The sequence below is a fragment of the Oceanobacillus luteolus genome, from assembly GCF_023715655.1.
Lineage (GTDB): Bacteria > Bacillota > Bacilli > Bacillales > Amphibacillaceae > Oceanobacillus > Oceanobacillus luteolus.
In genome coordinates, this window is record NZ_JAMBON010000004.1 from 1 (window position 1) to 57671 (window position 57671).

The 57671-nt window shown below is 38.5% G+C and carries 57 protein-coding genes and 1 pseudogene (1 of these 58 running past the window's edge); 14 read left to right on the plus strand and 44 right to left on the minus strand.

All coding sequences use genetic code 11. The annotated features are described in order from the left end of the window. Positions 1-214: 214 nt before the first annotated feature. The 4 genes from hemY to M3210_RS04675 form a co-directional block, all read right to left on the minus strand. Positions 215-1618, minus strand: coding sequence for a protoporphyrinogen oxidase (hemY, locus tag M3210_RS04660; protein ID WP_251512036.1), 1404 nt, complete (start codon positions 1616-1618; stop codon positions 215-217). Further along, positions 1605-2546, minus strand: a complete 942-nt coding sequence (gene hemH / locus M3210_RS04665) for a ferrochelatase (RefSeq protein WP_251512037.1) — start codon at positions 2544-2546, stop codon at positions 1605-1607. The genes hemY and hemH overlap by 14 nt, the downstream gene beginning before the upstream one ends. Positions 2547-2586: 40 nt before the next feature. Then, a complete protein-coding gene (gene hemE, locus M3210_RS04670) occupies positions 2587-3621 on the minus strand; it encodes a uroporphyrinogen decarboxylase (RefSeq protein ID WP_251512038.1) in 1035 nt (344 codons plus the stop codon). 107 nt (positions 3622-3728) lie between these two features. Next, positions 3729-5885 carry a transglycosylase domain-containing protein gene (locus M3210_RS04675; protein WP_251512039.1) on the minus strand — a complete coding sequence of 719 codons (2157 nt, stop codon included), beginning with the start codon at positions 5883-5885 and terminating at the stop codon, positions 3729-3731. 164 nt (positions 5886-6049) lie between these two features. Here M3210_RS04675 and M3210_RS04680 point away from each other — a divergent pair, with 164 nt between their 5' ends. After that, the gene (locus M3210_RS04680) at positions 6050-6556 is read left to right on the plus strand and encodes an antibiotic biosynthesis monooxygenase family protein (RefSeq protein ID WP_251512040.1); all 507 of its coding nucleotides are present in this window, start codon (positions 6050-6052) and stop codon (positions 6554-6556) included. A gap of 50 nt (positions 6557-6606) precedes the next feature. On the opposite strand, the gene M3210_RS04685 is transcribed toward M3210_RS04680, so the two are convergent. The 8 genes from M3210_RS04685 to M3210_RS04720 all read right to left on the minus strand — a co-directional run bounded on the left by M3210_RS04685 (position 6607) and on the right by M3210_RS04720 (position 12870). Next, a complete protein-coding gene (locus tag M3210_RS04685) occupies positions 6607-7083 on the minus strand; it encodes a thioredoxin family protein (protein WP_251512041.1) in 477 nt (158 codons plus the stop codon). A gap of 3 nt (positions 7084-7086) precedes the next feature. Then, positions 7087-7521 carry a disulfide oxidoreductase gene (locus M3210_RS04690; RefSeq protein ID WP_251512042.1) on the minus strand — a complete coding sequence of 145 codons (435 nt, stop codon included), beginning with the start codon at positions 7519-7521 and terminating at the stop codon, positions 7087-7089. A 99-nt stretch (positions 7522-7620) separates the two neighbouring features. Beyond that, positions 7621-8247, minus strand: a complete 627-nt coding sequence (locus tag M3210_RS04695) for a response regulator (protein ID WP_251512043.1) — start codon at positions 8245-8247, stop codon at positions 7621-7623. Between the two features lie 12 nt (positions 8248-8259). After that, the gene (locus M3210_RS04700) at positions 8260-9297 is read right to left on the minus strand and encodes a sensor histidine kinase (protein ID WP_251512044.1); all 1038 of its coding nucleotides are present in this window, start codon (positions 9295-9297) and stop codon (positions 8260-8262) included. An 11-nt stretch (positions 9298-9308) separates the two neighbouring features. After that, positions 9309-10070 carry a cell wall-active antibiotics response protein LiaF gene (gene liaF / locus M3210_RS04705; RefSeq protein ID WP_251512045.1) on the minus strand — a complete coding sequence of 254 codons (762 nt, stop codon included), beginning with the start codon at positions 10068-10070 and terminating at the stop codon, positions 9309-9311. 105 nt (positions 10071-10175) lie between these two features. Next, positions 10176-10820 (minus strand): phosphatase PAP2 family protein, encoded by a 645-nt coding sequence (locus M3210_RS04710; protein WP_251512046.1) that lies wholly within the window; start codon positions 10818-10820, stop codon positions 10176-10178. A 99-nt stretch (positions 10821-10919) separates the two neighbouring features. Beyond that, the gene (locus M3210_RS04715; protein ID WP_251512047.1) at positions 10920-12134 is read right to left on the minus strand and encodes an ABC transporter permease; all 1215 of its coding nucleotides are present in this window, start codon (positions 12132-12134) and stop codon (positions 10920-10922) included. Continuing rightward, positions 12127-12870 carry an ABC transporter ATP-binding protein gene (locus M3210_RS04720; RefSeq protein ID WP_251512048.1) on the minus strand — a complete coding sequence of 248 codons (744 nt, stop codon included), beginning with the start codon at positions 12868-12870 and terminating at the stop codon, positions 12127-12129. The genes M3210_RS04715 and M3210_RS04720 overlap by 8 nt, the downstream gene beginning before the upstream one ends. Positions 12871-13561: 691 nt before the next feature. Here M3210_RS04720 and M3210_RS04725 point away from each other — a divergent pair. The 3 genes from M3210_RS04725 (at position 13562) to M3210_RS04735 (ending at position 15291) form a co-directional block, all read left to right on the plus strand. Continuing rightward, the gene (locus M3210_RS04725) at positions 13562-13993 is read left to right on the plus strand and encodes an HIT family protein (protein ID WP_251512049.1); all 432 of its coding nucleotides are present in this window, start codon (positions 13562-13564) and stop codon (positions 13991-13993) included. Positions 13994-14184: 191 nt separating this feature from the next. Next, a complete protein-coding gene (locus M3210_RS04730) occupies positions 14185-14706 on the plus strand; it encodes a tryptophan transporter (protein WP_251512050.1) in 522 nt (173 codons plus the stop codon). A 249-nt stretch (positions 14707-14955) separates the two neighbouring features. Further along, positions 14956-15291, plus strand: coding sequence for a YtxH domain-containing protein (locus M3210_RS04735; protein WP_251512051.1), 336 nt, complete (start codon positions 14956-14958; stop codon positions 15289-15291). Positions 15292-15336: 45 nt separating this feature from the next. On the opposite strand, the gene M3210_RS04740 is transcribed toward M3210_RS04735, so the two are convergent. Then, positions 15337-15675: a DUF1878 family protein gene (locus M3210_RS04740; RefSeq protein WP_379597426.1), complete on the minus strand. Its 339-nt coding sequence runs from the start codon at positions 15673-15675 to the stop codon at positions 15337-15339. 204 nt (positions 15676-15879) lie between these two features. Between M3210_RS04740 and M3210_RS04745 the strand changes: the two genes are divergently transcribed. Together M3210_RS04745 and M3210_RS04750 are read left to right on the plus strand one after the other, a co-directional pair. Next, entirely contained in the window at positions 15880-16068 is a 189-nt protein-coding gene (locus M3210_RS04745; RefSeq protein WP_251512053.1) for a hypothetical protein, read from the plus strand. 110 nt (positions 16069-16178) lie between these two features. Next, entirely contained in the window at positions 16179-17120 is a 942-nt protein-coding gene (locus M3210_RS04750; RefSeq protein ID WP_251512054.1) for a peptidylprolyl isomerase, read from the plus strand. 144 nt (positions 17121-17264) lie between these two features. Here M3210_RS04750 and M3210_RS04755 read toward each other — a convergent pair whose 3' ends face one another. The 6 genes from M3210_RS04755 to M3210_RS04780 all read right to left on the minus strand — a co-directional run bounded on the left by M3210_RS04755 (position 17265) and on the right by M3210_RS04780 (position 25518). Next, positions 17265-17459 carry a sporulation YhaL family protein gene (locus tag M3210_RS04755; RefSeq protein ID WP_251512252.1) on the minus strand — a complete coding sequence of 65 codons (195 nt, stop codon included), beginning with the start codon at positions 17457-17459 and terminating at the stop codon, positions 17265-17267. A 245-nt stretch (positions 17460-17704) separates the two neighbouring features. Next, positions 17705-18931 (minus strand): HD domain-containing protein, encoded by a 1227-nt coding sequence (locus M3210_RS04760; protein ID WP_251512055.1) that lies wholly within the window; start codon positions 18929-18931, stop codon positions 17705-17707. 95 nt (positions 18932-19026) lie between these two features. Further along, positions 19027-22029 (minus strand): ATP-binding protein, encoded by a 3003-nt coding sequence (locus M3210_RS04765; protein WP_251512057.1) that lies wholly within the window; start codon positions 22027-22029, stop codon positions 19027-19029. Next, positions 22026-23261 (minus strand): metallophosphoesterase family protein, encoded by a 1236-nt coding sequence (locus M3210_RS04770; RefSeq protein ID WP_251512059.1) that lies wholly within the window; start codon positions 23259-23261, stop codon positions 22026-22028. The genes M3210_RS04765 and M3210_RS04770 overlap by 4 nt, the downstream gene beginning before the upstream one ends. Positions 23262-23369: 108 nt before the next feature. Further along, positions 23370-24626, minus strand: a complete 1257-nt coding sequence (locus tag M3210_RS04775; RefSeq protein WP_251512061.1) for an ABC transporter permease — start codon at positions 24624-24626, stop codon at positions 23370-23372. Next, positions 24619-25518 carry an ABC transporter ATP-binding protein gene (locus M3210_RS04780; protein ID WP_251512063.1) on the minus strand — a complete coding sequence of 300 codons (900 nt, stop codon included), beginning with the start codon at positions 25516-25518 and terminating at the stop codon, positions 24619-24621. Before M3210_RS04780 ends, M3210_RS04775 begins: the two co-directional genes overlap by 8 nt. 131 nt (positions 25519-25649) lie before the next feature. Between M3210_RS04780 and M3210_RS04785 the strand changes: the two genes are divergently transcribed. Continuing rightward, on the plus strand, positions 25650-25835 hold the full coding sequence (locus tag M3210_RS04785; protein ID WP_251512066.1) for a YhzD family protein: 186 nt from the start codon (positions 25650-25652) through the stop codon (positions 25833-25835). A 471-nt stretch (positions 25836-26306) separates the two neighbouring features. Here M3210_RS04785 and tnpA read toward each other — a convergent pair whose 3' ends face one another. The 4 genes from tnpA to fumC all read right to left on the minus strand — a co-directional run bounded on the left by tnpA (position 26307) and on the right by fumC (position 29396). Beyond that, positions 26307-26777 carry an IS200/IS605 family transposase gene (tnpA, locus tag M3210_RS04790; RefSeq protein ID WP_251511490.1) on the minus strand — a complete coding sequence of 157 codons (471 nt, stop codon included), beginning with the start codon at positions 26775-26777 and terminating at the stop codon, positions 26307-26309. Between the two features lie 177 nt (positions 26778-26954). Further along, positions 26955-27308, minus strand: a complete 354-nt coding sequence (locus M3210_RS04795) for a YlbF/YmcA family competence regulator (protein ID WP_251512068.1) — start codon at positions 27306-27308, stop codon at positions 26955-26957. Positions 27309-27547: 239 nt separating this feature from the next. Then, positions 27548-27751 (minus strand): alpha/beta-type small acid-soluble spore protein, encoded by a 204-nt coding sequence (locus tag M3210_RS04800; protein WP_251512070.1) that lies wholly within the window; start codon positions 27749-27751, stop codon positions 27548-27550. A gap of 259 nt (positions 27752-28010) precedes the next feature. Beyond that, on the minus strand, positions 28011-29396 hold the full coding sequence (gene fumC, locus M3210_RS04805) for a class II fumarate hydratase (RefSeq protein WP_251512073.1): 1386 nt from the start codon (positions 29394-29396) through the stop codon (positions 28011-28013). Between the two features lie 312 nt (positions 29397-29708). On the opposite strand from fumC, the gene M3210_RS04810 reads away from it, so the two are divergent. After that, complete coding sequence (locus tag M3210_RS04810) at positions 29709-30623, plus strand: zinc dependent phospholipase C family protein (protein ID WP_251512075.1); 915 nt, start codon at positions 29709-29711, stop codon at positions 30621-30623. 100 nt (positions 30624-30723) lie between these two features. Here the strand turns inward: M3210_RS04810 and M3210_RS04815 are convergent, their stop codons facing one another. From M3210_RS04815 to M3210_RS04825, 3 genes are all read right to left on the minus strand, one after another. Beyond that, positions 30724-31965: an MFS transporter gene (locus tag M3210_RS04815; protein ID WP_465264474.1), complete on the minus strand. Its 1242-nt coding sequence runs from the start codon at positions 31963-31965 to the stop codon at positions 30724-30726. Positions 31966-32071: 106 nt separating this feature from the next. Further along, positions 32072-33547, minus strand: coding sequence for a methyl-accepting chemotaxis protein (locus M3210_RS04820; protein ID WP_251512080.1), 1476 nt, complete (start codon positions 33545-33547; stop codon positions 32072-32074). Between the two features lie 142 nt (positions 33548-33689). After that, positions 33690-33923 (minus strand): IDEAL domain-containing protein, encoded by a 234-nt coding sequence (locus tag M3210_RS04825; protein WP_251512082.1) that lies wholly within the window; start codon positions 33921-33923, stop codon positions 33690-33692. A gap of 241 nt (positions 33924-34164) precedes the next feature. On the opposite strand from M3210_RS04825, the gene M3210_RS04830 reads away from it, so the two are divergent. After that, positions 34165-35037, plus strand: a complete 873-nt coding sequence (locus tag M3210_RS04830) for a cation diffusion facilitator family transporter (RefSeq protein WP_251512084.1) — start codon at positions 34165-34167, stop codon at positions 35035-35037. Here M3210_RS04830 and M3210_RS04835 read toward each other — a convergent pair. The 8 genes from M3210_RS04835 to M3210_RS04870 form a co-directional block, all read right to left on the minus strand. Next, the gene (locus M3210_RS04835) at positions 35027-35320 is read right to left on the minus strand and encodes an AzlD domain-containing protein (protein ID WP_251512086.1); all 294 of its coding nucleotides are present in this window, start codon (positions 35318-35320) and stop codon (positions 35027-35029) included. The genes M3210_RS04830 and M3210_RS04835 overlap by 11 nt on opposite strands. Beyond that, the gene (locus tag M3210_RS04840; RefSeq protein WP_251512089.1) at positions 35317-36045 is read right to left on the minus strand and encodes an AzlC family ABC transporter permease; all 729 of its coding nucleotides are present in this window, start codon (positions 36043-36045) and stop codon (positions 35317-35319) included. Before M3210_RS04840 ends, M3210_RS04835 begins: the two co-directional genes overlap by 4 nt. Before the next feature lie 355 nt (positions 36046-36400). After that, the gene (gene map, locus M3210_RS04845) at positions 36401-37156 is read right to left on the minus strand and encodes a type I methionyl aminopeptidase (RefSeq protein ID WP_251512092.1); all 756 of its coding nucleotides are present in this window, start codon (positions 37154-37156) and stop codon (positions 36401-36403) included. Positions 37157-37352: 196 nt separating this feature from the next. Beyond that, complete coding sequence (locus M3210_RS04850; RefSeq protein WP_251512093.1) at positions 37353-37478, minus strand: YjcZ family sporulation protein; 126 nt, start codon at positions 37476-37478, stop codon at positions 37353-37355. A gap of 80 nt (positions 37479-37558) precedes the next feature. Further along, positions 37559-38332: a (S)-benzoin forming benzil reductase gene (locus tag M3210_RS04855; RefSeq protein WP_251512095.1), complete on the minus strand. Its 774-nt coding sequence runs from the start codon at positions 38330-38332 to the stop codon at positions 37559-37561. A gap of 22 nt (positions 38333-38354) precedes the next feature. After that, positions 38355-39725: a dipeptidase gene (locus tag M3210_RS04860; protein WP_251512097.1), complete on the minus strand. Its 1371-nt coding sequence runs from the start codon at positions 39723-39725 to the stop codon at positions 38355-38357. A 97-nt stretch (positions 39726-39822) separates the two neighbouring features. Further along, complete coding sequence (locus tag M3210_RS04865) at positions 39823-40290, minus strand: S-ribosylhomocysteine lyase (protein ID WP_251512100.1); 468 nt, start codon at positions 40288-40290, stop codon at positions 39823-39825. A gap of 122 nt (positions 40291-40412) precedes the next feature. Next, positions 40413-41063, minus strand: a complete 651-nt coding sequence (locus tag M3210_RS04870) for a YhcN/YlaJ family sporulation lipoprotein (RefSeq protein WP_251512102.1) — start codon at positions 41061-41063, stop codon at positions 40413-40415. 166 nt (positions 41064-41229) lie between these two features. Here M3210_RS04870 and M3210_RS04875 point away from each other — a divergent pair, with 166 nt between their 5' ends. Then, complete coding sequence (locus M3210_RS04875; protein WP_251512104.1) at positions 41230-41463, plus strand: YhdB family protein; 234 nt, start codon at positions 41230-41232, stop codon at positions 41461-41463. A gap of 33 nt (positions 41464-41496) precedes the next feature. Here the strand turns inward: M3210_RS04875 and M3210_RS04880 are convergent, their stop codons facing one another. The 7 genes from M3210_RS04880 to M3210_RS04910 form a co-directional block, all read right to left on the minus strand. After that, positions 41497-42255: an anti-sigma-I factor RsgI family protein gene (locus M3210_RS04880; protein WP_251512107.1), complete on the minus strand. Its 759-nt coding sequence runs from the start codon at positions 42253-42255 to the stop codon at positions 41497-41499. Next, on the minus strand, positions 42255-42983 hold the full coding sequence (gene sigI, locus M3210_RS04885) for an RNA polymerase sigma-I factor (RefSeq protein WP_251512109.1): 729 nt from the start codon (positions 42981-42983) through the stop codon (positions 42255-42257). The genes M3210_RS04880 and sigI overlap by 1 nt, the downstream gene beginning before the upstream one ends. Positions 42984-43247: 264 nt before the next feature. Further along, positions 43248-43988 (minus strand): PRC-barrel domain-containing protein, encoded by a 741-nt coding sequence (locus M3210_RS04890; RefSeq protein ID WP_251512111.1) that lies wholly within the window; start codon positions 43986-43988, stop codon positions 43248-43250. A gap of 74 nt (positions 43989-44062) precedes the next feature. Continuing rightward, a complete protein-coding gene (locus M3210_RS04895) occupies positions 44063-44884 on the minus strand; it encodes a S1 family peptidase (protein WP_251512115.1) in 822 nt (273 codons plus the stop codon). Between the two features lie 11 nt (positions 44885-44895). Continuing rightward, entirely contained in the window at positions 44896-46932 is a 2037-nt protein-coding gene (locus M3210_RS04900) for an ABC transporter ATP-binding protein (protein WP_251512117.1), read from the minus strand. Then, a complete protein-coding gene (locus M3210_RS04905; protein WP_251512119.1) occupies positions 46929-48680 on the minus strand; it encodes an ABC transporter ATP-binding protein in 1752 nt (583 codons plus the stop codon). Before M3210_RS04905 ends, M3210_RS04900 begins: the two co-directional genes overlap by 4 nt. A gap of 321 nt (positions 48681-49001) precedes the next feature. Then, entirely contained in the window at positions 49002-49253 is a 252-nt protein-coding gene (locus M3210_RS04910) for a hypothetical protein (RefSeq protein ID WP_251512122.1), read from the minus strand. A 222-nt stretch (positions 49254-49475) separates the two neighbouring features. Here M3210_RS04910 and M3210_RS04915 point away from each other — a divergent pair, with 222 nt between their 5' ends. The 3 genes from M3210_RS04915 to M3210_RS04925 are packed head-to-tail and all read left to right on the plus strand — an operon-like array spanning position 49476 to position 53243. Then, positions 49476-50978 (plus strand): spore germination protein, encoded by a 1503-nt coding sequence (locus tag M3210_RS04915; protein ID WP_251512124.1) that lies wholly within the window; start codon positions 49476-49478, stop codon positions 50976-50978. An 8-nt stretch (positions 50979-50986) separates the two neighbouring features. Next, complete coding sequence (locus M3210_RS04920; RefSeq protein ID WP_251512126.1) at positions 50987-52114, plus strand: GerAB/ArcD/ProY family transporter; 1128 nt, start codon at positions 50987-50989, stop codon at positions 52112-52114. Next, a complete protein-coding gene (locus tag M3210_RS04925; protein ID WP_251512129.1) occupies positions 52101-53243 on the plus strand; it encodes a Ger(x)C family spore germination protein in 1143 nt (380 codons plus the stop codon). The genes M3210_RS04920 and M3210_RS04925 overlap by 14 nt, the downstream gene beginning before the upstream one ends. A 66-nt stretch (positions 53244-53309) precedes the next feature. Here the strand turns inward: M3210_RS04925 and murG are convergent, their stop codons facing one another. After that, positions 53310-54386, minus strand: coding sequence for an undecaprenyldiphospho-muramoylpentapeptide beta-N-acetylglucosaminyltransferase (gene murG, locus M3210_RS04930; RefSeq protein ID WP_251512131.1), 1077 nt, complete (start codon positions 54384-54386; stop codon positions 53310-53312). Between the two features lie 130 nt (positions 54387-54516). Between murG and M3210_RS04935 the strand changes: the two are divergent. Further along, positions 54517-55887, plus strand: a pseudogene (locus M3210_RS04935) (MATE family efflux transporter). 31 nt (positions 55888-55918) lie between these two features. Here M3210_RS04935 and odhB read toward each other — a convergent pair. Both odhB and M3210_RS04945 read right to left on the minus strand, forming a co-directional pair. Continuing rightward, a complete protein-coding gene (gene odhB, locus M3210_RS04940; protein WP_251512134.1) occupies positions 55919-57196 on the minus strand; it encodes a 2-oxoglutarate dehydrogenase complex dihydrolipoyllysine-residue succinyltransferase in 1278 nt (425 codons plus the stop codon). A gap of 13 nt (positions 57197-57209) precedes the next feature. Further along, positions 57210-57671 carry the end of a 2-oxoglutarate dehydrogenase E1 component gene (locus M3210_RS04945; protein ID WP_251512136.1) on the minus strand. The gene runs 2382 nt beyond the window's last position, so 462 of the gene's 2844 nt are visible here — the last part of the coding sequence; its start codon lies beyond the right edge, outside the window; it ends in the stop codon at positions 57210-57212.

The following is a 57671-nucleotide window of genomic DNA, read 5'->3' on the forward strand; positions in this document are numbered from 1 at the left end:
GTAATATTTATTTGGGTCATCTTTTCCTACCTCCATGTGTTGTTTTCTTGGTCGAAAATATTTTAACATGGGTCTGGAAGATGACCTATTTTTTTATACCTTTTTACACAATTATAAGGACGTTATCCACAAAGATACAATAGATCCGTTCTCTATGCACAAAACAGCCACCACCCGCAAATATACAAAAGGAGGCTATCTATAGATAGCCTCCTTACTTATCATCTAAAAAGCTTAAAGCCTCCATGGCTGCATTCTTCCCGTGGGTTACACAATCTGGAATACCAGCACCGTCATATGAACTGCCGACAATCTGTATACCCGGCAATTCTGTGCTAAGCTGATTGCGAATACGATCAACAAGTGCTCGGTGACCAACGTTGTATTGAGGTCTTGCATCCTTCCAACGAGTCACGACAACAAATTCAGGATCTGCCTTTATTGTCATTACTTTTCTCAGTTCTGTTAATACTGCATCTGCCAGCTCTTCATCTGTCTTCTGCATAAATTCTTGCTTATCAGGCAGACCAACATAGACACGAAGCAACACTTTTCCTTCAGGTGTTGTTGTTGGCCACTTTTTGTTTGTCCACGTACAAGCTGTGATTTCGATATCCCCTTCTCGGGCCACCTGAAAGCCTGTGCCATCCAAATCGTTTACAATATCAGAATCATTAAATGCCATGACGACATTCGCCGTAGAAATGGCAGGTATATGATTGAGTTCACTTACAAATTGATAATCGGAAAGCATTGCCGGTACTGCATTATGCTGTGAAGCAATAATAACAGCAGCTGCTTCTAGATTCTCTCCCGAATCCAGTTGAACGGTATACTCAGATCCATTCTTCACAATCTGCTCTACCTTTGTCTCCAGCATCACGCTGCCTTCATCTAATTTTTCATGAAGTCGAGTAACCAAAGTCTCCAAACCATCTTCAAACGAGAAAAATATTCCGGATGTCGTTTTCTTTGAAGGAGGAGCACTTGGCATACTCTCCTGCAAGCCTTTCATGACACTGCCGTACTTCTGCTCCAAGTGATAAAAATTCGGATAGGTGGCCATGAGACTCATCGCATCAATATCGCCAGAATGAATTCCAGCAAGCATCGGTGCAATCAAGCGGTTTACCGCCTCATCACCAAAACGACGGCGCATAAAGGCACCAAGCGACTGATCTTCCGCTGCCTCACCTTTCTCTATCTCCATTTCAGCTAATGATCGCTTTTTTCCTTCTTCCGTAAAAATATCGGTATCCAAAATCGCCTGCTCTTCTTTAGGCACTCCCATAAATGTACCAGCTGGAATCGGGTGTAATTTGCCATCTACAAAAATATAGGAGCCACCTGTTTGATTGAAAATCATTCCCTCTTCCAATCCGAGCTCTTTCACAAGTTCAATAATAGCAGGCTTTCTAGAAAGTAATGAATCAGGACCTTGTTCAATCAGAAATCCGTCCCGCTTCAGCGTTTTTATCTTTCCACCAAGGCGATCGGTTGCCTCAATCAGTTTGACATTGTACGGTAAGTTTCTGGATTTGATTTCCTGCTGTATGTAAAAGGCGGCAGATAAACCTGTTATACCGCCGCCTACAATTATAATATTATGCACGTGCATCACGTTTCTCTTGTTTTAATACAACCTCTGCCAACGTTTCAATGAATAGTGGGTGAACGTTCGGCATTTCTGGTCGATAATATTTTGCTCCCAATTCATCACAAACAACTTTACATTCATAGTCGTTATCATACAGTACTTCCAAATGATCCGCTACGAATCCAACTGGAGCGTAGATAAATGAACGGTAGCCTTTTTCATGGTATAAAATACGTGTCAAATCTTGCACGTCTGGTCCAAGCCAAGGTTCTGGAGTGTTTCCTTCACTTTGCCAACCTACATCGTAATTCGTAATGCCAGTTGCATCAGAAATCAGCTGAGCTGTTTCTTCCAATTGTTGTGGATATGGATCACCTGCATCCAAAATCTTTTCAGGTAAACTATGAGCAGAAACAATAACAACCGTCTCATCTTGTTCATCAGCAGACATGTTATCATAGATTTCTTTGATGCCGTCCGCCCAGAATTTAATGTAGCCAGGTTCTTTATACCAATCCACTACAGAAGTGAGTGTTATGCCATGTTTTTCAGCTTCTTTTCCAGCACGTTCATTGTAGGATTTGATGCTGAATGTGGAGTAATGTGGTGCCAACACGATTGATACTGCTTCTGTTATGCCATCTTTCTCCATTTGTTCTATAGCATCTTCAATGAATGGACTGATATGTTTTAAACCTATATAAACTTTATATTCCACTTCATCTTGTAACTCATTTAATTTATCACATAAGCTTTTCGCCTGGTCCTCAGTGATTTTCGCAAGCGGTGAAACCCCGCCGATTGCTTCGTAACGATCCTTTAAATCTTGAAGGGCTTCTGGCTCTGGTTTTCTACCGTGACGAATATGTGTGTAATAAGGCTCAATTTCCTCTTCACTTGTTGGAGTCCCATAAGCCATTACTAATAATCCTTTTACTTTCTTTGACATCATTATACACCTCGAGTTGTTAAATTTTCAGTTGAATATTTTAGCGTTTGCTGTATTCGTGGATAAGTGTAGTCAATTTCTTCAACATTTCCGGTTGAATTTCCGGTGTGACTCCATGCCCTAGATTAAAGACATGCTTACCTTGTTCCATACCCTCATCCAAGATACCTTTTGCACGCTTTTCAATGTTTTCCCATTCTGTCAATAAAATAACCGGATCTAGGTTACCTTGCAGAACTTTTGTTACACCCATTTCTCTAGCCTCTGTAATCGAAGTTCTCCAATCCAATCCGATAACGTCCACTGGCAAGTCATTCCATTCCAGGAGCAAGTGGCGAGCACCTATTCCGAATAGAATCAATGGTACATCGTGCTTCCGCAATTCGGAAAAGATCCTTGTCATTACTGGTTTAATGAATATACGGTAATCAGGAGCATTTAAAGAGCCTACCCAAGAATCGAAAATTTGAATGGCTTTCGCCCCAGCTTCCACCTGAGCATCCACATAAGTAATAATCATTTCTTCCAATTTATCCATGAGCAGGAACCAAGTCTCTGGTTCACGGTACATTAGCTGTTTCGTTTTATGGTAATTTTTAGATGGGCCACCTTCAATCATGTAGCTCGCTAGCGTAAATGGTGCACCACTGAATCCAATCAACGGAACTTCCAATTGTTCCTCCGTCAATAAACGAATTGTATCAAGTATGTATGGAATATCAGCCTTTGGATTAATCTTCCCAAGCGCCTCTACATCTTGGATGTTTCGGATTGGATTTTCAATAACAGGTCCAATTCCCGCCTTGATGTCGACATCGACTCCCATAGCTGGAAGTGGTGTCATAATATCCTTGTAAAGAATTGCGGCATCCACTCCATAATTCTCAACAGGAAGTCTTGTAACATAAGCACTAAGCTCCGGCTGATGTGTAATTTCAAATAGCGAATACTTCTTTTTAATTTCCCTGTATTCCGGCTGAGAACGCCCTGCCTGACGCATAAACCATGCCGGCGTATAATCCGTTTGTTCTCCACGGTAAGCCTTTAAAATCGTATCATTCATTTTCTTTGTCAATTGTTTCACCCTTTTGTCATAATCACTGTCACTAAACCTTAATATATCGATTTTCTCGACCGCTGTACATGAAAGCGATGGGAATGTCATCAATTTGTCTAAATTGGTCAATCAATTTCTACTGTTTCAGACTTTAGACTCTCCTGTTTTGTAAGAGGATCATAAGCTACGACATAATACTTATTATGCTTAAATAGTGCATGATTAATGATAAATTCATTCTCCCCTTCCACTTCACCGACCCGACGATCAACGCCTTCCCTATCTTCATATACCCGATAAACGACCCGATTATCCTCCAAACGTTCCCAAGTTATTCGGGCTCTGACTATTGATAATCCGCCAAATTCATAATTGGCTTTCACATTCGTAACGGGGGCAATTCGGACCGGCTCCTCCAATTCATTAATATCATTTGGCTTTTCAAAAGAATGTGAAAGAGGTTTGAGACTGTCAATTTTCGACAAAATATCCTCAGTCAACCGCTTCGGATACATGCTTCCACCAGTTAAAAAGTGCTCTTCATCCGACTTATCGTATCCTGTCCAAGTAGCAAATACATAGTCAGGTGTATAACCAACAAACCAAGCATCCTTGGCTTTACCTTCCACAAGCGGATGTTGCGTAGTGCCGGTTTTTCCAGCCATTGCCTTGGAGAAGGTTCCCGCTTCACCAGCTGTTGAATCGGCTGCCTTAGAGAGCATTTCAGTCATCATCCAAGCAACTTGAGGTGTGAATACTTCTCTTTCTTCTGTTTCCTTTTTATAAATTAACTTGTGGTTTTTATCGTAAATCTCTTCAATGGTATAGGCTTTTGCTAACTTCCCATCAGAAGCAAACGTTCGATAACCTTCAATTAAATTAAGAGGAGTAACACCTTCACTAAGACCGCCAAGCGCGATGGCCAGTCCTTCATCGTCAATATGCATGTCCATCTTTTCTAAAAATCCCTTTGCATAATCGATACCAATTTGATTAAACAGCCAAACGGCAGGCACATTTTTCGAAGTGACTAGACTATCATATAGACTGACAACTTTCTGATAGGATTGGTCCACATTTGCAACAAGATAATTTCTGTTCACAGATTGTTCATCAGGGAGCAAGCTATATGGTGTGTAATGATCATCATGCATCAAAGCCGGCCCGTATACAGCAAGCGGCTTAAATGCAGAACCAGGTTGGCGTTTGACGGTAACTCGATTCAAATCGCCCAAACGGTAACTTCTTCCACCAACTGCAGAAACTACCTTCCCGGTTTCCTCTTCCATCATCACAAATGCACCTTCTACACCATCTGTATTTCCGGGGAAATATTCATCTTCTTGGAACTTGTCATAGACGATTCGTTGAACATCATCATCAATACCTACTACAATTCGAAAACCTCCCCTTTTCAGGTAATCAATGGACAAATCTTGTATATCATGAGCTTCTTTAATGACAAGATCAACATAACTATCTGTCCAAGGGGTGGTTTCTTTTTCCATAATTTGTAAACCTAATGTTTTGCCTTGTTCCAATTGCTTTATTTCAGTGGAGATAAATCCAGCATCTGCCATCGATGCAAGTACGAGGTTTCTTCTTTCTATGGCCTTTTCAGGGTGGTTGATCGGTGAATAACCATTAGGTGCTTTAGCAAGACCTGCCAAGAGTGCACCTTCCGCAACTGAAAGGTCTTTCGTACGTTTTGAGAAATAAAAGTTTGCGGCCGTTTCGATCCCATAGACTCCGTGTCCAAAATATATCTCATTCAAGTAAAGCTCAAGGATTTCATCTTTTGAAAATTTTCTTTCCATATAAAGAGCCGCCATCACTTCTTTCGCTTTCCGGGTCCATGTTTTGTCATTATATAAGAATAGATTCTTGGCCAATTGTTGGGTAATTGTACTTGCCCCTTCCACCTTACTCATCGCTATTACGTCTTTGTAAACCGCCCGGATAACCGATTTCATATCAATACCGGCATGTTCATAAAATCGTCGATCCTCAATTGCGATATAGGCATCCTTGACATGACTAGGTATCTCTTCCATTTGGACATATTTCCGGTTCTCTTCATAAAGTTCAGCAATGACTTCCCCCTCAGACGTTTCAATGGTTGTCGTCTCTGCTAGAAGAAAAGCATCATCATTCACAATCTGACTTCCGAGGTAGATAATTAGCGCATAACCAAACAAAGCTAAACCGATAATAGAAGCTAGGATAATCAGAATCCATTTAAGTAGTTTATTTTGTTTGATTAATTCTAGTTGTTTTCCCATTATTCCACCTCTACCTTTGCATTATACGACAACATTCGTCATGCATAAAGTTTGAGGAACTCTGTTCAAATAATTTTCGTATTTACCGAATAAATATTAAATAGCGTACATCCAGATTTTTTCGGGTACAATATGATTAAAGACTATTAGAAAGGGGAATTCGCTTGAAAGCTCATATGACAAAAGGAACAATTGATTTTTTACAGAAACTAGCAGAAAAAAATCCTGACCAGAACATCAAACTGATGCAAAGCAATGAAGGTGGTTTAGCTTACTATGAACATAACCCAAAAAAGCTTTTCCAATCCGGAAGAACCTTTGAAATATTGGAAGAGACCGGCGTTATTCTGCAAAATGGCTATGTAGTGATGAACAATATTCCAGTTGCAGAGGAAAGCCAACCGATTTTTGAAGATCGTTTTAAAAAACGAAAGCAAGCTGTGGAAAATATGCCTGGATTTCAAGCGTTTCGTTTGCTGCGGCCAGAAAAAGGAGAAATCTATGTCGTTTTAACACAATGGGCTACAAAAAAACACTTTGAAGACTGGAAAGCTTCGGATGTATTCAGTGAAGCACATAAAAATGAAGCGGTAAAATCATCCTCTTATTTATTTAAGAATGCCTATGTTGCGGATTATATGATGTACGAAGAGGAAGAAGATCAGGCATAAAACAATGGGTCAATCAAGAAGTCAGCTTCCTGATTGACCCAGCGGCCTGTTTATTTGATTACAAACTCATTGAAGAACTTTTCATAATCTTCTTCAGCGTATTGCCCTTCCAGTCTTGCAACTTCTTTTCCATCTTCATAATGAACTAAAGTTGGGGTAGAACGGATACCAAATGGAGCAGCTTCGTTACCAAATTCCAGTAGATTTAATTTTTTCATGTCCACATCCATCTCTTCCGTCAGTGGCACAAGATAAGGAGTTGTGTTCTGACAATAGACACACTCTGGGCTGTAGAAGTACACGGTAGTAGGTTCGCCGCTTTCCACTCGCTCCACTAAATCATCCGGCAAAATTTGATTTCCGTATAAGGGATCATCCAATTGATCGATGGTCGATTGCTCAAGATCAGTCGTTCCATATGGATTGTCGCCTTCAAGGGCTTTATTGTTTTTATAATTGAGCGCGAAGTAAAGCGCACCGAATAGTACAACAATAACCAAAATAATGATCGTTAATTTCTTTCCCATTCGTTATTTCCTCCTCATTTCTTTCAGCAGAAACAGATGTAAAACAAAGATAACAATAAAAGCAACGCCCGCCATAAATGGAATCGTGATGAATCCAAAATAGTTCACATAGATGGCGTTACAGGGAACTGGTCCACCACATGAACCTCCCATTTCATGAAAGGCAGGAACTTTTTGAAGTAAATAATGATAAGAGGAAACAAACATGCCTATTCCACTTAAAATTAATCCCGCTAGACTCATCTTCACATCTTTTTTCCACATCGCTACACCATATATTACAACGAGCGGATACATCAAGATTCGTTGGTACCAGCATAATTCACACGGAACATACCCCACTACTTCCGAGTAGAATAAGCTTCCTGCAGTTGCTACAAATGCTTGTACCCAGATGATGAGCAAGAGATTTTCTGCTTTTTTCGTTAAGGTTTGCATAGACTAATTCCCTTCTGCATCATTTCCTTTTTCATTATACGAATGAGATTTTAAAAATACAATTTCTTTGCTTTTAAATATGTTGCAAATTCACGACTATTACAGTAATTGATTACGGTGGACATACACAGCAGCTTGTGTCCGATCTTTCACACCAAGTTTTGCAAGGATGTTGCTAACATGCGTTTTTACGGTTTTGATTCCAATAAATAAGTGCTCACTAATTTCCTGATTCGTCATCCCATTACCTATACATAACAGCACTTCCAGTTCCCGTTCCGTCAGTTCTTCATGGGGCTTCTTTTCTGCTTTTCGAAAGTTTGTCAGCATTTTCCCAGCCACTTTCGGTTCAATCACGTTCTCCCCTTCTGCAGCTTTTAAAATAGCTTGAACAATTTCTGTAGCCGATGAAGTTTTCAATATATAACTGAATGCCCCTGCTTCCAATGCAGGAAACACCTGCTCATCATCATAAAAGCTTGTCAAAATGATTACTTTGCAATTTGGAAGCGACTTCACGACTTTCTTCGTCGCTTCAATTCCATTGCCATCCTCCATCATTAAATCCATTAATACGACATCAGGTTTTTCTTTTTCAATAATCGGTATACTTGCGTTCCCACTGCTTGCCTGTCCGACGACTTCTATTCTTGGCTCTGTTTTTAAATAGGCTATAATCCCTTTTCGTACGACTTCATGATCGTCCACTACAACAACTTTCACCATGTAATATCCCCCTTAGCATGGAATTCTTATATCGATATAAGTGCCTTCCCCTTGTTTCGAACGGACTCGGAACGTACCCCCTAGTTCTTCACTGCGTTCCCGCATCGTTCTAAGCCCGTAAGAAGTTTTCTTTCTGCTGTCTTCTGTCATATCAAAACCTTTTCCATCGTCACGGATATGGACGAATAATTCTTTACGCAAATTTCTGATATTTAAATGAACAACAGTGGCATCTGCATGTCGAAGTATATTTGATAGTGCTTCTTGGATAATACGAAAAACATGCTCTTCTGTTGTTTCCGTCAAAACGAGGTTCTCCTCAACCTCGACTTGAAAATCGATGGTACTGCGAACTTGCAGTTCTTCCACTAGTTTTCTAATTCCTTTATGTAATGGGTCACCTGATAAATGGACCGGACGGAGATGCAACAGTAATGCCCGCATTTCAGTTTGAGCTTGTAACGCCATGCTAGCTACTTCTGTCATCTGTTCCTTTGATACTGCAGGATTCGTCTCCAATTGTTTCACCGCTGCTTCGGACATCATAGTCAACGCAAATAGCTGTTGGCTGACTGCATCATGTAAATCCCTCGCCAATCGTTGGCGTTCTTCAATCACGGCTGATTTATGAGCAGATTTTGCAAGTTCCGCTTTTTCATCTGCCATCCTCTGCAAGGATTTCACTTGGTCCATCAATTTTTTCCCTAATTCATTCAACTCATTGCCTATCCGTGTAACTTCATCTTTCTCCTCAAAATGCACACTCGATTGGTAATTCCCATTTGCAAACTGTGTGATCAGAACAGACAATGAATCCAATCTAGATTTTAAATTCCCGCTTGCTGTAAACCCCGTATAGAGTGCAATTATTAGTCCTATAACAAGATATGCTCCAATAAAAAGGAATATCGATAGGGCAGAAAGCCATTCCGGTTCGACAATGACATAGATGGATAGGAAAACTGCAAGGAGCGATACGGTTGTCATTACCAATCCCGACAGATGGGAATGAATAAAAATATAACGAATGCTCGATAATCTATTTTTCATCCTGTAACCCCCTATACATGATCAACACGAATGCTCCCTGCCTTTAATTTGATAAATAAATCTATTTTACTTACGGCTGCTTCATAACCTTCCGTCTCATATTTATAGGAACGGTTCACTCCTGCCCAGTCATTGCCAAGAATATCAATTTCCCCGGCTTTCACATGAGCTTCGATACGAAACTCCACATTTTCCGGCATGAGAATATGAACATCACCAGCTAATGAACGAATGGAGATTGGCGTCTCCTTCTCTGGAATAAATGCCTTAGTAAAATCAAGGTAAAAATCCCCTGCAAATGTGTTTATATTCATCGGTTCCACTTTCCAATTCGGTTGGCTATAATCTTGGCTCCCAACCGTGAAATTTTGTTTTTTCACATATTGGCTTTTTTTCTCGTCATCATCTTCAAAAGTAAAAACAAAGTTGCCGTTCTGACCTCTTTCAATTCCGATTAATAGAAAACCAAAGTAAATAATAAGCAATGGCCAAAGTTTGAAGATATCCTTAAAATAAAAAGTGAGCACTTCAAAGCGATCCAGTATTAACAAACCGCCGAAAACAATAAAGAATAAACCTAAAAACCAATGTGTTCCCCATTTACGTAGATAATCGTATAACCATTTGATCCCAATAGCTAAAATCAAAACAGGATATAGATGATGCCAAATTGTTCCAAATCCAAAATCAACAAAGCCGAAATTAGCTAGAACGAGCATAACTCCTACCCCGATTAAAAACACCGCTATAAAGTAACGAATGAGATTGCTCATCCAGATCACCATCCTTCTATACACGCAAGAAAACAGGCTCCCTTGTCTATTTATATTTTATATGTTGTCTAACTGTACGTGAACCATCTACAGCACGCTCTCATCTCAGCCTTTAGACGGATATCTTTTCTTTATTATAAATTCGTACAGATAGATAGAGCCGATTAATAAAAGGAACCCAAAGAAAAAACCTGCAAGCACGTCTGTTAAGTAATGTACGTTGATAATGTATCTGCTGATTCCAATCAGGAAAATCAGTATGGTAAATGAAATTTGCACAGTGAGGATAGCCCGTTTGGATTTCAATTTCTTTGTAATAAAGTACGCTAGCAGTCCGTAACAAAAAATGGACACCATCGCATGCCCAGATGGGAAGCTGTATCCTTCTGCATTTAGGCTGACGGAAATGCTTGGACGCTCCCTTTCAACTAAATGTTTAATAAAAACATTAACTTTATGGGTAAGGTACGTACCACCACCGAAAAATAGTGCCGGTAGCCAGTGCCGAAACCAAATGAATAACAAGATGGTGACGACGACTACAAAGGGATATAAAAAGAAACTTGAACCGAGATTTGTTATTAATGAAAAAGGTTCATAAAAATAAGAGTTTACAAGCCATGGAACCAGTAGGATTGTTCCTTTATCCACATAGGGAAGATTACCTTGCAGCAGCTGAAAGATCCAAATGCCCATTACCACCAATACGATAATGGAAAGACTGATAAGAATTCTCTTTTGTTGTTTCATCATCAACCTCCAACTGAGAAATAAACATGATTTCATTATACTAAATAATTTGATATTTCTTAGTGTAAAAAAGCATTCCGCATAACTGACAGAATGCTTTTAAACTAATTTCTTTTTTACATAGCCGTTGATAAATAAATAGGTAAAACCAATCCCTGCAACTAGCGCGAGAAGGAAACCTGTATACTCTTGTAAAAATATAAACAATAAAGCAAACAAGATGGTTTGGACAATACTTAGCTGATAAATGATTTTCACTAAAGCACGTTTTCTATCCATTTTTTCCAACGGATAGATATCGAGCCACATAATTGTACGATGATGCTGGTATAGGGCCATCATTTGAAAACTGCTTAAATAGAGAAACAAAACAACAAATATCAGTTTTACCCATACATTCGGAATAAGAAAGATGAACAATCCGCCAATGATAATTAAACGAGTGTACATCCCAACGTAGTCTCCACTTCGGACAAATGTTACGCGGAACAAATAATCAAAAGAAAAACGTTTTTCAAAAGGAATATTCCGAGTTACAAGTGAAACGAGCCATTGACGCTTTTTCACACGATTTTTAATATGGGGTACGTCACTAAACATATTGGCGACACGATAAAATGCCTGCATACTATTTTGATCTTTTTCCAATAACAAGTCCCATACAATTGCCCCTTGCTTCTTGGATAATGCATAATTATAAAGAAACAATGCAGCAAATAATACTGTTACTATACCAGCTGCAACCATATTCCCTGCTACAACAAAATAAAACACAAGAATATTCATCACCGTTCTTACGATTAACTCCAATCTGCGATGATTACTATCCCGCACTTTATACATCCACCAATTAGCAAGTAGATTAGCGATCTTATAGATGAGTAAAACGAGAATGGTCAATAAATAGAGCTTCCCTTCTCGTGCCGGGAAACTTGTTGTATATAACGGCCCTAAAGCGGCGGAAACAAGAAATAGAACATAAAGTTGAGTAACGAAACTATAGATGATCGAATTTCGAAAATATGGCTTCATCTTCATTTCAGCAGGAAGCAGAAATACTAAGTCCGGCTCTTGCAGCAACGTCCGGACTGGACTATAAGTTACAACCAAACCAAAGGCAATTCCGATAATAATCGCTGTAGGGAAGTTTTCGGGCAGCTGGGCTAACCAGGCTTGATAGTAATAAGCGACTGCTGCGATAAAGAAGAAAAGCACAATAGCAATATGCCCATTGAAAATATATCTCGTATACCGTCCCAACTCTTTTATATGAGAAGAAAGACGTTTTTTATAAAAGGCATGCGCATCAAACATGGCTATCTTCCTTTGTTAACTGTAAATATAAATCATCCAATGTCGCATCAGGCATCTCAAAGCTTTTTTGCAGATCATTTAAGGTGCCATAAGCCCGGATTTCACCCTCATGTAAAATAATAAATCGGTCACAATAGCGTTCCGCCGTTGCAAGAATGTGCGTGGACATCAAAACTCCAGAACCCTTCTGCTTCATATCATCCATGAGTTGTAGATAAGATGAAATACCAAGCGGATCAAGCCCAACAAAAGGCTCGTCTACAATATATAGTGGTGGTTCAATTAAGAAAGCACACATAATCATTACCTTTTGCCGCATCCCTTTAGAAAAGTGTACGGGAAACCAGTTCAACTTTTTCTCCATGCGGAACTCTTTTAGTAAAGGGGGAAGCCTTTTTTCGAATACATCTTCAGGTAAACCATATGTCATTGCCGTAAGTTTCAAGTGTTCATGTAAAGTCAATTCATCGTACAGGATAGGCATTTCAGGGATGTAAGCTATTTTGTTACGATAGCCAGTCGGATCTTCTTGAAATGTCTTGCCATTTACTACAATTTTTCCTTTTTTCGGCTGCATCAGCCCAATGATATGTTTAATTGCTGTACTTTTTCCTGCACCGTTCAATCCAATCAGTCCTACAATTTCACCTGGATACACGTCAAAGGAAATACCATGTAAAACGTTTTTATGCGTATATCCACCATGTAGTTCATCGATATGCAACAAAGATTCCACAAAGCCTACCTCCTTCATACTTCTTTTTATTTTACCACAGTTTAACTGGCCATAATACTTCAAGCTCTGGTTGAAAGACCTGATGTATGGTCGAAAATTCCATTTTCGCCGATCTCCGTATTACCAAATTATACCTGTAACCTAAATTAATTATATGTATAAACATCTCGGTTCTGAACAAAATATAATCGAAGGCGGCAAAGTGCAATCAGAAATTTGATGACAAACACAAATGAGGTGTTGAGGATGCCAGGTTCGGTGTTGAGCTCAAATTATTAATTTGATGTCTGACACAAGAAGAGGTGTTTATAATGCCCGGAAAGTGTTAAGTTCAAATAAAACTGCTTGCAGAAACAGCTTGTTTCTCTCATTCTTTCTTGAGCATTAATCCCGTTAATTCTCGAGAAAGAATCTCTGTAAACGAGACATTTTCACTCCAGGTTTCGTTTACCTTCCCCACTAGTAAGCTGCTGCACGTCGCATTTTGTTGCCTTCTTAAAGCAGGCTGGTTCTCCCCCTTGGACCAGTCCTGTTTCTGTGTTTAGATCTATTCATGTACATACACCTCTTTGGTTAAAACAACCATTCAATTCCGACATCTGATATCTCTTCTCCCCCACTCTATTTTTTGAATTTTCATGACCCAAAGAGTACAATGAGAGTACCATTACATACAAGGAGTGAAGTTAGAATGAGTCATGAGGATTGTATTTTCTGTAAAATTATCGCGGGAGAAATTCCTTCCGCCAAGGTTTATGAAGATGACCATGTGTATGCATTCCTGGACATCAGCCAAGTAACAAAAGGGCATACACTAGTAATTCCAAAAACACATACGAAAAACATTTATGAAACACCACCAGAGGTTGCCAAAGAATTGTTCGAGCGTGTTCCAAAAATAGCGAATGCAATTAAAGAAGCATATCAACCAAAAGGAATGAACTTGCTTAATAATAATGAAGCTGCTGCTGAGCAATCCGTATTCCATTTACATCTTCACCTGATTCCACGCTATGGTGAAGGAGATGGATACAAACTTGGATGGACAACTCATAATGAAGACTATTCAGGTGAAGACTTACAGCAAATCGCCAGTGATATCAGTAGTAAAATAACTGAATAATACTTTATGTACAGCTTCACCTTGGACAAGAAGGTGAAGCTGTTTAATTTATCAAAAATTTCTAAAAACTTTTTTTAATTATATCTACACATTTTTATGATGTTCTGTTATAATGGGACTAATATTTCGCAGCTGACAATGAGTGTACAGTTGGAGATAAATTAGATGAGAAGAGAATAGGAGAGATTAGAATGAAAGTTAGAGTTCTAATTATTTTATCGTTACTTGTTGGAATTGGTGCGGTGTTGCATGCAATTGTACCTCCAATATTTTTTGGAGTAAAACCAGATATGCTGTTGTCGATGATGTTTTTGGGAATCTTCTTATTTCCAAAACCGAAATACGTTCTATTGCTGTCTTTAGCAACTGGGATCATGTCGGCATTAACAACAGGTGCTCCTGGTGGCCAAATTGCCAATATGATCGATAAACCGATAACTGCATTTATCATCCTTGGAATTTTCCTTGCAGTAAAGAATCGCTTAAACGGAAATGTTACTGCACCTATATTAGCTGGAGTTGGAACTTTAATCAGTGGCTCTATTTTCCTTGCAGTCATTTCGATTATTGCAGGAATTCCAGAAGGCGGATTAGTTTCTTTATTCCTGCTTGTTGTCCTACCGGCAATGGCAGTAAACGCAGTGATTATGTTAATCGTTTATCCAATTGTACAAGGAATCTTCAAAAGAACAAATCCCGTATCAATTTCATAATGTACACCTTAAAAACCTCTGACACAGCTCAGAGGTTTTTTTTGAGCTATTAAAATAAAAACTTCACTTGAACTTAACTTTAGCAAGCGACTTTCCTTTTCGGTTCATTCGTATCCAATTTTATGCTTTATATTTAGCACCTGGTCTTAAATCTGTTATAATAGAATTATGATATCCTCTTCCCAGTCATGTTTTGGAGTTCTGGGAATGGTGAAATAGAGCAGTAAATGAAGAAGGGAGCAAATCCGTATGTCAAGTAAATCATTATTTCTTGGACTCCTTGTTGGAGGCGCAATTGGCGCATCTGCGGCACTGTTAAGTACACCAGAGTCGGGTCGTGATGTCAGAAACCGAATTAAAGATCAGCTTGTGGAAATGAAAAATCTGATTAATAATTTAAAAGATCAGCTTCGGGAAACTTCAAAAGAAGGTGTGGTTATCGTCAAGGAGCTGACAGAAGAGATGAAAAAATCTGTAGAGGAATGGAAAGAAACAGTTGAACCTCATCAAGAAGGTATATATCAGTATCTGGAACAGATTGAAGCTAGCTTGAGAGACCTTGAAAATAAAGTGAAAACTATTTAGGTATATAGTTCATAAAAACACTCCTAGCTGCATCTAGGAGTGTTTTTATGTCTCATTTTTGAGAATCTTGATATACTCATCCATCAACTCGGGAAAATAATTCTCTGCCCTTAGCGCAAGTATCGTTTCTGTCGGATTAAGCTTTTCATTTAAGCAACCAGCAAACTCAATCAAAAGTGAACTGAAGTCAAGCAATCCTTCTTCTTTTTGTTCTTCATATGTAGCTTGCTGCCGCTCGAGAAGATCAAAAAGTTCTCTATATTCATCCTCACTGATATGATGCTCAATAATTAATTTAATAAAAGGGTATTGATCCATGTCAATGATTCTGGATAATAATTGTATTTGAAAAGAAGTTATTTTATGTCTATCTTCCTTCAACACGAAATCCCCCTCCGCAACCAGCATCATAATAAAATAATACATCTAGTATGTAAATAATACCATATATTACATGCGCTTAGAAGTAAGAAAGTTTACAAAATTTAGATTGAAGAGTGTCATAATTCAATTTAAACTGTTCAGGAAGTCCAATTTTTGATAGAGTAAAGAATATAGATTTGGAAAGAGATTCAGGGGGTTTTTGTTTTGATAATTATTTTCTATGGTGTATTTGCATTTATTGTATTATCAATATTTAATACAATGACACATAGTTTCTGTCAAAGGATGGAATTAAATGAAATGCGAACGAAGAAAGTTTATAAAGTGATTAACATGATTATGGTAACGATGTTGGTTTGCTCTTATCTCCGTATATTAAATGTGGCAGTTTAAAGGTATTTTTATGTTATTCTTGGATTTCCTATTTATTTCATCTTAAAGTATGATATATTTAACATTATGAAAAAAATGTAAAAGACCATATGGTTAGGAGTGTTGATGAGATGAAGAAATTAGCTACCTTAGCAATTGCTACAGCAAGTGCTCTTACACTGGCTGCGTGCAGCTCAGGTGATTCTGAGACTGTTGTGGAAACGAGCGCAGGTAATATCACAAAAGAAGAGTTCTACGAGGAATTAAAAGATCGTTACGGTGAAGAAGTTTTATCAGAGCTAGTTACCGTAAAGGTTTTAGAGGATAAATATGAAGTGACGGATGATATGGTACAAGCTGAAATTGATAAAGCAAAAGAACAATTCGGCGAAAACTTTGATATGGTTCTAATGCAAAGTGGATTTGAATCAGAAGAAGACTATGCAGATGTACTTTATATCAGCCTTTTACAGGAACAAGCATTATCCGAAGATATTGAAATAACTGAGGAAGAAATTAAAGAACATTATGAGCGTACTAAATATGAAATCGATGCTCAGCATATCCTTGTTGAAGACGAAGAAACAGCGCTTGAAGTAAAAGAAAAACTTGATGACGGTGAAGACTTTGGTGAGTTGGCTGCCGAGTACTCCATGGATGGAACAGCGCAAGATGAAGGTAACTTAGGATACTTCTCCACTGGCCAAATGGTACCTGAGTTTGAAGAAGCAGCATACAACATGGAAGTCGGCGAAATCAGTGACCCGGTACAAACAACATACGGTTACCATATCATTAAAGTAAATGATATTCGTGAATTGGAAGATGTGGAAGAGTTTGAAGATGTAAAAGACGATATCCGCAGAGAACTACAAATCTCCAAAATGGATATGTCTCAAGCAGCTAGTAAAATTGACAGCATCATCCAAGAAGCTGATGTAGATGTAAAAATCAAAGAATTCGAAGACCTCTTCACTCCAGCCGAACAAGAAGAACAAACTGGAGAAGAGGGATCTGGTGAAGAAACCGGTGACGAAGATTCTGAAGAAAAGGATGAAGAAGCAAAAGGTTAATTTATGATGAAAGAGTCCTGCATAACGAATTTGGCTCTTATACATTAATCTTCTGTGTAGAAAGTTGCACAGCGCCTTTCAAACCTTATAAAAGCTGCCCCCACAGGAGGCAGCTTTTATTTTTGTATAAGGTATATCGTTATGTTATGACCCTTGACGGTCTCTATTTGCCTTCTTTTCCTTTTCCTCTCTAATCCGATCGATATATATTTGGCCTTCCCTTTCGATAAACTGCTCGTCTAATTTTCTTTCTGCATGCATTGCTCGAAATGCCATATATCCACTAAAGAAGATAAGCAAAATTACAATAAATACCCATAAAGGAACGCCACCAATCATCATTCCTTATCCCTCCTTGTCCAAGTTCTTCCTGTTTAACTATATGAACTGGAAGAGTTAAACATTCCTCATAACATTTAAATGAATCTATAAAAGCTGGAACAACGATGAACCTACTTAGAGCTATGGAAAACATGCCATTCTACCATGAGTAGTCATCTAGTCAGCAAAACCTCTACTATATTGCCATATTTATCAGCTGTCAGCCCAATAAAAAAGCCCTCTCATCCGAGAGGACTAGACATCTATTTTACCGCTTCTGTATTTTCATATCTACTATCCAGATAGTCTACAATATGGATAATAAATCCCTCCATTGTCTGAGGCCTGACACTTGCCCCCCACTCCGGCAATCCGTGATGACATAAAATGCAATGAGAGATAAGATGAATTTCTTCAAGTGGAAGAGCAATTCCTTCCTGCTCTACGATTTTAGTCAGGATGAGGGCTCCATATGGAATATGCCCGACCATCATACCTAATTCATCCATTGTTATACCAGTTTGCTTCCTTCCCTGCAAACTTGTTTGGATAGCAGTTGGATATAGAAAGTCAAAACCGGTGTATCCTTTACCAGCAAAGTCGTATTCTAAAATTTTACCGATATCGTGTAATAGAATACTTGTCAAAAGAGCATCATAGTTTACTTGTTCTTCTTTATGCTCCATCATACCGGTTAACATCTGGTAGAGATGATCAATTGTATCCTTCCAAACAAGCTTCTCACCTTTGCCATCATTTTTGAGGTGTGACCACAACTCTTTTTTATAGGCTTTTTCTACAATTTGAATCAGCTTCATTACCGCTTGAAAAGGATCCGCTTCTTGTTTTAATACGAATCTAGCAATGCGCATCAGTCCAATAGTATGCTTTAATAACCCGCCCAAATAATTATGGTGGAATCCTTTCGCTGCTGGACTGATGGAAAACTCATTCCAAAATCGATTCATCAAAGCAATGGATAGCTCATGATACGGTGTTGATAATTCATTGAGATAGGTGAAAAGCTCCACCGTAAAATCTTCCATATTTTGTTTCGTATATGGTAAAAACGAAAATGGATTAATTTCTTCTTCACAAGGTTCCAGTCTGTAGATCGTGATTGATTTAAACCCACGGAATTCATCAACGACCCCTTCAATATCAAATATAGAGTAGTTTTCCAACAAAGGTAAGTGTCGTTCTACAGCGCCTTGGTTGTCCCACATTTTCGCCTGTATCGTACCGGCATTATTACTGAACGTCATTTTTAAAAATTGATTATTCGTTTTTGTCGTCTGCACATTCATGTCATTCAGCAGCACCCGAATGGAAACCGTAGCTCCTTTTTCTTGTTGTTCGAGACTGAAATTTTGATCTTCATCAGGCAATACAGGAACTGGGAAATCCCGTAAAATCTGCTCCCTTTCCGTAGGGGTCGCCTCCACCTCAATTGGGATTAAGCCATAAAAATAATGCTGTTTCTCCGACATATCAATCACTCCAAAACTCACTGTCTATTATTTTATTCTATTTTACCATTCGTTTTTACCACACGAAACACTAAAATAAATAGTCTTTTATTCTATCATTCACTTATCGCAAAATGAGTGTTTTTCACAGTCTCTGTTTCTCCAGTCAAACGAAAGATTGAAATCCCCAGTTCTTCACAAGCTTTTACTACATCGGATTTACAAGAGAACATAATCATTTGTTGTTCTATTGCAATTTTTTGTAAAACATCCATCATTCTTTTTACGCGGAGTTCATCAAAATGAACAAAAGCATCATCTAAAATAAATGGCAACTGATGGTTCTCTGCAATCACTTTACTGATTGCAAGTCTCAGCGAAACATATAATTGATTCATCGTTCCATGTGACAATTCATCCACACGATAACGCACTCCATCATGGGACATCACTTGAAATGGTTGTTTGCCTTGTGGTGATAAAACCGTTGTATAGCGGCCAGCTGTAATGATGCTGAAAAAGCCAGTTGTTTCTTCGAGCACTTTGGATAAGTACTTTGTTTGGTATCGCTGTTTCGTTTCGACCAGTACTTCTTTTTCCATTTTAATAATTGCCCATTCTTTTGCCAGTTGATTCAGTTTTTCTTTTTCCAATTCGAATTGGTGCATTTTTTGCGAATAAGCTTCTGATCCTTCTAAACGATTAAGTTCTGCGTTTACTTCTGCAAGCAGAGCGCGCGTCCGTTCAATTTCTTTATGGTTCTGATGCTGGTTATTCTCCAACTCTTTTTGTCGCTCGCTCAATTCTAGCTCGTCCAACTGTTCATGGATGATACTCTCCCATCTATTGTCAGGAAAAATCACTTCGAGTTGCCTTTGATTAGTCTCTACATCTTTTTCAAATTGCGCTTTATCCGCTACATATATTGCATTTTCGTAAAATTCTTCTTCTGTCTGAGCATGTCCTGCCTGCAAGAGTTCTGCGACTTCTCTTTTATGAACATTCATTCTCTCTACAATTTCTAAACGTTTCTCTTCTATTTCTTTCATAAGCTCCATGTAATGAGATTGACGTTGTTTCAATTCCATCTCATTTTCTAATCGTTTTTCAATATAAACAAAAGCCTCAATGGCAGCTGAAATGGAATGATCAGAATCAAGCTTGGTGACAAAGAATATGATGGAAGCCTCCAATTGGTTTAACTCTACCCCAATTTCATTAAGTTTGCGCAAATGCTGCTCGTATTCGTGATGTGTAGCAAGCAGCTTCCTTAAACGATGATAATAATCCAGCCAATAACTACTGTTGATATTTTTAAGAAATGGGTATGAAGTATATTGCTCTTCAAATTGTTGCCTAAGTCGTGCTTCTTTTTCTAACAGACTCCGCTCTCTTTCTTCCAATTGCATAAACTTAACTTGCTGGCGTTGTATATCCGACTGAATTTGCTTCATTTCATTTCTTATTTGTTCCACATCATCCAACTGTTGCTCTAACTTCAATACTTCTTCTTCAGATAATGTTGTATTACTTTCAAATTCCAATGGAGTATTTAATACTCTCTCCATCTCTTTTACATTTTGCTTGATGAATATATTTTGACCAGCACTGAGTAGAAAGATGATGGCAGCAAGTCCAAAAAGAAAAGTTTGTTCTAAAACAATCGCTGAAACAGAAACAAGTAAAGCTATTACTATCCCTGTAATTAGGTACAAATTTGTTTGTTTGATCTTTTTATTTTTTTCTAATGCGTAACTCTTCTTACGTTGTGTATTCGCTTCGTAAATAGCCTCAAGCTGAATAGATTCCTTTCCTTGCTTTAATCTTTGCTTGATTTTAGTAATTTCTGTTTCAGGTAAGAGGGCTGCATTTTTCTCTTCTAGTTGCTCGTAGTTGTATTTCTCTTCTTCTATTAAAGAACGTTTTTCCGCTTCTAGCCTAATTGTTTCTTGAGCGAGCCTTTCTTTATCTTCTTTCAACTGTTTCCAGGTCTCTTCAATATAGAAAGGCAGAGATACTTCTGATAGCTCTTCTTGAGTAAGATCGATGTGTAATTCATCTAGCTCTCTCGAAATTTCCCGTTTCAATTCTGCCGTGACTTCTTGTAATTCTTGTTGTTTATCTATTAACTTGGCATATACTTGTTTTTGCTCTAGCTTCGTCCTTAATTCATCAATAAGTTCTTGATTCAATCTTTGATCGTCGATCTCAGCAAGATTTCTTCGATAACTATCCTCATTTTTTCTTAGAATTGCATATTCACTTTCCAGCGGACGAAGAGAATCTTTTAACTTCTCCAGTCGTTCCACACCATGGATGGGAAAATCGATGCTTTTTTGAAACGCCTGTCGCTTACTCATTAAGTGTTTATATTCTTGAAGAAACGGAAAGGCCGTACGCATCTTTGTGAGCAGCTTATTTTCCTTTTCCAATTCCTGCTGTTGATTTTTCAATGTTTCCAATTTATCTTTTAGAGACTGTGATTCAATCGTTTTCTCACGGTACGTAGCTTCTTCTTGTTGAATGGCAGCTAGTTCCTTCTTCAGTTGTTGAAGAAGCTGAAGCTGTTGGTTGATGGTCGGATTTTTACCATTAGGCTTAAACAATTCTCCTAGTCGTGTCTCCAATTGTTTTTCAACCCGATAAACATTACTTGAGCCAGTTAGTCCTATACTTAAGAGAACGTCACTAAGCTCTTCTTCATGCATATCTTTTATTCCATTCAAATCCAATGCAGAAAAGGAGAATATCGAGTCAAAGGTGTCCTTATTCATTCCTTGAAGCCTTTCCCTTAACCAGTCTTCCCCATAGACCTCCCCTGTAGCTGTCATACATGTAGCCTCACCGTTTTTTACATGATCGAAGCGTTCAATGGTGAATTCCCCAATTTCAGAATCCGACATGACTAGGTGTCCACCCATTTTACTGCTCGTTTTTGGTTGGTACCATTTACGTTGCTTCGGTGGCATACCAAATAACATGAAGAGGATAAACTGATGAAAGGTGGATTTCCCAGATTCATTTTCACCAAAAATAATGAATGGACCTTCACTTGGGAATTCAATTTCCATATCCACCCATTTTCCAAATCCAAATATTTTGGCCCTTACAATCTTCATCGGCTAGCCCCTTTCAGCAATTCATCAAATAAACGATTCCCAGCTTCTTGCTTCCATACTTTTTCTTCAGTCCTTGTAGGTAAATCAAGATACTTTCTAGCTTGACGATGTTGATACAATTCTTGAAGATGAGAAAGTCCATCCGTGTTCTCGATAATCTGCTTGAGTTCCCCGAAGAAATGTTCACCGTAACTTGTTTCATCGATGGCAAGTCTCTCCTCCATGGATACTGCAACGTTAAAAATATACCTCCATGGAATTTGGTTCGATAATGACTCATTGATAATGTCAATCAGTTCATCCAGCTGTCCATTTATTTTCCATTTCTTCAGCTCACTATTCTGTCCAGGCAGATTGATGTCAATGAGCCGTGGAGTACCTCCCTCGAGTTGCTTTATATTCTCCAGAACCATTGCCTCCAAGTCGAATATCTCCTTTAGAGAGGATACATCTACGCTTAAATTGGTGAATTCAATCTCTTGTAGGGGTATAAATGTAACATCTGTTTTATGTGATGCCAGCTGAACGTAATAGCACCCTTTCTCTCCTGTTTCTTTACGATGCCGTCCTTGAGTGTTTCCGGGATAAACAATATATGGTTCTTCCTTTAATACCGCTCGTTTATGGATATGACCCAGTGCCCAATAATCAAAGCCCTTCATAGCGAGATCTGAAATTTGAAACGGGGCATAAGGATCATGCTCCTCATCTCCTTGTACACTACCATGTAGCATAGCAATATGGAATGGAATGTCTCGATTTTCGACCTCATATTCCTTCGATTTATTTTCAGTGACTGCTCGATTCACGTAACTGAAGCCATACACTCTTGCAAGAGGCTCACCATTTTTTTCATACACGAAGGACCGTACCTGTTCATCAGGAAAAATATGTACATTATCTGGATACGTTACTTGATGAATATTTCCATTAATAAAATCATGGTTGCCATAGCTAATGTAAACAGAAATAAGGTGCTTCTGCAGCCGTTCGAAAGCCTTCCTCAAATGAATTTGAGCTTTAAGACTTTGTTTTTCATTATCAAAAAGATCCCCAGTAATCAAAACGAAATCAACCTCGTATTCAATTGCAGCTTCCACGAGATGGGTCAATGCTTGAAATGTACTGTCCTTTATTTCTTGAAATAAATGGCCCGGTAAATTGGTCAACCCTTTAAATGGACTATCGAGATGCAGATCAGCTGCATGGATAAATGTAATATTCCGCTCCATTTTATTGCCTCCGAATTTATGATTAGTTTCATTTTAACAGATTAAGAATGGGAATGCACGTTCTGCTAGGGAGAAAAAGAAAAACCGGGACAAGAAGATATCCCAGTTTTACTTTTCTTTTTTGGATAAACGTATCGCTTTCGTGAAATCTTTTAGTGAGCCTGATTTACCATACATAAGTACTCCGCCCTTATAAACTCTTGCCCCAATCAATCCCATGATCATTATAGTTAAAATCAAGATACCAATAGATAATCCAATTTCCCAAAGCGGAAGATTAAGCATACCAATCCGCAATATCATTACCATCGGTGCAAAAAACGGGATGAAAGAAGAAATCGTTACAAGTGTAGATTCCGGTGCTCCCAATCCAAACATAGCAACTAAAAACGCAATGACAATCAGAATAATCATTGGTGTGATCAGTTGGTTCACATCTTCTGCTCTGCTTACCAATGAACCGAGCATGGCTGCAAGCGTGGCATACAATGTGTAGCCTAGTAAGAAGAAGATAATCGCATAAATGATCAAATCCATTGGAATATTAACTAATCCAAATGAATCAAGCATACCGCCGACAAGCTCATCCTTCTTACTGTTGATCAACACCAACCCAACGCCGACTAACAGGAGGATTTGTGTCAAACCAACAAGTGCAACTCCGAAGATTTTAGCGAACATATGGGAAACTGGTGAGGCACTTGATATTAAAATTTCCATAACACGGGATGATTTCTCATTTGCCACATCTTGAGCAATCATCTGACCATATAAAATAACAACAATATACATGAAAAATACCATAACATAGACGATTCCTTGTGCCTGGAACATTTCTTCCATTGTTTTCGCATCGTCATCAAGCGCAACGGTATCAAAAGAAATAGGTGCATAGATTTCCTGAATAGTCGCTTCATCCACACCAGTCTGTTCAATCGAAATAGCTACTTTAAGATTTTGCAGTTGTTCCTGTAACGTAGTCTGTGTGGAAGAATCGGTGATGTTATTTGCAAAATAGGTTGCTTCCGGCAGATTCTCTTGATTCAGCTCTACGACAACAAGTGAATCGTACTCTTCATCTTGAACAGCCGATTTTGCATCTTCTTCTGTTCCTGTGAATTCCACAAGTTCTAGTTCTTCATCTAGTGTTTCAACACTTTGTTTATAAGGTTCAAATATAAATCCAGTTTCATCAATGATTGCGATTTGATCTTTGCCATCATCATCACCGAAGAAGTCCATGATTGATTGAAAATTAACCGCAGCAACGACAGATAACAACAGGAGTGCCGTCATAATAATAAATGTTTTAGATTTTATCTTTTCCAAGTACGTATGTTCAAGGATAACCCAAAATTTATTCATAGGAAGCACCTACCTTTTCAATAAAGATATCGTTCAATGAAGGTTCTTCCAAGTCAAATTTTCTTATAAAACCTTTATTCTGTAATGCCTGGAAAATATCTTGGGAGACATTCTCATTTAAAATTTGAAGTTCGCAGCCTTCATTATTTCTCCGATATTTTACTACACCAGGAAATTCTTTTAAAAACTCCAATGAAAAATCGGCATGAATGCGTAAGTTCTTCTTTCCGAAAGATCGTTTTATTTCCCTTAACGCACCTTGTACTACTGGTCTCCCCTTTTGCAAAATACAGAGGTTCTCACACAATTCTTCCACCACTGCCATTTGGTGGGAAGAAAATACAATTGTAGTCCCCTGCTCTTTTAAATCAAGGACAGCTTCCTTCAACATCTCCACATTTACCGGATCAAGTCCTGAAAAAGGTTCATCCAAGATAAGCAATTCTGGTTTATGAATTACCGCAGAAATGAATTGGATTTTTTGTTGATTCCCTTTGGAGAGTTCTTCCACCTTTTTATTCATATATTCCGGTACTTTAAAACGTTCCAACCATTTTTCGAGTTCAGGTAAAATATCCGGTTTTGCCATTCCACGTAGTTTTGCTAAATATGTAATCTGGTTCTTTACGGTAAGTTTCGGATACAATCCCCTTTCCTCTGGTAAATAGCCAATCAAATGATTCTTATCATAGCTGATTGAATCATTATTCCAAGTAATTTCACCTTCTGTTTTATCCAATAAACCTAACAACATGCGGAATGTCGTCGTCTTCCCTGCTCCGTTTCCCCCTAAAAATCCAAACATCTCATTTTTAGGAATGGTCAAATTCAAATTATCTACTGCAGTAAAGTCGCCAAACCGTTTTGTTACATTATTTATTAATAATGTCATAGTCCTATCTCCTTTCCATTTTGTATTACGGACTAATGAATCAAATGGTTTCGTTTGATTCAACTTTATTTTTCGCATTATCTCTTATAATGAATTATAATAAAATTAAAAAAATAGGGAGGAACGATACATTGAGAAATTATGCACTAACAGTCTTCAATCCGGACGGGGAAAAACTATTGGATGAATCATTCACTGCCGAAAACGATGACGCAGCAAAGAAAATCGGACAAGATAAATTAGCCGAAAAAGGCTACTCCGAACACACACACCGCTGCGTAAACCCAGAAGCCAAACTAATATTATTTCATAGGTAAACTCAAAAGCGGAAGCGACCGGTTAGGGACAGTCGAACTGGAATGCGGCGCAGGGAGATAAAGGAAACACGGTGAGGTCACGAACCGATGTTGACTTATCGACTGAAGGCGCATGAAGTTCGAACAGTCCCTGGTCGCTGTAGCTAGACGACAACAAAAGCGGAAGCGTGCGGTTAGGGACGTACAAACTGGAGTACTCCGAAATGAGATAAAGGAAACACGGCGACCGAAGAGAGCCGATGTTGACTTATCGATTGGAGGAGTACGAAGTTTGCGAGTCCCTGCACTCTGAGCTAGACGACAACAAAAGCGGAAGCGACCGGTTAGGGACGGTCAACAATCAAAACCACCAATGTGAACTGGTGGTTTGCTCTGCGGCTGAAAGCCTCTATTACCGGCCTCGGCCTAAAAGGCCCACTGAATGGGTTTCCCTTCTGCACCACACTTACTCACTGATTCTAAAAGAATCTCTTATCTTTTTTGATTTTTCTCTCCTGTAAATGGATCAAATTCCTCAAATAACGTTAATTGATCGCTCATATAGTCATCTTTAAGCTGATTTCTTATATATTCTTGAATTTGATTTTTATTTCGGCCCACTGTATCTACAAAGTAACCTCGACACCAGAATTTGCGGTTACCATATCTATACTTTAAATTCGCGTGACGATCAAAAATCATTAAACTACTTTTTCCTTTTAGATAACCCATGAATTGAGACACACTTAATTTAGGTGGAATACTTACCAGCATATGAATATGGTCTTTACATGCATTTGCCTCGTGTATCTCAACCCCCTTCCTTTCACAGAGCTCTCTTATAATTTGTCCGATACTTCTTTTATACTTACCGTAGATAATTTGTCTCCTGTATTTTGGTGCAAAAACAATGTGATACTTACATCTCCACTGCGTATGTGCTAAACTATTCTTGTCCTGCATGGGACGCGCCTCCTTCTTTGGTGAGATCTGGTGGTCGGGAAACCAACCATATTTTACCATGAAGGAGGCCTTTTTTGACCCCACGCTAGAAGCTCTACGGAACCCCCGGCGTAGCCGAGGGTTTTCGAAGACCATAACAATAAAACTCACAGAGAAGTATTCTCTGTGAGTTTTTGATTAATCTTCTTGGCTGAATCCGTAAACTTCTTCTAAAGGTTTTGTAATAATTGAACTGATATCACCAATAATAACATTTAACTGTTGTTCTTCTTCCATCAGCTTTGCAATTGTTTCGTTGCCTTGCACCAATTCAACTACATTTCGGGCTTTTTCCACTTCTTCTTCCGTAATTTCTAGACCCTGCATCTGTTTCTCTTGCAAGTTTAGCTGTGTGTCTCGGAAGCTTTCAAACATTTGTTTTGACTCTGGGTCATTCATTACTGCTTCATATGCTGTTTTTAGTCGTTGAAACTCTGAGCTTTCACGAATCGCTTTTTCTAAGTTATAGGCATGATCATAAATATTGGACATTCTTTATCCTCCCAAAATATAAGTTAGACCTACTATAACAAATGAGAGTCAGAATGTATACCGTGAACCTTTACTTATATCCCATACCATTTCCATATTAATTTGGAAAAATGCAATATAATAAGGATAATGACAAACAGATAATTGATAATTAAAATCTTAATATGTATTTTGTAATTCTATTCTTATAATATAAAGTGGGCAAGCAATACTGCCCGCCCACTATTTATTAACTTTTGTTATTGTCCGCCACCACTAAGCTGTTGCTGTGCAGTACGAACTAAACGTTTTGTAATTTCTCCACCAACAGAACCGTTAGCACGAGAAGTTGTATCAGCTCCTAGGTTAACACCAAACTCTGAAGCAATTTCATATTTCATTTGATCCAGCGCTTGTTGTACTCCAGGAACTAGTAATTGGTTTGAGTTGTTGTTGTTAGCCATTGGACTTCACCTCCTTTGTAATCATATTGTCCGCAAATCCTCAAAATCTTATTACATGAATTCACTGGTAAAATGTAGATACTATTCCAATTCGGAGGTGTAAATTGGAAAATAACAGGATTTAGCGAAAAAAATCATAAACTTATCGTGAATATAAGTGATATTATAAAAGTCTTTCATCTCTTCTTATTTAATCTACTCTAGAATTTTAAAAACGGCTTTGCTCCATAAGTAGGAAGCAAAGCCGTTTCATCTTATATTATTTTGGATGTGTCATTTCTTCTGGTACAACATATTCGTTAAATTCTTCTTCAGTCAACAGTCCCAATTTTACAGCTGTTTCTTTTAAAGTTGAATTCTCTTCAAACGCGGTTTTTGCAATTTTTGCTGCGTTTTCATAACCGATATGTGGGTTCAACGCTGTAACAAGCATGAGAGATTCATTTAAATGTCTTTCAATCGTTTCATGATTTGGCTCGATTCCAACCGCACAACGATCGTTAAAGGACAGAATACTGTCAGCAAGTATTTGAGCAGATTGTAAGAAATTATATGCAATCACTGGCTTGAATACATTCAGTTCAAAGTTTCCTTGGCTTGCAGCAAAACCGATTGTTGCATCGTTACCCATCACTTGTGCAGCTACCATCGTAACTGCTTCACTTTGGGTCGGATTTACTTTACCTGGCATAATGGAGCTGCCCGGTTCGTTTGATGGAATCGTAATTTCACCAAGGCCAGAACGTGGACCACTTGCCAACCAGCGCACGTCATTCGCGATTTTCATCATATCTGCCGCAAGTGCTTTTAAAGCACCATGTGCAAATACAGTTTCGTCATAGCTTGTTAATGAGTGAAATTTATTTTTAGCAGTCACAAAAGCTTTTCCTGTATATTCGCTAATTTGTTTTGCAACACGTTCTGCGAATTCAGGATGGGCATTTAGACCAGTACCTACTGCAGTACCGCCAAGTGCCAATTCTTTAAGTTCTGGAATGCTTAGTTTAATCATGGATTCTGTTTTTTCTAGCATACGATGCCAACCACTGATTTCCTGCCCGAGTGTAAGTGGTGTTGCATCTTGTAAATGGGTACGGCCAATCTTTACAATATCTGTAAATGCATCGGCTTTTTCCTTTAACGTTTTCTTTAACACTTCAACTGCGGGTAATACATGATCCTCTAACTTTAAAACAAAAGCAATATGCATAGCTGTCGGATATGTATCATTTGAACTTTGTGATTTGTTTACATCATCATTCGGATGAAGACGTAATTCGCTTCCTTGTTCCTCTAGCCACTTGTTTCCGATAAAGCTAAGCACTTCATTTACGTTCATATTCGATTGGGTACCACTTCCAGTTTGCCATACTACTAATGGAAAATGCTCATCCACACGCCCTGCAATAACCTCATCTGCTGCGTATTCGATTGCTTCAGCTTTTTTTGCTTCAAGTAAACCTAAATCACTGTTTACTTTCGCAGCACTCTTCTTTAGTACAGCAAAAGCTTTAATGATTTCCTTTGGCATTTTTTCGTTGCCGATTGGAAAGTTTTGCTTACTTCTTTGCGTTTGCGCTCCCCAGAATTTATCTGCAGGAACTTTAATTTCCCCTAGTGTATCTTTCTCCAAACGATAGTCCAAATGTAGTTCCTCCCTGTGTTTTATGATACCGTATACATTGTACCAAATTTCTTGATGCTTAGGAAATGAAAAACCATACACGATAGGACTCCATCGCTGGAATCAAATATATTCAATAACTCGAACCACCTCTTACATATTCTAAATCCACTTTTCCATATGTAATATCAGTTTTAATGAAAATAACCCTACTATTCAGCTAAGATTTATCAATTGACACAAATTTGTGCCACAACAACAGTGAAAAATACGAATTTTACTATATAATATACAAAGATGGATTTTTGACAATAAAGAAAGGAGGAAATTACAATGCCTAATATCTGGACTCATATTCTTTTCTGCGAGTCGGTCGTGGATGCTGTTGGCAAGAATCATTCATTCTCCCAATATGAGAATTATATGAGGCTCGGTGCACAGGGACCAGATCCGTTTTTCTATTATAATTTTTGGCCATGGATTAAAGAAGAACCGGTCCATAATATAGGCACGGCGTTACATACAAGTCAGTGTGGAACCTTCCTCCTTGATATGATTAAAGCTGCCAAAGACAATAGCAATGAAGTTCAAGCATTTGTCGTCGGTTTTGTCACGCATCATGTACTTGACCGTAACACCCATCCTTATATCCATTATCGTGCTGGATATGATGGAAACAATCATCAACGATTAGAGATACAGATTGATACATTGATGATGGAGAAGTACCACAATCTAAAAACTTGGAAAACACCGGTTTACAAGGAAATTGATGTAGGAAGGAAGCTCGATCATCGTCTCGTCTCGCTATTATTTCATTTAATTAATACCAATTATCCTGATTTCACCAGAAACGATGACACCTACATTAAGAAAGCTTATAAGGATATGCTGCTTGCATTAAAAATTTTAGCGGATCCGACCGGAATCAAAAATAGGTTGCTTGGCCGTTTAATATCCGCATATTCACATCAGCCAATCAAAGATGAAGTGGACTATTTGAACTTACAAAAAACAACTTGGTATCATCCGGCAACAAATGAACCATGTGATAAAAGTTTCATCGAACTGTACAGTGAAAGCCGTGTAGAGGGAATTGATATCATAACCGAATTATTTCATTACTGGGATAGCGGTTCATCTTACTCATTGGAGAAACTTGAAGATTTAATCGGAGATATTTCCTACGATACAGGTAAACCACTAAATTTGAGGCTGGAACTTCAATACAGTGATCCTATTGTATAGCGAACAGAACACAATATAATAAAATGAAACTAGGTCAATCAAGAATACATTTTCTCGATTGACCTCTTTTTTATTTTGGCTTCACTTCCACACTTCCAAATCATCCTGATTGCCGCTGAGCTTCCTCTATCCCTTTTTCTACATCGACGAATCTTAAAATGATCAAACCTGCTATAAAGAAGAAAATAAGAGAAATGATTCCGAATCTGCTATTACCAGTAATTTGTCCGATAAAGGCAAACAGGAAAGGTCCGAACATCGCAGCAAACTTGGACGAAATACCGTAGAAACCAAAGAATTCCGCATGCTTATTTTCAGGAATCATACGCCCAAAAATAGACCGACTTAGTGACTGGGCACCACCTTGTACCATTCCCACTGCAATGGCTAATACATAAAAATGGATAGCGGATGTCATGAAGTATCCGAGAATCGTAATGACCATATATGTCAGTAATGTAATGGACAACGCCCGCTTGGCTGTTATTTTAGAGGCTAGCCAGCCAAAGAAGAAAGTGAACGGAATACCGACAAACTGGGTGATCAACAGCGCAACAATCAAATCATTGCCCGCAATTCCAATTTCCGCTCCATAAATCGTTGCCATCCGCATGATTGTAGAAATCCCATCATTATACAACCAAAATGCAAGTAGAAAAATCAATGCTTGTTTATACTGTTTTATTTCACGAAAGGTGTTCCCTACCCGAGAGAAACCGATGGCAATATAAGATTTATCCCTTTTAATTTCAACTTTTTTCTCTTCCTTTATATTTTTTAATAAAGGTATAGAAAAGACGAGCCACCAGATACCGACTGTTGCAAATGATAACTGTGTTGCCGCTACTGTATTTGGCAAGCCGAACCATTGAGGATTCAAAATCATTAAGATATTTATCGTTAAGAGGATTCCTCCTCCGATATAACCATAAGCATAGCCACCGGAAGAGACTCTATCCATCTCGTCCTTATCAGCAACTTCAGGCAAGAATCCATCATAAAATATATTTCCACCCGAGAAACCTATAGAACCGACGATAAATAATATAGAGGCTAATATATAATCGCCTTCACCGACAAAAGCTAATAATATACTCGCAATAATACCCATGAACGCAAAAAATTGCAGGAATTTCTTTTTAGCTGCAGAAAAGTCGCTGATTGCTCCTAGGATCGGCGCGAGAATAGCAATAAGTAATACTGATATGGATTGAGAGTAGCCCCAATAACTTGTTGCCAGACCTTCTTCCAATCCACTTGCTGCAACGTTTGCATAGTAGACTGGGAGGACTGCAGCCATGATGGTCGTTGCAAAAGCGGAATTACCAAAGTCATACATCATCCAGCTTCTTTGTAACTTTTTCTTATTTTCCAATATCTCTCCCCCTTCTAAAGCAAGCTTACCAAATATACGAGGTACTCGGTAAATTCCAGCAAAAGATTTACAGTTATTTTACATGGTTATAGCTAGAATCCTCTAGACTTGCTGCCGTCTTATTTGTTTGTTCAATAATCGACAACATACCGTCCATCTGTCCGCTTGCTGTATCAACAAGGGAAACGAGATCTATCGTTGTTGCATTCGTTTCTTCAATATGTGCCGCTAATTGCATGACAGCCTGATCGATGACTTCAGTGGACTTTCTAATTTCTTTTCCTTGCCGCTCCAAGTACTCCAAGTAATGGATATAGGAAATTATTTGTTCCGTAATTTCAATAAAGTTCTGTTTGGCTGTTTCTGTTTTTGACGTGTTTTCCATTAGTTCTTTTTTATTTTTATGTAATTCTTCTTGTGTTACAAGAGCATGTTCCTCTACTTCAACCAGATTATTGGATATGCTGCTCGCTGCCTTTTCAGAGACTTCCGCAAGCTTGCGCACTTCAGCGGCCACAACTGCAAAACCTGCTCCCGCCTCTCCTGCACGAGCTGCTTCAATACTGGCATTCAATGCCAAAAGATTTGTCTGGGCTGCAATATCTTTTATTGTTTTCGTATATTGATTATTGTCTTGAATATCCTTGACCAGGTTTCCCATTTTTTCAATAAGCCGGTCAAATGATTGCTGGAAACTTCCCATCAGCTCAGCTAAACCTTCCACCTGGACTTGTCCTTTTAATGACAAATCCTTTAACCCCTCGCCATCTTGCTTACTCCGCTCGAAAGATTGAAGCATCTTTTCAATAAGTTGATGATTCTTTTCTTGCGTCACAGTTATACTTTGGGCAGCTTCCGATTGAGCTTCTGTCGCCAGATGAATATCATTAAAAGCTTCAAGCATCCGGTGAATGCTTTTTCTATTTTCATCACCGGTCTCCTTCGCTTCATCTGTTTGCTGGTTGACCATCTTCACCTTATTCTGGATAATTTGCTGCTGATTTTTTAATTGATCTGACGTCATTTCACTCTGCTGCAGAGATTCTTCCAAATGAGTTAATAATCTGCGGGTATTTCTTACGATAATAAACAGAACGAAGAATACCAACGTAAAAAACACCAGGGTAATTGCCGTCGCTCTGGCATCCAGCCCAATTGCCTGCCCTTTCGTATATACAAAGAAAGTTAGTAAAAAAATACCCAATACTCCACTTGTAATAAGGACAGTTCGTGACAATGCCATCGCTGCTACAACTAGTAAATAAAAGACGAATAAAATATTTGTTACATAGCTCGAACTTAACATGACAACAAGTGCAATCCCACTGACAGCAATGATTGCAATATATGGTATCAGCTGGATGTATTGTTGCCGGTAATGCAGTATGGCAATGGTAGAAATCCCAACAACTCCACCTGTCATCATTGCCAAAATGTTTCCTATTGGCGCACCTACTATCCATTCAGCACCCAACCCTAGGACTAGAGAAAAAATTAATAAGTACAATAACACTTGGTGCTGCATTTTAATGAAGATTTCTTTATTCATAATTACCTCCCCGCAAGATCATTGCAAAGATAATGTAAATATTTTTCATAGGTATGGGGGGAGAATCCGCACGTCAACTATCGGACCAATCATCGGCCCGATAGTTATATCGCATAATCAAGAGAATGAAGGAAAACCTCCATTACTTCCAAATATATTCTTTATACTGCTCACTAATTCTACGAAACGATTCTTTGTCTTTCTTTTGCAGAGATTCGTTGATGGCTTCTTCTAATTTACACCGGTTGTACTTGAAGCAGATGACATCCAATTGTAAACGTGCCAACATACTCATCTCAAAAGGAATCTCTTTTTTTGCATGGATCGGCTTTCCAGTATATCGAAAAAATATGAGAGAGACTTTCTCTTTCTTCATTGGAATTGCCCCCTTTACCCTTTTTATCATTATCCTAAATTTTCCGAATAAAAGCAACACATTATTTTTAGGAACCTTTCACTTCCCCAGTTCTGGAAAAGAGCTTTCCTTATTTGTTTACTTGACGAAACATCCTTCACAACGGCCAAGACTGATTACTATGAGCGTATCTTTTTCTCTGGACCCACACGATTAGCTTTTGATAAACTATGGAAACCGAAAGAAATATGGAGGATATGAAATGAATCATGCAGACAATTTACGCTTAGCTGAGAAAGGTGCCTGGTTAAGCATTTTCACCTATCTGAGCTTAGCAATTATAAAAATAATCATAGCAAACTGGGGCAATTCACTTGCATTACAGGCAGATGGGTTAAACAATACAACAGACGTCATCGCCTCGATTGCAGTATTGGTTGGTTTACGAATTTCCCAAAAACCAGCAGATGAGAATCACCGGTACGGACATTATCGGGCAGAAACAATTGCATCATTATTCGCTGCTTTTATAATGATGTTTATTGGAATTCAAGTCATTTATGACACAATTAGAAATATTATTTACTTTGAAACGGCTGAACCAAATATATTAACCGCCTGGACAGCACTTGGTTCTGCTGGAGTGATGCTCCTCGTATACCTCTATAACAAAAGACTATCCCAAAAATTAAATAGCCAAGCTTTGTTTGCGGTAGCTCAAGACAATCGTTCCGATGCTTTAGTCAGTGGCGGAGCTTTTATCGGTATTATCGGAGCACAGTTCGGATTATATTGGCTCGATCCCTTGACTGGAACGATTGTCGGCATCATCATTTGTAAAACAGCCTTTGACATTTTCCGTGATGCCACCTTAACACTTACCGATGCATTTGATGAAGAAGAATTATCTTTAATTAAAGAAAGTGTTGAAGAAGTTTCTGGAGTGGAGGAAGTCGTTGATTTGAAAGGGAGAGTACATGGTAGTCAAGCATTACTAGAACTTACCATTCTTGTCGATGCTGAATTGACCGTTGAAGACAGCCATCGAATTACAGAATGGATTGAAAAAGAGATAGGAAAAAAGCATGGTGTTACCCATGCTCATATCCATATCGAACCTTATTTTAGATCGTAAGTAAAAATACAGCCAAAATGGAACCCAATACAACAAGTACGACATTAAGACCAAAATAAGCCAGTACAATTGCAACTAGACCGCCTATTATTCCAATAAACGGTTGCTCAGGAATGACGGATAATATTCCCGGAAAAATCAATGCACCTAATGCTGCATAAGGAATCGCGTTCAGCCAGCGATTAACCCACGGCCTGAACTGAAGTTTATCCACGAGGAATCCTGGAATAATTCGCGGGATCATAGTTGCAAGGGACATACCAATAATCGTCAGTATAATCATTCCACTTCCTCCTTCAATAAAAAGATCCCCGCTGCGCCTCCTAAAATCGTACCTACAACGATGGCCCAACCCGAACTCATACCGATTTCAACACAAGCAAAGTTGATCAACATTGCGATGACAGCAATTAATCCTACTCTTAGATTCTTTTTAACAGAAGGAACCAGCAAACCGATAAACATCGCATAAAGGGCAATCCCCATACTTTGGCTTAAATTAGCAGGAATGACATCCCCCAACACTCCACCAAGCAATGAACCTGATACCCAGGAGAAATAGGCCATCACAAAAATACCCAAGTAAAAATATGCACCATTTTTTTGATTTGCTTCTTTAGGGTGGAAAGCTGATACAGCAAATGATTCATCCGTCAACCCTAAAGACAACGGCAGCTTCCACTTCCGCTCCACATTCCTTAAACGATTCATAAAGGACAAACTCATTACAAAATGCCTGAAGTTCAACACAAATGTTGCAATGATGATCTCCATCGCACTTGCACTGACAGCAATCATATTGACAGCCATAAATTGACTCGCCCCCGCATAAACCAAACCGCTCATCATCGTCAATTCGACGAGAGACAATCCTGTTTGCCTTGCTAACACTCCGTATGTAAGGGCAATTGGCAAGTAACCAAGCATAATTGGAAAGCCAGTCGCCAAACCTTTTCTCAACATATGTATTGCTTGAGACTCTTTCTCCCTAGAAACAGCCTGATCCATCTCATTCCCCCCGATTCAAACTAAAATTGTACTTATTATATACTATTTAGTGAAAATTAGGAAGGTAGTCGGCTATTAATTATAGATGTAGTTCAGGCCTTCCTACTTCTATCTGTTTTATTTGACTGATTTCGGATTTGCAGCATTTATCCGGGATATTAAGCAGCTGTATATTTAACCGAAGCCAGGGGCACAACACGCGGTCAGGAAACACCTTTTATTGGACCAAAACCACTCCGACACCATGCCTTAAGGGAAAGTATACAACTCAAATTTTCCAAATATGTAACTAATCCTAATCCAGAAATAAAAAAACTGCCTGCTTTTAACAAGCTGGCAGTCCTATTAGTTATTATTACTCTTTATCTTGATCCGTCAGTATAAGTGGGCCATCTTTTGTAATTACGATTTGGTGTTCATATTGCGCTGAACGGCTTTTATCGATTGTACGTGCTGTCCAATTATTTGTATCCATCTGGCTCTCCCACGTACCTTCGTTGATCATGGGTTCGATTGTGATAACCATACCCTCTTTCAAGCGTAACCCTTTGTTTGGTAAACCGAAGTGAGGAACATGTGGATCCTCATGGATAGTTGGACCAATTCCGTGGCCGGTAAAATCGCGGACAACTGAGAAGCCTTCTCCTTCAGCATACGTCTGAATTGCATGTCCAATATCACCAATACGATTTCCAACCTGAGCCTGTTCGATTCCCTTATATAATGATTTTTTTGTCACTTCCATTAAACGTAAACCAGCTTCATCAACATTACCAACTGCATAAGTCCAAGCTGAGTCCGCAAGTCCTCCGTTTAAATTAACAACCATATCAATTGTTACAATGTCACCATCTTTTAATTGCTCATCTCTAGGAAAACCATGGCAAATCTCATCGTTAATGGAAGCACAAGTAGCATATGGATAACCATTATATCCCTTTTGCTCAGGAGTTGCTCCATGCTTTCTCATAAACTCCTCTGCAAAAGCATCTATCTCCATTGTTGTAATTCCTGGTTTTATCATTTTTGCAATTTCCTTATGGCATGCAACTAACACATCAGCAGCTGCTTGCATTTGTGCTATTTCACGATCACTCTTTCTTGTTATCATTAAAAAGCCTACCTTTCGTTTTTTACTATATATATTTGAAACGATTGTTAATGATGTTGGGTACCATTCTATAGTTTATCATAAATTGGCATCTGTTTCAGTTGTAACACCACTTGGAATAATCTATGCACAAAAAAAAGAAAAACCATATGAAACTTCACATGGTTTCTCGTCTTATGAATTTTGTTTAACTTTATTAATAGTATCCATATCCTCCACCATAGTTGTTTCCGTATGCTGTTCCTATGATGATTAACAAGATAAAAAGTACTACTAGGAGTGCAAAGCCTCCTCCGAATCTTCCTTCATTTCCTTTGCTCATAGCATTCCCTCCCTATTTTCAAGACTACAATAATGTATGCAGGCTTATCGAAAATGGGAGGGCGAATGCCTGATAATTTTTTACCCTATATAGTTATTTACATAGTAGATTTTTCCATTTTTCACATCTTCATCTGTGATGATATCAATGAGTACACCAGCAACGATATCGGTATTCCTCAATGAATCATTCGTTTTGTAATCTTTGAACGTTTCAACCTCGGCAAATTGCTCTTTTGAAGAAGAGCGTATTTCATTTTGCATTTGGGTATCCATAATACCTGGGCTGAATGCGATAATTTTATTCTCCGTACCGAGTTGTTCTTGTTCCAATGCCACTGTTTTAGAGTACATATTCAAGCTTGCTTTCGTTGAACAATAGGCGCTCCAGCCGTAAATTGCCCTTTCAGCAGCTCCAGAACTTACATTAGCCACAATGACAGGAATCCCATGTTTTTCTTGTTGTTTTAAAAACTGACCAGTCAACACCATAGGAGCAATCGTATTGATTGTTACATGGTTGATCAGCTCTTCGCTCTTGATATGATGTGCTTGATGAATAGGATTCACTACCCCAGCATTATTCAACAGATAAATGACTTCAATTTCTTGTTCCTCGTGGAGTGCTTTGATTTCGTCATGAATAGTGGTAATTGTTTTTTCCAACTCTGGAATATTTGATAAATCACAAGAAAAATGTTTATAAAACTGATTGTTTTCTGCTGCGAGCGTAGTTAATTGCTTATTATCTCTTCGTGAAATTCCAATGACATCTATACCGGATTCTAATAGAAGCTTTGCCAGTGATGCACCAAGCCCCCTCGAAACCCCAGTTATCACTGCAAGGTTCGCCAAGCTACATTCCCCCTAACAATAGTTAAACCTGTTTAACCATATCCCAATAGTAAACAAGAGTTTCCATTCCTTTATCAAAGCTGTCTAGTGGAAAGCTTTCATTTGGTGAATGGAGACGATCTTCCGGTGTTCCAAAGCCCAGTAAAACAATTGGCATATCATAGATAGAATCAATCCATTCCACTACAGGGATTGATCCACCCATGCGGACAAAAACCGTTTCCTTGCCAAAACTTTTCGTATAGCTTTCGGCTGCTTTTTGAATAAGCGGATGATTTGGCTCTACTTTATAGGCCTTCGCTGAAAGTTTCTCTTTTTTCACTTTCACAGAAACACCACTCGGAGCATGTTTGTTGACATGGTCCTCCAGTAATTGCTGGATTTTCTCAGGGTCTTGACCTGGAACTAGACGACATGTGATTTTAGCAGTTGCTTCAGAAGGTATAATTGTTTTCGTACCTTCTCCTTGATAGCCTCCATACATTCCATTTACCTCGAACGTTGGACGGCCCATTGTATGTTCTGCTGGTGTATAGCCTTTTTCCGAAACGGTTTCTGTAATACCAGTAGATTGGACATAATCTTCACTAGGAGCCTTCTTGATTAATTTTCGTTCTGCATCCGTAATCGGCTCCACATCATCATAAAAACCATCTACTGTAATGACTTCATCATTATCTTTCATTGATGATAGTATATGACTGAGTGCCATAATTGGGTTCCGAACTGCACCACCATACATACCGGAGTGAAGGTCATGGTCCGGACCAGTCACTGTAATCTCAATTCCCGTAAAGCCCTTCAAGCCGTATAAGATAGTCGGTTGATTTTTAGCAACCATACCTGAATCGGAAATGACGGCAAAGTCAGCTTGGAACTTTTCTTTTTGTTGAAGCAGGATATCATATAAATTTTCACTCCCAATTTCCTCTTCACCTTCTATACAAACCTTCACATTAATCGGGAGTTTTCCTTCGGTCTTCAAGTATGCTTCAAATACAGCAAGATGCATGAATACTTGTCCTTTATCATCACTTGCTCCACGGGCATAAAGCCTTCCATTACGTACTTCCGGCTTAAATGGATCACTTTCCCACTGATCGATTGGATCGACTGGTTGTACATCATAATGACCATAAAATAGCACAGTCGGAGCATCCTCGCCTGCACCATTGTATTCAGCATAAACTAACGGGTGACCAGCTGTTTCTTGTTTGGTAACCTTTTCAAAGGATAGTTCCTGCAAATAAGTAACAAGAAAATCCGCTGCCTTCTCAACATCTTGTTTATATGTAGAGTCCGTGCTGATACTTGGTATAGATAAAAATTCATTCAACTTCTCAAGTAATTCGTCTCTATTTTCTTTTAAATAGTCGATCGCCTTTTCGCTCAATGTCATTCCTCCTTAAAAAGTGGGACGGGGCCATATGCTCCGTCCCTGTACTTCTTTATATCTTTATATCTTTATTAAGTATTTCTTTATATCATTATTAAAATACTTCGTGCCATTCATCACGTTTTGCCAGCATATCCTTAGCGATTTCTTTAGCACCTTCTAAACTATGGTTAGCCGCCCAGCCACATTGGACTTCATTACAAGCTGGTACTTCATCTGCCTCTAAAACATCTTGTAATGTCTTCTCCATAATATCCATTACTTTTTCTTCAGTTGTTTCATTAATTATGGAAAGGTAGAAGCCTGTTTGGCATCCCATCGGACTGAGATCAAGCACATTCTTTTCATGGTTACGGATATTTTCTGCCATAAGGTGTTCAATTGAATGAAGTGCATCCATTTTCATATGCTCTTTATTCGGTTGCTTAAAACGAATATCATATTTATAAACCTTGTCGCCTTTCTCTCCCTCAGAAACACTTGCAAGGCGAATATACGGAGCTTTTACTTTCGTATGATCGAGATTAAAACTTTCGACATTCATTTTTTTTGTCACATTCATCTCTCCCTTTTCAAACTCATCTTTACCCTAAATCATACACTATTTTTGTAATCTCCTCCAACCATCCAGCATGAAAAATAAAAATAGCATGCTGATATTGCTATCAGCATGCTTAGAAAACTTTATCTACCTGCGTTCTCCGGAAATATTCTTTCAATCATAATCTCAAATTGATCAAAAAATCCAGCTATTGGCCGCCCATCTTCTGCTTCATCTGCATAATTATCGAACAAACCAACGAAATCTGGGTTTGTGGATACATATACATTTTCAATATCATTATCGACAGAACGGACAACTTCGGCAATGCGTTCTTTTAATTCATTAGAAATTTCGTCATCACCAAAATGGTTATTTCCGTTATTGGTATCTCTGTTATTTGTTTGGTTTCCTTGTTCGTTACGATTCGTGTCGTCATCCAATTCGGCAGCGACATAGGCATTATTTTCTGTCGTTACAACATATGCGTTATCGATTTCATCTATTTCTTCCTCAATTCTGTCTGCAGCCTCTTCGCCTATTGAATAACGGGAATTTACGTTGTCACCGTTGCGATTTTGATTCATATGGTTGTCACGACCATATCCACGGTCGTTCGCATCTCGCCCGATCATATAATCCTGGTCATTATTAAAAATACCATCACCTGTATTACGATTTGTCGTCGGGTCAATGTTAGGATTATTCGTACCTCTTTGTGCATCATCATTTCCTTGACAGGCCATTAAAGTAATCAAAAGTACAGCTAAAATGCTCAATAACTTAACTCTCATCCGTAAATAACCTCCTTAACTATTTGCCTTTATTATGTTACTCACGGATGAGAATATGCTTTTTGAATGTAATCCTTTTTTTGGAATAGAGACCATATTTGTAAGCGGGAGGGAATTGATGAACTGGGAACAATACAAATAACGGTTTCTAGTTAGGAGGAGAAAAATGATTCCTGATTATGACAAGGCACTTTATTATACGCTATGGGGACAATGGGATGAATTATTGATATTAATGGTGCGAACAAATGATGATTTATTATCGAAGAGGATTGAAAAGTTCTTAAATGCCTACCATTACTCTTTGGATGAGGATAAAATTATGAAGTCACATGATCAACTGCTTTATTATATAGATCATGCGATGCAGCAAGACAACATAACCACAATGGAAGTATAAATAATGCCTGGCACCCCTATAAGTGCCAGGCATTTAATTTATATCAACTTCTATGATCATTTCTTTAGGCTTTGTAGTTGTATCGTAAAAAGCGTGAATCATTTCCCTTTTCTCTTCATCAATCCCGATATTTTCCAGGATTTTTTCATCACCTGATTGAATGATTGATGCAAATTGCTTGTTCATGGATGTTCTATTCTCCACGGCCTGTTCTCTCACTTCACCGGGTACTCGGAATGTCACGACTTGCCAATCCGTATTATATGATTGGAAATACTCCTTAATACTGTTCGTTATTCCGCCTTCTTGATGGTCCGCATAACTTACACCAATCAAGGCCCGTTTACCTTGCTTTATCATCTCTTCGCTTTCACAGCTACTGATAATATCATTCAACATTTCCTTTAATGTTTTTTCTGATTGATTCAGCTCTCGAGCCAATGGTTCAGCTTCTTTATTTAATGCAGTTACTTCATGAACTTCCAAATCCCGGTTGACTTTGATCTCAAAACTTGGGTTGATTTCAACATTTACATAAGCGTACGTCTCAGTGTCTTCGATTAAGTTTATGGTGGTAACTATAAAGAAAGCCAACACAGTGGCAATCACGAGGAACTTAGCTTGAATTGAAAATTTGGAGGGAAATTGGGGTCTGGAAACATACGGTTCGTATCGAACTTCTTTGCCTATAGTAGCATCATGATCAGCAACAACTGCTTTTTCAAAGGAGCCATCTGCAGTAAGCACGATGACATACTTGGACCGTACTTCCATTATGATACCCTTTTTCACTAACCCACCTCCTTCAAATATTCCTTAAGATATGTAAAGTTCCCTTGCAAAACAATAAACATGGCTAATATATATTTTCTATTTCTTTCAATTGTTTTTTTACTGACTGATACTCGTTTTTCTAATTTTTTAATTGGTAATTTTTTCTTTGCGAGTACATATTGTTTTAATTCATCATCCTCGTTCAACATCCTTGCGATACGCACTGCGGTCTCTCGAGAATCGCGATGTTTAGGAGCGACTTCAGTAAGTTCCAGAAGAGATAAATTAAACTCTTTAAGTTTTTTGCGATATTCCAACGTTTCTTCCCGTCGATTGATTGCATCTTGCTCATCTTGATATTGTTCAATGACTGCTGAAACTTCAGCAGGATTCTCCATCGTTTCTTCGTCGTAAAACGTATCAAACGACAAGTCATTTTGCCTTTTTGAATTATAACGAATATAATCAATGACTTTTCTGCTGACAATCAACTTAGCAAAAGAAAGAAAAGAACAACCTTTTGTTGGGCAATACAAAAATATTGCATCGTTAAACGCAGATAGTCCGATACTGAACTCATCATCCTGTCTGGGATCAATATAACGTTTGCAAACCTGGGAAATAACACTAATCATAAATGGTTGGTATGAAGTCAGCAAATAGTCATGCTTCTCTTCATCCCCCTGTTGAACTTGTAATACGAGCTCTTCGATAGGGGTTTGCTCCAGCTGGTTATACACTTTCATGTGTAACACCTCCAGCTACTATAATTTTCGATTTTATATCCTTTTTTATGGGTGTATGTATAAATTGTTTGGTACTTATCTTTATATGTCTCATCCATTCCCCATCCTTTTTCTCTGTTATCGGCAATTTTCTATTTATACTCCTCTTATCTTAACGTTTAACTATCTCACGCGGTTTACATTAAGATTAAAAGTATATTACCAATCAAATGTTCCGCTCCCGCAACAAATAAAAACACAGGAACCCGGATAGGTTCCTGTGTTTTATGAATGAAAATTCACTAATATATCTTCTTTCGTAGAGAAAGCGAGCTTACTTTCAAAATTGATGAGCGTTTCATCAAGGTAAACATCACCTTCATACCAATCAATCGAGGTGATTTGCCGCATTGGATAAAAATAAAAATCTTTCTTCGTCAATTCTAGACTTGTTACAACGATAAACTTCACATTCCAGTCTTCATCATGGACAAAATCAACTACTTTACCAAGCTTGCCATCCTTACCATGTACCCGCGCATTCATGATTTCCTCATGGCTTCGCAGGCTACTACCATGTTGATGGAGCAATATTTCCCGCTCCTCTTCGATTTCATTAGGAATTTGCTCTCTGCGTTGGGGATCTTGCTCATCATGGAATACCCCTAATGCCCGATGCTCATTGCCCACCAATACATCATTCGGCCAATAACGCGTCCAACCGAAATAGTTCATAAGCTGATTTTCATGTTCCCTCGTCAAATCTGTATTTTCAGGAACAGCAGGACTATTTTTAATGGTGTTTTTATCATACTCCACTTCAATGGTTTCATTCTCTGGATTAATTCCTTTAAAAGCACTCGGTGGAAGAAGTACCTTGCGCTCCGGCAACCACTTTCTTGTATCCACAATAGCATAACGGATTTTCCACGCATGATCATCCATATACAAGTCCTTCACTTTACCCATTTCTCCATCTGTCGCATCGATGTTATAAGTAAGCAACTGAGATGTAAAATAATACATCGATTCCACCTCCATAAAGTTCCCTAGGCATGTTTGTTTTACAGATTCCATACCCCCTATGGAAAGCGGATAAACTAATCGTTGTATTCGAAAAAGTAGTCAATCGGAACGAATAGACCCACTTTTCCATGTATATCATGATTCAACGTGGCGAAAATGACACCAATCACTTTACCATCTTTATTAATAATTGGACTTCCGCTGTTTCCTCGGTAAACAGGCGCTTGAATCATTAAAACCGGCTTCTTCCAACTTGATAATTCGGTATAGCCAATAATTGTCCCTTCGTTGGCTATACCATTAAAACGAAGCGGATTACCGATAAAATTAATTTTTTCATCCTCTGTAAAATCACTTGTTTCTGCTAACGTCAAGTATGGCAAGTTTTCACCATTTGTTTCAACAATTGCCAAATCAATATCGGGATATTCTGCGACTACCTTCCCTTGATAAAGTCCTTCTTCGGGAAATGCAACCGTTACACTTTCCTCCCCTTTGATAACATGGTGATTCGTAATAATCGTTCCGTCCTCATGGATCGAGAAGCCTGTTCCTTTACTGTCACCTGTTTCAATAACTACTACCGCTTCTTTATACTCTTGTATTTCTTCTTGCTGAGATAATCGAGTCGACGTAATTAAAAAATCAATTGCTGGAATTGAAAAGGTTTGTGGAAGTAAGGCAATTACATTAAACAACATCGCAAATGCAATCACCCAAAAAATCCACTTAGGAAACGGACGCTTCGTCGTCGCCTCTTTTCTTTCTTTCGCACGCTGAATTGCTTTTTGACGCTCTTCCTCTACTAATTCATATAGTTCTTCTTCATCAATTTCTTCATATAAATCTTCATCAATGACATCAGTCTTTTTTTCATTCTTTTCTTTATTCTCCATACGCACCCCGCCTATGAGACACTTGCCCGAACTCTACCTTGTTGCATCTGATACATTTGATAATACAAACCTTTTTCTTCAATTAGTGTATCATGATTACCGCGTTCTTTGATAGTTCCACGTTCAAGTACAATAATGCGATCTGCGTCTTGAATCGTTGATAGACGATGGGCAATGACCAGCGTAGTACGGTTTTTTTGGAGCACCTCCAGTGCATGCTGAATCACACTTTCCGTTTCTGTGTCCATATTCGCTGTCGCTTCATCTAATATTAAGATTGCCGGATCGAATGCAAGGGCTCGAGCAAAAGAAATCAACTGCCTTTCACCCAGTGAAAATGTGCTCCCACCCTCGGTGACGATTTCATCATAACCCTTAGGCAATCTTTTAATAAATCCTGTTGCACCAACGGCTTCTAAAGCTTTAATCGCTCTTTCTCTGGAAATGGCTGGGTCATTCATCGTGACATTCGAGAGTATCGTTCCCGTAAATAAAAACGGATCTTGAAGTACTATTCCCATATGGCTTCGTACTTGCTGTCTGGATAATTCTTTTGTGGAATAGCCATCAATGGTGATGTTACCTTTTTGTGGGTCGTAAAATCGGAACAGCAGGTTCATGATTGAACTTTTCCCTGAGCCTGTATGGCCGACAAAGGCTGCAGTTTCACCAGGTTTCACTTCAAATGAAATATCCTTCAACACATCATCTTCACCGTTATAAGAAAACGTCACCTGATCAAAAACCACGTGTCCACGATATCGGTTGATTTTACTGTTCTGGATAGCTTCTCCTTTATGATTCATCAGTTCAAATACACGGTGGCCTGCCACACGTGCCTGTTCAATAAGCGGCAACTGATTAACAATATCTGTTACAGGTTCAAATAGACGGGTAATATAATCCACAAAAGCGTAAAGCATCCCGATGGAAATTATACTCGTCAGATTGAGTGAACCCGAACCAAAATACCAAATGAAACCAACAAAGGTAATATTCCTTAACACTGTTACTAAATTATAAGAAGTTAATGCGCTCAAACGAACTAGCTTCCTTTGATACGTAAAATGCCGCTCATTGAGCTCTTCGAATTCATCTTGTGTACTTTTTTCTCGATTGAAAGCCTGGATAATTGGCATGCCTTGAATTGCTTCATTGATCTTCCCATTAATATCACTGATTGTTGCACGAATGACAGTGTTATATTTCGTTCCAAAATATTGATAACCTTTCATCCATAAAAAGATGACAGGTATTAAAATTAAACACATTGCTGCAAGTCGAGCATCCAAAATGAACAAAGCGATGAAAATCCCTGTCATATACACTATACTCGATACAATTATCGATAATACACGTTCATACAGGTCACGAATTGCTTCTGTATCATTCGTTATCCGGGAAACAATCGTTCCAGCTGGCCTATCAATGAAGTAATTGATCGGAATACGTTGGGTTTGTGCAAACAAATCCATACGCATCTTTTTAATGATTTGATTGGAGGCTTGCTGCAAGAGATACGTCTCAAAAAATTTAAACACACCGGCTATAAGCAGAAGTACCATATATAATACTAAGAGCAGGATGATGGGGCGTTGTTCCGGTTCAAAAAACGCATACATTTCTTGAAGGTTTAATTTTATTGCATCGTAAGTAAGAACATCCTCACCGAATTCAATACTGATCTGGCTATCCCCCACTTCCCTAACACCAGAGAGCGGCGCTTGATCATCAATCATGTAATAGGATGTACCAACTTGCATTAAGGTGTGTGGTTCTCCAACCACTTCATCTGTTTGCAACAAACGGTCGACTCGTTTATAATACTTGTCATCATAAGCAATCGTATAACGATCGTTATCCTCCACTACTTCCTGCCAGTAGCCCTCCACGCCCAAAATATGATCATCAATTACTGTTTTAGCTATAAATGGGCCAGCAAGCTCTAACGTTACGGCAATTGCTAAACAAATCAATCCTATAAAAATCCCTTTTTTATAATGAAGCGCGTATTGAAATAGTCTTCTTTCTGTTGATTTCTTTTTCATGCTCCGCTATCCCCCAGTCGCTCCAACTGCTGCTGTTCATATTGTTCCTTGTACCAGCCATTTTGTTTTAACAGCTCTTCATGGGTTCCTTGCTCGGTTATTTTTCCATTGTCAAGGACAATAATTTGATCAGCATGTGTTACCGCTGATAACCGATGAGCTGCAATAAACGTCGTTTTATTTTTTCTTTCTTTCCGCAAATGTTGGATGATCATGGCTTCCGTCTTTCCATCTACAGCGGATAAGGAGTCATCCAGAATTAATATTTCGGGATCCTTAATAAAAGCCCGCGCCAATGCTACCCGCTGCTTCTGACCACCCGACAATGTAATTCCACTTTCACCAACTTGGGTATCCAACCCGTCGGGAAGTTGTTTTATATCATCAAGAAAATGGGCTAAATCTAATATGCGATAAATCTCCTCATCCGTCGCATCTTCTTTCCCATATTGGATATTTTCACGAATCGTTTTTGAAAACATCATCTGATCCTGCGGGACATAACCAATCCAATTGCGAAGCTCCGCTAACTCCAGCTGCTCTATAGGAATACCAGAAAAAATGATACTGCCCTTCATTCCTGAATATTGTCTCAACATCAATTTAAATAAAGTTGTTTTTCCTGCTCCTGTTTTTCCAACAACACCAATCGTTTCTCCCTTTTTCACATGCAATTCTATAGATTTCAACTGATTGTACTCTGTCCCCGGATAGGAAAACGTCACTTGATTGAAATCAATCGCATCCACACCGCGCAGCTGTTTCCCCTGTTCAGGATTCTGGACATCCGCTTTATAACTCATCGTGTCCTCAATCCGATCAAGTGAGGCATTCCCACGCTGTAGTATATTAATCAGTTCACCAACAGCGAACATTGGCCAGATCAACATTCCTAAGTAAACATTAAATGTAACCAAGTCACCTAACGTCATCTTGTTCTCAAAAACGAGAAAAGCTCCATATCCTAATCCAATCGTATAAGAAAGCCCAACGAGGATTTTAATCGTCGGTTCAAATAAAGCATCAATTTTTGTCACTTCCATATTTTTGAGATAAACGTCTTCTGTCATCTTGTCAAACCGATTCAATTCTTGCTCCTCTTGAACAAACGCCCGGATGACACGTACACCGCGAATAGATTCAAGCACTTCATTATTCATATTTCCAAACGCGTCTTGAGCCTTCATGAACCGAGAATGAATGGCAGAGCCGTATTTATTCATGACAACCGCCATGATAGGCAATGGCAGAAGAGCGGCCAATGTCAATTGCCAACTAATCGTAAAGCCCATCATACCGATAATCATAATCATGAAAATACTGGAATCAACGAGAGTCAGAACCCCAAATCCAGCTGTTTGACTAATTGCTTTTAAATCGTTGGTTGCCCTTGCCATCAAGTCACCAGTTCGATACTTACCGAAAAAAGTTGGAGTCATTTTAAGAAAATGCGTCATTAACTTTGTACGCAACCATTTCTCCAAAATGACCGCACCACCGAATAACGTATAATCCCATAAATATGAAATCGTATAATGGATGACGATAAGTGCTAAATATAGAAGGATGATGAATTGTAAACTCTCCCAAGTTAATGTTTCGTATTGAATCTGGTCAATCGTATAACCTATTATCTTTGGAGGAATTAAACCGATCGCACTCGCTGTACAGAGCGCAATAATTGCAAACATATAACGTTTCCAATAAAACTTGAAAAACCAATCCAGTTTCTTAAATACTTGAAACATCTTTCCACCCACTCTCTAAATTCCCCGAATAAAAAACACACGTGTCTATCGACTCGTGTGTCAGAAATCAATAATATACATAAAAAAATACGGCCACACGTCTTTAGAGTGACCTTCACTCTATGCTACAAATAAAGGTCACATTTGATATTTTATTTAATGAATATACAACTAATGAATTCATCTTCATGACCTCCTCCTGAACGAAAATTAAGATACCTTAATAATTATAGTATTTTGAATATATTTGTCAATCACTTTTATATTTTTCACACAAAAAAAGAATAGCTCATATGAACTATTCTTCATGGAATATTATTTTTAACTGGAGTTCGATTTATTTTCAATTGTTGAACGCTGATTCCGTTTATTACCATAATTAATCATCCGTTCTACTTTCAAATATTCAATTCTAGTAGCTACAACAATATCATGAACAGATACAAAAGGGTTTTTCCTGATGAAATTCCATACTTGTTCGCTATCATGCAAGCATGTCGCACATAACATAAAGGGACTATCAACCAATAAATCCTGACACAATCGACAATTTCGAACAATTCTACTCTTCATCTTCTCACCCCTTATTTTCTTTCCCCTATCATACAGTACTCCGTATAGTAATACAAGCACTTATTTTAAATTTTTAGAAAAGTTGACCTATACTTTCTTACTTCTTTAGCTAATACTTTTTGGCATATTTTCTCTTATATCGTCGAAATATAATAAAGAAGCAGGATATTTTTTCATGTCTAATCCATACTATGAAATATACAAACCTTAGGTGGGGTAATTATGCGACCAGCAAAGAAAAATAATGGAAAGTCTGCACTTCCTATGAGTGTAGATCAACTAAAAAACAAAGTGGAATCCCTCGTTATCAACAGCCAAGACTTGAATTACACTACATATCAGCAGAATGAAAAACAAATTGCGGTATTTTATATCCCATTTCTCATTGATCACACAAAACTAGAAGAAAGTCTCTTAAATCCGTTACTATCCATGGAGTCCGATTGGTCAACTGATACCATATTAAGTGGAATACCACTTGCATCAGGTAAAACGACTACAAAATTGGAAGATACAGTTAATGGTTTAAATAAGGGTGAAGTTTTTTTATATTTAGAACAAGATAAACAGCTCATCACTTATAAACTGTCAAAAAGTGAAAAACGTGCCCTCGAAAGGGCTGAAACAGAAGCGATTGTCATAGGTCCCCAGCTAGCCTTTACAGAATCAATGCAAAGCAATTTAAACGTAATCAGCTGGCGATTAAACACTCCGGATCTAGCACGGGAAAAAATAATGGTAGGCGAACGGAATCCGAAAGAAGCGAGGATTATTTATCTAAAATCAGTTGCAAACGAAACAGATGTCAATACCATGCGGCAACGCCTGAATGACCTTAAAGTGGATATGATTGAAGATATTCATATGTTAAAACAATATATTCTCGATAACTCCACTTCCGTCTTTCCTCAATACGTTGCAACTGAATTGGTCGACCGAGCGACCTACGCCGTAAAGGAAGGAAAAATTATTGTACTTGTTGAGGGTAGTCCACTGGCTATGGTTGCCCCTTCTACTTTTTTTAGTTTTTTCGAATCGACGGAGGATCGCTATTTTCATTGGAATCTGAGCAGCTTTATTCTTTCTCTACGATTTCTTGCTGCATTCGTTACCTTGATGTTGACGCCGATGTATGTCGCTGCAACTACTTTTCATTATGAACTGATTCCATCACAACTTCTCATGTCCATCGGTCAATCGCGGGCAGCGGTTCCTTTTCCACCAATTCTTGAAGTAATCATTATTGAATTGGTCATCGAACTCCTCCGGGAAGCGGGAGCGAGACTGCCTACTAAAGTAGGTCAAACAATTGGTATTGTTGGTGGTGTTGTTGTCGGTACAGCAGCTGTTCAAGCCGGAATCACCAGTAATATTCTGATTATCTTAGTTACACTAAGTGCCTTGGCGTCCTTCTCGACACCCAATTATGTTATGGGGAATACACTCCGATTTGTCCGATTTCCATTGATTATATTTGCTAGTATGTATGGGATAATCGGAATCATGTTTGGTATATGCTTATTAGTCATTCACCTTGTTCGTTTAGAATCACTTGGCAGACCATATCTAACTCCATTATATCCATTGAGGTTAGCTGATTTTAATAAAGTATTTTTCCGTCTGCCGGAGCAGAAACAAGGTAGACGCTTTTTATCCTACAGACTTAAGGATAAACATACTTACGGGAAAAATAAAGCAACGGTGAAAAAAGATAATGAAAAGTAGGGGATCGAATGAAAGTAAACCTTGATATTCCAAAGAATAAACAATTTCAATCCTTCTATCTTTTTGCCATCCTCGTCTCTGTAACAACAGGTGTTGAAATGATTGGTACACCCCGGATTATTTTTTTAGAAGCAGGGCACGACGCATGGATATCAGTCATAATTAGCTATTTATTGATTGTCCTGCTTCTATTTATTATGTTGTATATTCTCAAACAATATGAAAACGCAGATATATTAGGAATACATGCCGACCTTTTTGGTAATTTTATAGCAAAACTAGTTGGAACGCTGTATTTCTTTCATTTTAGTACTGAATTATTCGCAGCACTATTGATTTATATTGAAATTATTAAAGTATTCATTTTCCCTGACAGTAATAACTTTATTCTTGGCTTGATGCTGATTAGCTTAATTATATACACTGTGCTTGGTGGTCTACGTGTCGTAATCGGCGTATGCTTTATTTTCATGATTTGTTCGTATTGGTTAGTATTCCTATTAATTGACCCGTTACGGCAAATGGAATTAATTAACTTTCTTCCAATTATGGATAGGAGTATAACGGATGTTGCGATTAATGGGGTATTAGCCACCAGTTACACATTCACTGGTTTTGAAGTTTTATTCTTTATTTATCCCTTCATCCAAAATAAAGAAAGAGTGAAAAAACCGCTTTTCCTAGGTATTTCATGGGTAGCTTTCGTTGTCCTTCTAACCACCATCATCTCTATAGGATTTTTAAACCCAGCTCAACTAGAACGGAGAATTTGGGTCGTATTAACTTTATTTAAAATCCAAACCTCACCTATCGTTGAAAGACTCGATTACGTTGTTGTCGCAGAATGGATGATGATCACGATACCTCGCGCGGTTATTCTAATGTGGTGTATTATCTACATTCTAAAAAGAATATATAACATCCCAAAGAAGATAAGTCTTTATACTACTTTGGGTATTGTTATGGCTCTTATTCCTTTTATCCGCCAATATTATGATATTCAGACAATAATTGAAATCTCCAAGTATTTCGATATGGGAATTGTATATATTTATCCGTTAATTCTTCTACCCATTGTGATTATCAAACAAAAGATCAAAAAAAAGCGAGGAGGAAAACAGCATGCGGAAAGTTAACTTTCTATTACTATTAATTTTGGTTATTCTTCTGCAAGCCTGCTTAGCTCCTACTCAGATAGAGGAAACAGCTATTGTTAATACACGAGGTGTAGATTTAATTGAAGAGAATCAAGAACGAATGCTTGAAACGGTTATCGTTCCTTATATTTTTGATCCAGTAGTACAAGAAACTACGAGTTTACTTACCGGGAGAGGAAAAACCCTAAAAGAAGCCAGAGAAGATGCGGGAAAAGAATCCAGTTATTTGTTGTCGCCTGGTAAAATAACCTTGGAGTTATACGGAAAAGAAGCGGCAGAACAAGGTATCCTGCCATTTGTCAGTGCGCTAGTCCGTGACGCCCGGGTTTCAGAAAAAATGCTGTTAGCTGTAACGAATCAAACAGCAAGAGAAATCATTGAACTGACCTACGAACAAATCACGATCAACAAATCGGAATTCTTTAAAGACTTAATCAACAAGGAAACAAGACAAAATAAGTTACCAATCAGCGAATTAGTTAATGTCGACCGTTATATTGAGGAACCTGGTATTGACCCGCTTCTTCCGATAATCGATGATGTGGAAGGCCGACCGACTCTTGTTGGTGCAGCTGTCTTCCACGATGATCGCTATGTATTAGAAATATCTTTAGAAGATTCATTCTTAGTTAATCAAATGAGAAGAAATGTTAGTAAAACTCTTTTAAATGCGAGTGTTCCATTAGAGAATTATCGAGATCATTTAATAGGAGAGATTCCTGCCGATACAGAAGAATTACAAATTTCTATGCATCTCAGTAAAGGAAATGGAAAACTTAAAATTATTGATCAAGATTCATTAGCCTTTGAGGCAAAAATTAAAATGAGACTTGAGGTGCTGGAAACTTCCATACCATTGGAGATCAACACTAAAAAGATTTCTGATCAGTTAAAGAACGACATAGAATCCTATTACAAGCAAAAATATGAAGAATTGTTAACAAAATTACAGGATGTGAAGTCAGATGCATTTGGTATTGGCAGAAAGTACATCGCTACGAGAAAAGGGAGCAAAACTACCGGGAAAGAGTGGGATGAAAAGTATCGGGATGTTTCAGTGGAGTTCTCTGTTGATGTGGAAATCATTAATACCGGTGCTTTTGGATAGACTCAGAAATTCTTGCACATATAAGACATCGAGCAGCAGAAAACTGATTTTCTGCTGCTCTTTTAATTATCTTTTCATAGCCTGTTCAATAATCTTAACAACCCTGTCTCGACTGGCTTGAGGTTCAAATTGTTTCATTTTATCCCGGATTACAGGTGAACTAGTCATGAGGTGTTGCAATTCCTCGACAAGTTTTTTCTCGGATAGCTCTTCTTCTTCAAGTACACGAGCATAACCTTTTTCTTTAAATGATCTGGCATTTACAATTTGGTCTCCTCTGCTCGCTTCCAAAGATAAAGGAATAAGCAGCATCGGAATCCGTAATGCCAAGAATTCGAATATGGCATTAGAGCCTGCTCTGGAAAGTACATAATCGGTAGCAGCAAAAATATCCTTCAATTCTTCATTAACATATTCAAATTGAATATATCCATGTTGATCAAACTCCCGGTTGACTTTTCCATGTCCACAAATATGGATGATTTCAAATTGCTTCAGTAATTGTGGCAGGCTTCTTCTTACCGTCTCATTTATCTTCTCCGAACCTCCACTTCCACCCATGATGAGTAGAACTGGTTTATCACCTTTCAGCTGAGCAAACGTAAGCCCCTTTTCACGTGATCCTGTGAACAGTTCTTCACGGATTACTGCACCGACATGCTCTCTTTTTTGCTCAGGTAGAAATTCTAAAGTTTCTTCAAAGGTTGCAAGTACCTTCTTGGCGAATGGAATCGATAGTTTATTCGCCAGCCCTGGCGTATAATCCGATTCATGAATAACCGTAGGTACACCACGAAGCTTAGCCGCAATTACAACGGGCACAGAAACAAAACCGCCTTTTGAAAAAATGGCAGCTGGTTTTTTCTTTCCAATAATCCGATAAGCTTGCAATGTCCCTTTTAGTACTTTAAAAGGGTCCTTAAAATTCTCAACAGACATATAACGTCTTAACTTACCTGTAGAAATCGGGTGATATGTCACCCCTTCTAATGGTTCAATCAGGTTACGTTCAATTCCATCATACGAACCGATGTAATCTATTTCCCAGCCGGCATTTTGGTATACCGGAATCAGTGCTAAATTTACAATGACATGACCAGCAGTGCCTCCGCCGGTAAAAAGAATGCGTTTCTTACTATTCATCTAACGTTCTCCCTCTCTATATTGCTAATAACAGAATCTTTCCTATAAGTATAACGTATACATGGTATAATCTAAATTGCTGTTTCAATTATCTAGTGTAATCGAAATATGATTAAAAAGGAAGAATAACATGTATACTACATCGAGTCTTAAATCTAAAATAAAATTATTTATTTATATTCTTATCCCTGTGCTTGTCACACAGGTTTCCATGAATTTAATGAGCTTCTTCGATACGCTTATGAGTGGTCAAGCAGGGGCAGTCGACTTGGCAGGGGTTGCTATTGGATCCAATCTATGGATACCAGTGTTTACCGGGATAAATGGTATTATTCTAGCGATTACTCCAATTATTTCCCACCTTCATGGTGGAAAACAAAATCAACTGATTGCTAACAAAGTTTACCAAGGTATCTATCTTTCCATAGTTCTAGCCATCGCAGTTATTATATTAGGAGCGATATTAATCAATCCGGTACTTGCGTTGATGGATTTGGAGGATAGTGTTAAGCATATTGCGAAATACTATCTTATTACTCTCGCAATAGGGATTATTCCTTTATTTATCTTCAATACACTTCGAAGCTTTATCGATGCTCTTGGACAAACTCGATTATCTATGTTTATTATGCTGATTGCTTTACCTATAAATGTTTTCTTGAATTATATATTTATTTTTGGGAAATTCGGAATTCCTCCATTAGGGGGCATAGGAGCTGGAATTGCAACTGCGTTAACCTATTAGTTGATATGCGGCATTGCTATCATTATATGTGTACGATGGCATGTTTTTCGTCCTTTTGATTTATTTTCAAGCTTCAGTAAACCAAAAATTGATGACTGGTTGGAACAGTTAAAAATCGGTGTTCCAATTGGTTTTGCAATATTTTTCGAAACGAGTATATTTTCTGCAGTGACTTTACTGATGAGCGTATACAGTACATACACTATTGCTGCCCACCAAGCTGCAATGAACTTTGCCACTTTATTATATATGATTCCACTTAGTGTTGGAATCGCACTTACCATTGCAGTTGGTTATGAAGTGGGTGCAAAACGGTTAGATCATGCCAAAACTTATACAAAAATAGGAATTTCTAGTGGGTTATTTGTCGCTTTATTTACCGGTTTCGTACTATTTGTATTTAGAGATCCTGTAGCAGCATTGTATAATTCAACCCCTGAGGTTATTGATTTGACGAGACAATTTATCATATTCGCTGTTTTTTACCAGTTGGCTGATGCTATCGGCGCTCCAATTCAAGGTGCGCTTCGCGGCTACAAAGATGTGAATATTACTCTAGTCATTGCGCTTGTATCTTATTGGGTAATTGGACTGCCGACTGGTTGGATCCTAGCAAACTATACGAAACTTGAGCCTTTTGGTTATTGGGTAGGTATTATTGTTGGTCTTAGTTCGGGGGCTATAGCATTATTCATCCGATTAAAAGTCGTTCAAAGAAAAATTGCCAAATCAGAAAAGAGCTCCGCAGCTATTTAGCATAGTTGTGGAGCTCTTTTAACATTATATATTAACCTTCTAATAATAAATCATATGGGTCTTCAAGCATTTGCTTAATACGAACTAAGAATTGTACCGCATCTTTACCATCGACGATTCGGTGGTCATATGATAGTGCCAAGTACATCATAGGTCGAACCTCAATACTATCATCCGGCATGACGACTGCACGTTTGACGATGTTATGCATACCTAAGATCCCTACCTGTGGAGCATTCAAGATAGGAGTCGATAACATCGAACCAAAGATTCCTCCGTTAGTAATCGAGAAAGTTCCGCCTTGCAAGTCTGATAGAGCAAGTTTATTTTCTCTTGCCTTGAGGCCAAGGTTCATAATTTCTTTTTCTACTCCAGCGAAATCTAGGCGATCGGCGTCACGTACAACCGGAACGACAAGTCCCTCCTCTGTCGAAACCGCAATACCAATATCATAGAATTTCTTGATGACTAATTCATTACCTTGAATTTCAGCATTCAGTAGCGGGAATTCTTTCAATGCACCAACGACAGCCTTTGTAAAGAAGGACATGAATCCAAGTTTCACACCATGTTTCTCTTGGAACTTATCCTTGCGTTCTGCACGTAGCTTCATGACAGCAGACATATCAACCTCATTGAAAGTTGTCAACATGGCAGCTTCGTGTTGAACATTTACAAGATTCTTCGCAATCGTTTGACGACGACGTGTCATCTTCACTCGTTCTACTGGTTTTGTAAATTCAGTTGTTTCTTGTTGTTTTGGTGCCTCTTGTTTCGGTTGTTTTGCAGATTCTACAAGTTGAGCGGCAGCTCTTTCTACATCTTCTGGACGTACACGGCCAAGAGGATCAACAGGTGAAACCGTACTTAAATCAATATTGAGTTCACGGGCACGTTTTCTAGCTGCAGGTGATGCAATCACTTCTGACTTCTCAGCAGCTGCTTGCTGTTCCTCTGCTTTAGGTGTTTCACTTTGTGCTGATGGTGTCTCTTCCTTAGCTGGAGCCTCTTCCTTAGCAGGAGCTTCCGCTTTCTTCGGCTCTTCAGCTGGAGCAGACGCTGCCACGGCTTCTCCATTTTCATCCAGTTTTCCAACTACATCACCAACAGTTACATCTTCCCCTTCAGCAACTGCGATTTCTGTAATTACCCCGGAAAACTCCGAATTCACTTCTACGTTTACTTTATCCGTTTCAAGCTCAATCAAAGGGTCCCCTTTTTCAACTTTGTCCCCTTCTTTGACTAACCATTCAGCGATTGTTCCTTCAGTAATAGATTCAGCTAATTCTGGTATTTTGATGTCTTGCACCAGTAACTCCCCCTTAGTTTTTTGTTAATGCCTGATTGATGATACTGCTCTGTGCTGCTTTATGGAAGATTGGAACTCCTCCTGCTGGTGCAGCTCGTCTCGGCCTGCTAATAACACTTAATGTTTGATCATCCTTCTTCAGATCTCTTAAATAATCACTTACAAAATCCCATGGCCCCATATTTTTCGGTTCTTCTTGTACCCAAACAATCTCCTTAACATTCGGCAACTTGTCTAATTCAGCTTTCAGTTCCTTCTCAGGGAACGGATAAAGCTGTTCGACACGCACGATTTGCAGCCAATCGTAATTTTCATCTGACTTGGACATCTCTTCTTCAATATTAACCATTACTTTACCGCTTCCTATCAAGAGGCGTGTAGCTTTCTCCCGGTTCGGCTCGAAGTTTGGTTGCTGTCTGAGCGGCATAAATTTGCCCTCGGAAAATTCTTTGGCTGTTGCACCCATTAACGGATT

Excerpts from the sequence above, each read along its gene's own strand:
- M3210_RS04890 (WP_251512111.1), bottom strand. The coding sequence starts at position 43,988 with ATGTATTATTTTACATCTCAGTTGCTTACTTATAACATCGATGCGACA.
- M3210_RS04925 (WP_251512129.1), top strand. The coding sequence starts at position 52,101 with ATGCGGAAAGTTAACTTTCTATTACTATTAATTTTGGTTATTCTTCTG.
- hemY (WP_251512036.1), bottom strand. The coding sequence starts at position 1,618 with ATGCACGTGCATAATATTATAATTGTAGGCGGCGGTATAACAGGTTTA.
- M3210_RS04755 (WP_251512252.1), bottom strand. The coding sequence starts at position 17,459 with ATGATTGGTGGCGTTCCTTTATGGGTATTTATTGTAATTTTGCTTATC.
- M3210_RS04800 (WP_251512070.1), bottom strand. The coding sequence starts at position 27,751 with ATGGCTAACAACAACAACTCAAACCAATTACTAGTTCCTGGAGTACAA.
- sigI (WP_251512109.1), bottom strand. The coding sequence starts at position 42,983 with ATGAAAGTGTATAACCAGCTGGAGCAAACCCCTATCGAAGAGCTCGTA.
- tnpA (WP_251511490.1), bottom strand. The coding sequence starts at position 26,777 with ATGCAGGACAAGAATAGTTTAGCACATACGCAGTGGAGATGTAAGTAT.
- M3210_RS04715 (WP_251512047.1), bottom strand. The coding sequence starts at position 12,134 with ATGTTTGATGCGCATGCCTTTTATAAAAAACGTCTTTCTTCTCATATA.
- M3210_RS04810 (WP_251512075.1), top strand. The coding sequence starts at position 29,709 with ATGCCTAATATCTGGACTCATATTCTTTTCTGCGAGTCGGTCGTGGAT.
- M3210_RS04865 (WP_251512100.1), bottom strand. The coding sequence starts at position 40,290 with ATGAATGTGACAAAAAAAATGAATGTCGAAAGTTTTAATCTCGATCAT.
- M3210_RS04815 (WP_465264474.1), bottom strand. The coding sequence starts at position 31,965 with ATGATGTATGACTTTGGTAATTCCGCTTTTGCAACGACCATCATGGCT.
- M3210_RS04780 (WP_251512063.1), bottom strand. The coding sequence starts at position 25,518 with ATGACATTATTAATAAATAATGTAACAAAACGGTTTGGCGACTTTACT.
- M3210_RS04730 (WP_251512050.1), top strand. The coding sequence starts at position 14,185 with ATGAAAGTTAGAGTTCTAATTATTTTATCGTTACTTGTTGGAATTGGT.
- M3210_RS04830 (WP_251512084.1), top strand. The coding sequence starts at position 34,165 with ATGAATCATGCAGACAATTTACGCTTAGCTGAGAAAGGTGCCTGGTTA.
- M3210_RS04795 (WP_251512068.1), bottom strand. The coding sequence starts at position 27,308 with ATGTCCAATATTTATGATCATGCCTATAACTTAGAAAAAGCGATTCGT.
- liaF (WP_251512045.1), bottom strand. The coding sequence starts at position 10,070 with ATGAGCAATCTCATTCGTTACTTTATAGCGGTGTTTTTAATCGGGGTA.
- hemH (WP_251512037.1), bottom strand. The coding sequence starts at position 2,546 with ATGTCAAAGAAAGTAAAAGGATTATTAGTAATGGCTTATGGGACTCCA.
- M3210_RS04675 (WP_251512039.1), bottom strand. The coding sequence starts at position 5,885 with ATGGGAAAACAACTAGAATTAATCAAACAAAATAAACTACTTAAATGG.
- M3210_RS04900 (WP_251512117.1), bottom strand. The coding sequence starts at position 46,932 with ATGAAAAAGAAATCAACAGAAAGAAGACTATTTCAATACGCGCTTCAT.
- M3210_RS04905 (WP_251512119.1), bottom strand. The coding sequence starts at position 48,680 with ATGTTTCAAGTATTTAAGAAACTGGATTGGTTTTTCAAGTTTTATTGG.
- M3210_RS04710 (WP_251512046.1), bottom strand. The coding sequence starts at position 10,820 with ATGAAACAACAAAAGAGAATTCTTATCAGTCTTTCCATTATCGTATTG.
- M3210_RS04875 (WP_251512104.1), top strand. The coding sequence starts at position 41,230 with ATGATTCCTGATTATGACAAGGCACTTTATTATACGCTATGGGGACAA.
- M3210_RS04765 (WP_251512057.1), bottom strand. The coding sequence starts at position 22,029 with ATGAAGATTGTAAGGGCCAAAATATTTGGATTTGGAAAATGGGTGGAT.
- murG (WP_251512131.1), bottom strand. The coding sequence starts at position 54,386 with ATGAATAGTAAGAAACGCATTCTTTTTACCGGCGGAGGCACTGCTGGT.
- M3210_RS04825 (WP_251512082.1), bottom strand. The coding sequence starts at position 33,923 with ATGAAGAAAGAGAAAGTCTCTCTCATATTTTTTCGATATACTGGAAAG.
- M3210_RS04895 (WP_251512115.1), bottom strand. The coding sequence starts at position 44,884 with ATGGAGAATAAAGAAAAGAATGAAAAAAAGACTGATGTCATTGATGAA.
- M3210_RS04920 (WP_251512126.1), top strand. The coding sequence starts at position 50,987 with ATGAAAGTAAACCTTGATATTCCAAAGAATAAACAATTTCAATCCTTC.
- M3210_RS04835 (WP_251512086.1), bottom strand. The coding sequence starts at position 35,320 with ATGATTATACTGACGATTATTGGTATGTCCCTTGCAACTATGATCCCG.
- M3210_RS04735 (WP_251512051.1), top strand. The coding sequence starts at position 14,956 with ATGTCAAGTAAATCATTATTTCTTGGACTCCTTGTTGGAGGCGCAATT.
- M3210_RS04840 (WP_251512089.1), bottom strand. The coding sequence starts at position 36,045 with ATGGATCAGGCTGTTTCTAGGGAGAAAGAGTCTCAAGCAATACATATG.
- M3210_RS04695 (WP_251512043.1), bottom strand. The coding sequence starts at position 8,247 with ATGGTGAAAGTTGTTGTAGTGGACGATCATGAAGTCGTACGAAAAGGG.
- map (WP_251512092.1), bottom strand. The coding sequence starts at position 37,156 with ATGATAACAAGAAAGAGTGATCGTGAAATAGCACAAATGCAAGCAGCT.
- M3210_RS04750 (WP_251512054.1), top strand. The coding sequence starts at position 16,179 with ATGAAGAAATTAGCTACCTTAGCAATTGCTACAGCAAGTGCTCTTACA.
- M3210_RS04775 (WP_251512061.1), bottom strand. The coding sequence starts at position 24,626 with ATGAATAAATTTTGGGTTATCCTTGAACATACGTACTTGGAAAAGATA.
- M3210_RS04725 (WP_251512049.1), top strand. The coding sequence starts at position 13,562 with ATGAGTCATGAGGATTGTATTTTCTGTAAAATTATCGCGGGAGAAATT.
- M3210_RS04820 (WP_251512080.1), bottom strand. The coding sequence starts at position 33,547 with ATGAATAAAGAAATCTTCATTAAAATGCAGCACCAAGTGTTATTGTAC.
- M3210_RS04915 (WP_251512124.1), top strand. The coding sequence starts at position 49,476 with ATGCGACCAGCAAAGAAAAATAATGGAAAGTCTGCACTTCCTATGAGT.
- M3210_RS04685 (WP_251512041.1), bottom strand. The coding sequence starts at position 7,083 with ATGGGAAAGAAATTAACGATCATTATTTTGGTTATTGTTGTACTATTC.
- M3210_RS04910 (WP_251512122.1), bottom strand. The coding sequence starts at position 49,253 with ATGAAGAGTAGAATTGTTCGAAATTGTCGATTGTGTCAGGATTTATTG.
- M3210_RS04700 (WP_251512044.1), bottom strand. The coding sequence starts at position 9,297 with ATGAAAAATAGATTATCGAGCATTCGTTATATTTTTATTCATTCCCAT.
- M3210_RS04850 (WP_251512093.1), bottom strand. The coding sequence starts at position 37,478 with ATGAGCAAAGGAAATGAAGGAAGATTCGGAGGAGGCTTTGCACTCCTA.
- M3210_RS04770 (WP_251512059.1), bottom strand. The coding sequence starts at position 23,261 with ATGGAGCGGAATATTACATTTATCCATGCAGCTGATCTGCATCTCGAT.
- M3210_RS04760 (WP_251512055.1), bottom strand. The coding sequence starts at position 18,931 with ATGTCGGAGAAACAGCATTATTTTTATGGCTTAATCCCAATTGAGGTG.
- M3210_RS04870 (WP_251512102.1), bottom strand. The coding sequence starts at position 41,063 with ATGAGAGTTAAGTTATTGAGCATTTTAGCTGTACTTTTGATTACTTTA.
- M3210_RS04690 (WP_251512042.1), bottom strand. The coding sequence starts at position 7,521 with ATGCAAACCTTAACGAAAAAAGCAGAAAATCTCTTGCTCATCATCTGG.